Here is a 53,964-nt window from a genome sequence, read left to right on the forward strand (position 1 = left end):
GCCGCAGCGGCGGTCGGGGCCGCAGCGCCTTCGGCGGCGGGCGCCGCAGCGGCCGGAGCGGCGGCGGCTGCTGCCGCCTTGCCCTTGGCCTCGTCAGCCGCGGCGGTCATCGAGCCGCCCTTCGAAGCCACCCAGGCTTCGAATTCCGGCTGGGTCACGACCTTGATTTCGATCGGCATGAAGGCGTGATCGACGCCGCAGAGTTCCGAGCACTGGCCATAGAAGGTGCCGGTGCGCTCGGCCTTGAACCAGGTTTCGTTGACCCGGCCCGGGACCGCGTCGATCTTCAGGCCGAAGGCCGGCATGGCGAAGGCGTGGATCACGTCGGCGCCGGTGACCATGACGCGGACGGTCTTGTTGACCGGCACGACCAGCGGTTCGGTCGAGGCCAGACGGAAGGGAACGCTGCGCTTCTTGGCTTCTTCTTCGGGCAGCATGTTCGAGACGAACTCGCCGACCTTCTGATCCGGAAGCTCATAGCCCCAGTACCACTGATAGCCGGTCGCCTTAACCGTCAGGTCGGGCTTGGGCATGTCGTGATAGGCGAACAGCAGCCGGAACGAGAAGATCGCGATGAACATCAGGATCAGGACCGGGACGACCGTCCAGATCACTTCGATCAGGGTGTTGTGGCTCCACTTCGCCGGAACCGGGTTGGACTTCTTGTTGTAGCGGATGACCACCCAGATCAGCAGCGCCAGCACGAACACCGAAATGATCGTGATGAGCGGCAGCAGGATCAAATCGTGGAATTCGTGCGCAGCATGCTTCAACGGCGAAGCCGCCGGCTGCAGGGAGATCCCCCCCGGGGTCGGTTGACCCATCAAATCTTCCGCGAGCGCCTGGACGCTCCAGAACGCCGACGTCGCGCCCGCCGCGGCGGCCGCCGCCCACGTCCGCATGCCCTGAACCCTAGACTTCATGTCCCCTCGGTCTGCTTGGCCGGCCGCGCCTCGCGAAAGACGATCGCCCCCGCCGACTGAATCAAGGCGAGCGCGCCGCACAAAACGCGAGGCCCCGCCCTTCAGCGGCGGTCCATACGCGCTCTCCCTGGCCTTGCCAAGGCGGTAAGACCCCCTATGGCGCAATGTCTCGCCGATAGGGCGGTCGATCCGCCGGGGTATGCATCCGAAAACCTGGATTTGGCGTAACTTCGGAACCTTAAGACGAGAGCTTCGCATGTATCTGCCGCCCGAAGAGGAAGCCCGGGTCCGGCAGGACTTCGACGCCGTCGTGAACATGACGCCCGCCGCCCTGAAGGCCTGGCTCGACACGGATGAGAGCAAGAAGGTCGGCTTTCTCCGGCGCGGAGAGACGGAATCCGTTGGGCGCCAGTCGGCGCGACGAATCCTGGAGATTCGCGCCACGGCGATCGAAGACATGACGGACGCGGACTATCGGCACATGAAAAAGGTCATCGGCTACGCTAGGCGGCACCTCGCCCAGCGACCGTGGGGCGACGTCACCCACACCCGCTGGCGCTGGTCGCTGATGAACTGGGGTCACGATCCGCTGATCGGACGCCACCTCCCTTGAGCCGGTTTGGGGTGACGTTCGGCCCGCGACCCCCTATTTCTGATGGCTCGCCTTTCGAAAGCACCGCCGATGAACGCCCTGACCTCCGCGCCCTCGATTCTCGACTCCGCCGGCATCGCCCCCGAACGGGCGCGCGAGATTCTCGGCGAGGCCCTCGCTGGGGCCGATGACGGCGAACTTTTCGTCGAGCGCTCGGAGAGCGAGGCCTTCCTGTTCGACGACGGGCGCCTGAAGTCCGCGGCCTATGATTCGTCCGAAGGGTTCGGCCTGCGCGTGGTGGCCGGCGAAACCGCGGGCTACTCGCACTCCAGCGAAATCTCCGAGGCGGCCATCAAGCGCGCCGCGCAATCGTCGGCCCTGGCCAAGCGCGGCTATTCGGGAGTGTCCGCCGAGGGGCCGCGCGCCACCAACACCAAGCTCTATGGCGAGGACGATCCCACAGCCTCGCCCGCCTTCTCGGACAAGGTCGCCCTGCTGCAGGAAATCGACGCCTGGGCGCGGGCGCGCGATCCGCGGGTCGTCCAGGTCATGGCCAGCCTCGCCGGCGAACGCCGCACGGTCGAGATCCTCCGCGCCGACGGACGCCTGATTCGCGACGTGCGCCCCCTGTGCCGCGTCAACGTCCAGGTGACTGTCGAGAAGGACGGCAAGCGTGAGAACGGCTTCGCGGGCGCCGGCGGCCGCGCCGGCTTCGAGGCCTGGATCAGCCCTGACAAGTGGCAGGAGCAGGCCGAGGAGGCTCTGCGTCAGGCCCTGGTGAACCTCGAGGCGGTGCCCTGCCCGGCCGGTGAGATGGACGTCGTCCTCGGCCCCGGCTGGAACGGCGTGCTGCTGCACGAAGCGGTCGGCCACGGCCTGGAAGGCGATTTCAACCGCAAGGGCACGTCCGCATTCTCCGGCCGCATCGGCGAGCGTGTCGCCGCCCCCGGCGTCACCGTCTTCGATGACGGCACCCTGCCCGGCCGCCGCGGCTCGCTGACCGTCGATGACGAAGGCACGCCGACCGAACGGACCATCCTGATCGAGGACGGAATCCTGGTCGGGTACATGCATGACCGAATGAGCGCCCGGCTGATGGGCCTGACCGCCACGGGCAACGGCCGGCGCCAGTCCTACGCCCACATGCCGATGCCGCGCATGACCAACACCGCCATGATGGCCGGAACCCACAAGCGCGAGGAAATGATCGCCTCCACCAAGCGCGGCCTCTACTGCGCCAACTTCGGCGGCGGTCAGGTGGACATCACCAATGGCAAGTTCGTCTTCCAGTGCACCGAGGCCTACCTCATCGAGGACGGCAAGATCACTACCCCGGTGAAGGGCGCGACCCTGATCGGCGATGGCCCTTCGGCCCTGACCCGCGTGACCATGATCGGCGACGATTTCGACTTCGACCCCGGCGTCGGCGTCTGTGGCAAGTCCGGCCAGAGCCTGCCGGTCGGCGTGGGTCAACCCTCGCTGAAGCTTACCGGCCTGACCGTCGGCGGCACCAACATCTAGCGTGGAATGGGGACGTCGCAGCCTCGGTAACCAGCGAAAACATTTCGGCGATTTAATCCACCTTTCCTGGATTTAATTGGCTTCCCCAAGCCCTCGCAGGTCACTTGCGAGGGCACTTGGGGGATATTGTTACATGTTCGTTTCGGCCTTGGCGTCCGTACTTGCCCTTGCGGCGCCTGATGCTGCGAAGGACGCGCAGACGACTGCGCCGGCGCCCGTCGCCACCGTCGCACCGCCTACTGAAGGGGTGATCAGCTACCAGCCGGATTTCTTCGCCGCCGCCCAGCCGACGACCGCGTACGACATGCTGCTCCGCCTGCCGGGCTTCAACATCGATAGCGGCGATTCGGTCCGCGGCTTCGAGGGCGCGGCCGGCAACGTCCTGATCGACAGCCAGCGGCCGGCGACCAAGACCGACAATCTCGAGGAGATCCTGCGCCGGGTTCCGGCCTCGCAGGTCGTCCGCATCGACCTGATCCGCGGCGGCGCCCCGGGCATCGACATGCAGGGCAAGTCGGTGCTGGCCAATGTCATTCGCAAGAAGAGCGGCGGCTTCCGCGGCATGGTCTCGCTCTCCGGCCGCACGGTCTATGACGGCCGCGCCACCGTCGGCACCCGGGTCGAGCTGTCCGGCGGTGACGGCGCACGCACGTGGGAAACCTCGTTCAACATGGGCAAGGGCATCGACGATGGCTCTGGCGAGGGCCAGGGCGTCCGCACCGGGCCAAGCGGCGCAGTCATCCAGCGCTCTGACATCGACCAGGAAGGCGACACCATCCAGACGACGCTGACCGGCGCCGTTTCGACCCCGCTGCTGGGCGGCAAACTCAAGCTGAACGGCCGCGTCTTCGACGACAGCTACAAGTTCGACGAAGTGAACCACATCACGTTCCCGACCTCGCGGCGTGAATCGACGGTCGACCACTATGACGAACTGCAAACCGAGTTTGGCGGCAGCTTCCTGCGCGACTTCGGGTCCAAAACCTCGCTGGAGGTGATCGGCCTGCGCCAGGACGCCCAGCAGGACATCGTCTCGGACTTCGCCGCCGAGTCGCGCGCGGCGAATTTCACCCTGGACCGCACGACCAGCGAAACCATCGGCCGCGCGGTGTTGAAATACCGCCCCAACGACAAGTTCTCGGTCGAGACCGGCGGCGAGGTGGCGATCAACGTCCTGGAGAGCGAGACCGCCTACGCCGAGAACGGCACGCCCATCCCGCTACCGGCGGCCAATGTCCGCGTCCAGGAGGACCGGGGCGAGGCGTTTCTGAAGACCGTCTGGCGACCAAGCACGGTGTGGACGCTGGAAGCAGGCCTTCGCTATGAGGCCTCGGCGATCGAATCCAGTGGCGACGTGAGCCTGGAGAAGACCCTCTACTATCCCAAGCCGCGACTGGCCGCGACCTGGGCGCCGAACAAGACCACCCAGCTCCGCTTCCGGTTCGAGCGTGTGGTGGATCAGCTGAACTTCGACGACTTCGTCGCTGATTCGTCGCTCAACACCGGGGTCGTCACCGTCGGCAATCCGGACCTGGTCCCTGAGCAGTCCTGGGTCACCGAGGGCGCCGTCGAGCAGCGCTTCAACGGCGGGGCCGTGGTGGTGCTCACCGCGCGTCACTTCGCCCTCAGCGATGTGGTCGACCGTGCCCCGATCTTCCTGCCCACCGGCGTCTTCGATGCGCCGAGCAATATCGGCGACGGGACCAAGGACGAACTGGCCCTGACCCTCAGCCTGCCGCTGGACCGGTTCGGCTTCAAGGGCGCGGCCATCCGCGGCGAATCCACCTGGCGGCATTCGGAGGTCGCCGATCCGACCACCGGCGAGGAACGCGAAATCTCCGGCCTGCATCCCATCGATTGGGAGCTCCACTTCACCCACGACCTGCCCGCCCAACGGATGAACTGGGGCGTGGACGTCTTTGGCGGCTGGCGGGAGACCTACTACCGCTTCGACGAGATCTCGACCGACAAGCTGAAGTCCTACGTGGTGCTGTTCGCCGAGTGGAAGCCGCGATCCGACATCGTGGTGCGCGGCGAGATCCAGAACGCCACCTCGCGAGGCTTCCGCCACACTCGTGAGGTCTATGACGGGCCGCGCAGCACCGCCGACCTGCTGTTCGTGGACGACCGGGACATCCAGGTCGGGTCGATCTACTGGATGCGGGTGCGCAAGACCTTCGGCTCCTGAGCCGAGCGCCGGCGCAAAAGAAAAGGGCCGGGCGCATCGCTGCGCCCGGCCCTTCTGCTTTGTAGACCTCGTTCGAGCTTAGCTCTCGCGGTCGGCCCGGATCGCCGCCGGGCTCACCGCCTGGCGCTCGCCATCCAGCACCGGGGCGATCGGCTCAGGCTGAGCGTGAACCGGGTCGTTGGCCCCATGGGCCCAGTGCTTGATGAAGAAGCTCAGCGCGACGAACACCACGCCGACGCCGACGCCGGCCCAGCCGAGCTTGTTGAACCCGTCCAGCGAAGTGGCGAGCGCCGCCGCCGGGTCGAGCACCTGGCCGCCGACCGTCTCGGTTCCCATGGCGCCGGCGATGATGCCGCCGACGTACTGAGCGATCGAGGAGGACAGGAACCACACGGCCATCATGAACGACACCACCGAGGCCACCGAAAGCTTGGTGATTTCCGACAGGCCGACAGGCGACAGGAAGAGCTCGCCGGTCGTGTGCAGCATGTAGAGCAGGCCCAGCATGATCAGCGGCATGCGGAAGGTTTCGTCCGCCATGCCCTGGGCCCAGACCACGACCAGGAAGCCGAGGCCGACCTGCAGCAGGCCGAGACCGAACTTCAGGACCGGGTTCGGGTCCCGGCCGCGAGCGCCGAGCCAGGCCCACATCGCCGCGAAGATCGGCGCGAAGATCAGGATGAAGCCGGCGTTGAACGACTGGGTCTGGGCGGCTGAGATGCCCATCAGGTCGACGTTGCGGGCGGCGAACAGGTTCAGCGACGTGCCGGCCTGTTCGAACAGGGTGAAGAACACCACGGAGCCGAAGATCAACACCATGGCGAGCATCATCCGCTCGCGTTCGATCTTCGTGCACTTGGCAATCAGGAAGTAGCCGATGAAGCTGAGAGCGGCGACGGTCGAGATCCCCAGCGCCCAGCCGACCAGCTGGTTGCTCTGCACCAGCAGCCAGATCGGGATCACGCCCAGCAGGCCGCCGATATAGATCAGCCATTCGCGGTTGAGCGGACCGGCGACCGGCGCACGAAGCAGTTCGGGGTTCGGCGGCTCGCCCTTGCCTTCGAGGAAGCGCTTGCCGAGCACAAACACGACCCAGCCGAGCGCCATGCCGACTCCGGCGAGGCCAAAGCCGGCCCACCAGCCGACCGTCTGGCCCAGCAGGCCGCAGAGCACCGAGGCCCAAAACGCGCCGAGATTGATGCCGTAGTAGTAGAGCGTGAAACCGGAATCCCGACGCGGATCGCCCTTCGGATAGAGCTGGCCGACGATGGTCGAGATGTTGGGTTTCAGGAAGCCGACGCCCATGATGATCAGCGAGACAGCCAGGAAGAAGGCGTTCTTGCTGAGCGGATCAGTCTGCGCCTCCATCTTGTAGCTGCCTTCCGGCAGGACGTTCGGAATGGCGCCGCCGGGAGCCAGGCCCTTGATCTCCAGGCCGCCGCCTTCCGCGGCGCCGAACTCATAGGGCTTGTCGCCGACCATCAGCTTGACGCTGCGCGACTCCATCCGGCCCTCGGCCACAACCTCGAACTTCTGACCGCCATAGATCAGCTGTTGGGTGGAGGGCGTGCCTTCGACGGCCATGGTCAGGTGACCGGCGACCAGCAGCAGAGCGCCGAAGGCCACGGCCTTGCGGGTGCCCAGATAACGGTCGGCGAGCAGACCGCCAATCAGCGGCAACAGGTAGACCAGGCTGGTGTAGGAGCCGTATTGCGCGCCCGCCGTGGCGTCGTCGAACAGCAGGTGTTGCGTCAGGTAGAAGATCAGGATGCCGCGCATCCCGTAGTAGGAGAACCGCTCCCACATCTCGGCGAAGAACAGGATGATCAGCCCCCGCGGATGCTGCTTCAACAGCTGCATGAGGACGGGGATCCCGGTCGCCAGCGTAATGACGATCCCCAGAAGGACTACAATATTCATGAGGGCGGTGTTCCGATTCCTTGGTCGTCCGGCTTTTTTCAGGGGGTCGTTTTCGCCCCCGCCGGGCTAATTTGGCGGGAGAAGATCACGCGGCAGGGCCAAGCACAAGCAACGCGGCGCCCGCAGCCTGGCGCCATGGGAGCCTCACCCCCATCTCAAGCGTTGCCTAGGCAAAAGGAGGAGCGTCCCCATGCTGACCCCCGGCCCCGACCATCCCATTGAAGTCGTCCCCGCCCGGACCCACTGGCGCGCCATGTACGGCGACCACGTGATCGCCGATTCCGGAGACGCATTGATCCTGACCGAAGCCGGCTACGCGCCGGTGGTCTACTTCCCGCGAGCGGACGTCTCGATGGAGTACTTCTCGCGGTCGGACCGCAAGACCCATTGTCCGTACAAGGGCGAGGCCTCGTACTACACTATCCTGATGGACGGCCGGTTCGCCGAGAACGCGATCTGGACTTACGAGGAGCCCTACCCCGCGATGGAGGTCATCCGCGGGCGGCTAGCCTTCTATCCCGACAAGGTCGAGGTCTACGCGGTCGAGGACATGCTGGTCGATCCCAAGCACCTCCACCCGCAGGTCAACGACATCGTTCAGCACACCGATAGCGGCGCCGGAGCCAGCCAGCGCGACCATTGGCCGCCCAATGTGACGACGCCGCCGCGCGATGGAGGCGTGGTCTAGCCGCCTACGCCGGATCGATCCGCGGCCCTGGCCATTCGGGCCGCGGATCGGGTCCTTCCAGGGTCATGTCCTTTCCGTCCGCCGGGCGCACGGGAATCGCGGACGGATCGAAGCCATCCAGACAGAAGACGTTGACCCCGTAGTGATCGGGGGCCGAGCGCTTGCGATGGAAGGTGTAGATGCCGCACCGGCTGCAGAAGTAGTGCTTCGCCCGCCGGGTGTTCCATTGATAGAGCGACAGGGCGTCCTCGCCCTCAGTGATGGCCAAGGCGCTCTCGTGCACCTTGGCCATGACGGCGTTCTTCTTGACGCACAGTGAGCAGTCGCACGTGGTGAGTTCGGTGATTTCCGCCGTGACCTGAAAGCGGACCGCGCCGCAGTGGCAGGATCCTCTCTGCATGATCAGTAAGCGAAGTCCTCGAACACCCGTCGAACGTCGCCCTTCCAGGGTCCGTGGTACAGTTCGAGCAGGCGTTCGGCCGGAGTGACCCCGCTATCGGCGATCTCTTCCAGCTCGGCCAGGTAGTTGCTCTCGTCGACCATGCCGGCGCTCAGGCGATTGCGGTTCTTCAGGCCCTGCTTGGCGATCGCGACCATGTCCTTGGCCACGTCCTGGACGCTGCGGCCGCCGACCTGCGCCTTCAAGCCCAGGCGCGCGACGTCGGCGCGCAGCCGCTCGTGATCTTCGACCTGCCAGTCCTTGCAGAGGTCCCAGGCGGCGGCCAGCGCAGCCTGATCGTAGAAGATGCCCGCCCACAGGGCCGGCAAGGCGCACAGCCGGCTCCAGGGACCGGAGTCGGCGCCGCGCATCTCCAGGTATTGCTTCAGCCGCACCTCGGGGAAGGCGGTGGTGGTGTGGTCGGCCCAGTCCTTGAGGGTCGGGCGGTCGCCCGGCAGTTCGGCCAGCTCGCCGGCCATGAACTTACGGAACGAGCGACCGGCCAGATCGACGTATTTGCCCTCGCGCTTGGCGAAGTACATCGGCACGTCGAGGATGTAGTTGGCGTAGGTCTCGTAGCCGAAGCCGTCGGCGAACACGAAGTCCAGCATGCCCGTGCGGTCGGGATCGGTGTCCGTCCAGACATTGGCCCGCGCGGACAGGAAGCCTGACGGCTTGCCCTCGATGAACGGCGAATTGGCGAACAGCGCGGTGGCGATCGGCTGCAGCGCCAGGCTAGCGCGGAACTTGGCGATCATGTCGGCTTCGGAGCCGAAATCGAGATTGGCCTGGACCGTGCAGGTGCGGAACATCATGTCGAGGCCGAGCTTGCCGACCTTGGGCATGTACTCGCGCATGATTTTGTAGCGACCCTTTGGCATGACGGGGACCTCGTCCCGCCGCCAGATCGGCGTGTAGCCGAGGCCCAGGAAGCCAAGGCCCAGCTCGTCGGCGACCGTCTTCACCTCTTGGAGGTGCTGGCCGGTCTCCTCGCAGATATCGTGCATGGTCTCCAGCGGCGCGCCGGAGAGCTCGAACTGGCCGCCGGGCTCCAGGCTGACATTGGCCATGCCGCGCTCGAGGGCGATGATGTTCTCGCCCTCGTAGACGCCCTTCCAGCCGAATCGAGTCAGGCCGTTGAGCAGCGCCTGGATGCCGGCCGGACCTTCATATGGAATCGGCTCGCACGTGCCCAACCGGAACACGAACTTCTCGTGTTCCGCGCCGACGCGCCAATTGCTCGAAGGCTTCTCGCCCGCCTCCATCCAGCGGACCAGGTCCTCCAGCGTGAGGGGTCGTCCGTCGGTCACGACGTCGGCCATCTCGTTCTCCCCAACCCTAGTCCCGCCAAAACGGCGCGATCTGTACGCCGTTCAGACAGGTGGGCGCAATTCAGGAAACCTCAAGGCCCCGCCAATCGCCCTGAGCAGCTTGCCAAAGAGTAAGCGCGCTGATGGCGGCGGTGTCGGCCCGCAGTATCCGCGGTCCAAGTGTAGCGGGCGTAGCGTAAGTCAGGTTCCGCAAGGCGTTGCGCTCGCTCGGAGCAAAGCCCCCTTCCGGCCCGATCAGGATCGCCCACGGCGACGCCTCACCCCCGGCGAGGGCCTCCAGAACCGGCTTGGCGTCGCCCGCTTCATCACAGAACAGCAGCCGACGCGGCTGCTCCCAGTCATTGATCAGCCTGGCGAGCTTCACCGGCTCGACGATTTCGGGGACGTCGAGCCGGCCGGTCTGTTCGGCTGCTTCGGCCGCGATGGCCGCCAGCCGGTCGACGCGAGTGCGCTCGGCGTTGGTGCGCTCGGTGATCAACAGGCGGATGCGGCGCGCGCCCAGTTCGGCCGCTTTCTCCACGATGGTTTCAATACGGGCGCGCTTCACCAGGGCGATGATCAGCTCGACGTCCGGCCCATGCACTTGCGGGCGCTCCTGGACGCTCGGCCGCAGGATCACGCCGCGCTTGCCAAGCACCTCGATCGGCGCGCGCCACTCCCCGTCGCGGCCATTGAACACCAGCACCTCGTCGCCGACCGCTCGGCGCATGACGGAGGCGAGGTAGTGGCTCTGGCCGTGGTCGAGCACGAGGGCGACGCCTTGGGCCAAGTCGGATGAGACGAACAATCGGATCATGGAACGAGGTTCTAGCCCTGCCGGCCTGATCAGGACTAGGCTCTCGAGATGGCAAAGTCAGATGATGACGACGACGCATACGAGGCCGAGCTCGCCGAGCTGCAGCTCGCCCTGGTGAAGTATCAGCAGCAGGCGATGTCCGCCGGCGACAAGGTGCTGATCATTCTCGAGGGCCGCGACGCCGCGGGAAAGGACGGGACCATCAAGCGGATGGTCGAATACCTGTCGATCCGCGCGACTCGAGTGATGGCGCTGTCCAAGCCCTCCGATCTCGAACACACGCAGTGGTACTTCCAGCGCTATGTCGCCCATCTGCCGGCGGCCGGTCAGATGGTGATCTTCAACCGCTCCTGGTACAATCGGGCCGGGGTTGAGCGGGTCATGGGCTTCGCCACCCACGAGCAGCAGGAGACCTTCCTGCGCGACGTGCCGCACTTCGAGGAGATGCTGGTCGAGAGCGGCATCCGGCTGATCAAGATCTGGCTGGACATCAGCCGCAACGAACAGGCCGAACGCCTGAAGGATCGCCGCGAAGATCCATTGAAGGCGCTGAAGACCAGCCCGCTGGACGACGTCGCTCAGGCGAAGTGGGACGAGTACAGCCAAGCCCGCGACGCCATGCTGATCCGCACCCATGAGACGATCACGCCGTGGACCTGCGTGGTGACCGACAAGAAGAAGGAGGCGCGGATCAACGTCATGCGCCATGTGGTGCGGACCATCGCGCCCAAGGACCTAGCCAAGAGCGTCGCCAGGCCCGATCCAAAGATCCTCTTCCCGTTCGAGATCAGCGCGATCGCCGAAGGCCGGCTGAACGCCTAGCGGAGACCTCGGGGTGGAGGAGATATCAGCGCGCGAAGCGCGGCGCATCGCCTTGGCGGCCCAGGGCTTTGCCGATCGACGGCCGGCCAGGCCGGGCCGGCAACACCTGCTCAAGACCATCGACCGCCTGGGCGTCATCCAGATCGACTCGGTGAACGTGGTCTCGCGCACCCACTATCTGCCGATGTTCTCGCGGCTCGGCGCCTATCCGCGGCCGATGCTGGAGGAGATCGCCTGGGGCCGCCGCCCGGCGCTGGTCGAATACTGGGCGCACGAAGCCTCGCTGCTGCCGGCCGCCACTCTCCCGCTGCTGCATTGGCGGATGGAGGACGCCCGCGCCGGGGTGGGCACCTGGTCGGGCATCGCCAGGTTCCTGCGCACCCATGCCGAGTTCATCGACAAATGCCTGGCCGAGATCGAAACTCGGGGACCGATGCCGGCCTCCGAGCTCAGCCTCGGCGCCAAGGGCGCAGGCAACTGGTGGGGCTGGAGCGAAGGCAAGCGGGCGCTGGAGTGCCTGTTCTGGGTCGGCGATCTGACCACCGCAACGCGGCGCGGAACTTTCGAACGCGTCTACGGCATACCGGAAGAGGTGTTGCCCAAGGCGGCGCTCGCCGAACCGCCGCCACGCGAAGAAGCCCAACGCGAATTGATCCGCATCGCCGCGCGCGCCCAGGGCGTGGCGACCGAGCGCGACCTGCGGGACTATTTTCGGATGGGCGTTGCCGAGACGAAGGCGCGGATCGGCGAACTCGTCGAGGCCGGCGAACTGCTGCCGGCGAAGGTCAAGGGCTGGGACAACGGCGCCTATCTGCATCGCGACGCTCGGAGACCGCGCAAGGTCGTCGCCAGCGCCCTGCTCTCGCCCTTCGACAACCTCATCTGGTTCCGCGAGCGCACCGAGCGGCTGTTCGGGACCAAGGTGCGGCTTGAGATCTACACCCCGGCCCACAAGCGAGTGCATGGCTACTATGTGCTGCCGTTTCTCCAGGGCGAGGCGATCACCGCCCGGGTGGACCTGAAGGCCGAGCGCAAGAAAGGCGTGCTTATGGTGCAGGCCGCCCACGCCGAGCCGGACTCCAACGCCGACACGCCACAGCAGCTGGCGGCCGAGCTACGGCTGATGGCCGGATGGCTCGGACTCGACCGAATTGAGGTCGCGCCGAAGGGCGATCTGTTCGAACGCCTGCGCGCCGCCTTAGCCTGAACTCAGCCGCGGCCCTTGGGGGTCATCACCAGCCACGGCGTCGCGCGATACCGGAACTCCCAGACGGCCAGCAACTGATCGAGATGGCCCGCGCCCTTGAGGAAATCAGGCAACGGCAGGGTCTTCGGCTGTGGGTCGAGCCGGACGATGTCGTGGGTCGGGGAGAATCGCTCGGTCAGGCGCTCAAGCACGCCCTTGCGATAGACGTCATGGGTCTCGACGATCAGGTCCATACCGGCCAGCGCCGGCGACAGGTCCGGGCGCAACAGGTCGTCTTCGGCGCCCTCGATATCCACGAGCACCAGACAGCGGCGATCCTTGAAGGCCTCGAAGCCTGTGGGTTCGAACTGCTCTCCGATCACCACGCGGTCGGCGACACCGTTCCTGGCGGCGAGCTCCGCACATGCCGCGCGGGCCTGCGGCTGGATATCGAAGGCGTGGACCGTGACCTGCGGCATCAGGCGGGCCAGGCCCACGGCATAGTAGCCTTCGGCGCAACCGACATCGATCACGCAGTCGAGGTCGGCGGTGGCGAAGGCGGCCAGATAGGGGTGCAGTTCTGACTCGTAGGTGCCGATCAGGCGGGGGGTCAGCGCGCCCTCGGTCGCGCTCGTCAGGTATTCCATCCCGGCGAACGGCCCCTGCATGATCTTCGCACCGTGGAGGCGGACATAGGCGTCGGCGATGGCGCGCGAACGCCAGACCGCAAGCACTCGCAGCACCTCGTTCAGCTGACGCGGATCGGCCAGCGGCGGATCACGCGCTAGCCGGTCGCGCAGCCACTGGACCACCTGCTCCACATAACTCATGCATTTCCCCCGGAGCTTTCGGCCCGGGGATGCATACACGGGTCGCCATCCCCGTGTCAGCCGTCAGACCAAGCCTTCGGTCACCGCGTGCAGGCGGGCGTAGGCGCCGCCCTTGCGCACCAGCTCGGCGTGACGGCCCTCCTCGACGATGCGGCCTTGATCAAAGACCAGGATCCGATCGGCGCCCCGGATGGTCGACAGCCGGTGTGCGATGACGATGGTGGTGCGCCCGACCATCAGCTCTTCCATGGCCGCCTGGACCTGACGCTCGGTTTCCACGTCCAGGGACGAGGTGGCCTCGTCGAGCACCAGGATCGGCGCGTCGGCCAGGAACGCCCGGGCGATGGCGACGCGCTGGCGCTCGCCGCCGGACAGCTTGACGCCCCGCTCGCCGACCAGGGTGCCATAGGCCTTGGGCAGCCGTGCGATGAAGTCATCGGCGCGGGCTCGCTTGGCCGCCAGGGCGATCTCGTCTTCGGTCGCTTCGGGCCGGGCGTAGGCGATGTTCTCGGCGATGGTCCGATGGAACAGGGCCGGATCCTGCGGCACCACGGCGATGGCCCGCCGAAGCGCGCCCTGATTGACGTGCGCCACGTCCTGGCCGTCGATCAGGATACGGCCGTCCTGCAGGTCGTAGAGCCGCTGAATCAGCTTCACGAAGGTCGACTTGCCGGCCCCGGTGGGTCCGACCAAAGCGATGCGCTCGCCCGGCGCGATGCGCAGGGAGAACTCCCGATAGAGCGGCGCGTCCGCGGACTTGTAGCGGAAAGTCGCCTTGTCGAAGACGATCTCGCCCAGCTCACCGGCAAAGGCCGGAGCGCTGACCGCGTCCTTCACCTGGGCGTCGGTTTCGGCATAGCGGGCGACGTCCTCGACGTCGTCCAGGCCCTTCTGCATCATGCGGATGTTCTCGCCGATGTTGCGCAGATAGCCGCTCATCAGCATGAACGAGGTGATGGCGAAGGCCACGTCGCCGGCGCTCGCCTCGCCCTTCGCCCAAAGCTGCAGCAGCAGCCCGGTCAGTCCGGCCTGCAGCACGACCAGCAACAGGTTGTGCCAGAGCCAGACATTGATGAACCGGGTCCAAGTGGTCAGGGTCAGCCGCCGCCACAGCGCGGTGATCCCGCCGATCCGTTCCTCCTCGCGTTGCTCGGCGCCGAAAGCCTTCACCGTCGGGTTGGAGGACAGCGAGTCGGCCAGCGCCCCGCCGATGCGGCTGTCCAGGGCGACCGACTTCAGGTTGGCCGGCCGCACGTACTTGGCGGTCAGCACGATGTTCGAGGCGACGTAGAGAACGACGACCGCCAGCGAGAACAGGCCGACCGTGGGCCAACGGGCGATCATCATCCCCGACAAGCCGAACAGCACCAGCATGGCTGGGCCGAGCCACAGGACGACGGCGTCCGACACCATATCGTAGCCCCACATGGCCCGGCTGAGCCGGCGCACGGTCGAGCCTGCGAAGGTGTCGGCGTGCCAGTCGGCCGAGAACGACTGGACCCGCTGGAAGCCCTCGTCGGTCATCTCCTTCATGTTGGCCGCGGCCAACGGATTCCAGAACCGGAACCCGACATTGCGGATGATCGCGAAGGCCAGATAGATGCCGACGAAAACCGCCCAGGCTCGCCAGGCGATGTCGGCGTTGGCCGGCCCGGCGGCGACGGCGTCGACCAGCTTGCCCGCCGCCCACGGCAGGGCGAGGTCGAACCCCACCGCCAGCAGGGTCAGCGAGATGCAGGCGGTCAACAGCAGCGGCCGCCGCAGCCAGAAGCCGGCGATGAAGCCGAGGACCCGGCGGTTGGAAAGCACCCGCTCCTTGGTGTCCTCAGAGTCTTCGTAGTGGTCGGTCACTAGATCATTCCTTCGGTCACGGCGTGCAGCCGGGCATAGGCGCCGCCTTTTTCGATCAGGTCGCTGTGCCGGCCTTCCTCGACGATCCGGCCGTGGTCGAAGACCAGGATCCGGTCAGCGCCGCGGATAGTGGACAGCCGGTGGGCGATGACGACGGTGGTGCGCCCGACCATCAGTTCCTCCATGGCCGCCTGGACCTGCCGCTCGGTCTCCACGTCCAGGGACGAGGTGGCCTCGTCCAGCACCAGGATCGGCGCGTCGGCCAGGAACGCCCTGGCGATGGCCACCCGCTGCCGCTCGCCGCCCGACAGCTTGACGCCGCGCTCGCCGACAGGAGTCTCGTAGCCGTTCGGCAGCCGGGCGATGAAGTCGTGGGCGCGGGCGCGTTTGGCGGCCAGCATCACCTCGTCCGGCGTTGCATCGGGCCGAGCGTAGGCGATGTTCTCCGCGATCGAGCGGTGGAACAAGGCCGGGTCCTGCGGGACCACGGCGATCGCCTGACGCAGGCTGGCCTGGCTGACCTTGGAGATGTCCTGACCGTCGATCAGGATGCGTCCGCCCTGCAGGTCGTAGAGCCGCTGGATCAGCTTCACGAAGGTCGACTTGCCGGCCCCGGTGGGACCGACCAATGCGACCCGCTCTCCCGGCGCGACGACCAGGGTGAAGCCGTCGTATAGGGCGCGCGGCTGGTTGGCGTAGCCGAAGGTGACGCGGTCGAAGACGACCTCGCCTAGCTCGCCGCGGAACGGCGCGGCTTCGGCGGCGTCCATCAGCTGCGGGTCGGTGCGCATGTAGGTGGCGACGTCCAGCATGTCGTCCAGGCCCTTCTGGAGCATCTGGGTGATCTCGCTGAAGTTCCGCATGTAGCCCGCCATGACGATGAACGAGGTGATCGCGAAGGCGACGTCGCCGGGGGTCGCGCGGTCCTGCGACCAGGCATGAACCAGGAAGCCGGTCAGGCCCGCCTGCAGCACGATCAGCAACAGATTCTGCCCCAGCCCGATCACGTTGAAACGGTCCCAGGTCTTGTTGATCGCCCAGCGCCAGGCGTCGGCGGTCTGCGCGAACCGGGCCTCCTCGCGCGCCTCGGCGCCGAAGCTCTTGACCGTCGGGTTGGCCCCGATGGCGTCGGCCAAGGCCGCGCCGATTTCCGAGTCCAGGGCCGTGGACTTGAGGTTGGCGGGACGCACGAAGCGCACCGACATCAGGATGTTGTAGGTCGCGAAGATCGCGATCACGACGGCTACGAACAGGCCGGCCAGCGGCCACTTGAGTCCCAGCGAGATGGCCAGGCCGCCCAGCACCAGGACGGTGGGGATCAGCATGCCGATCAAGGCGTCCGAGGCGCTGTCATAGCCCCACATGGCGCGGCTGACGCGGCGGACCGTGGCGCCGGCGAAATTCGAGGCGTGCCAGTCCGACGAGAAGGCCTGCACGCGGGCGAAGCCTTCCTTGACCATGCGCGACATGATCCGGGCGTAGAAGCCGTTCATGACCCGGAACATGCTGGTCCGCGCCATGTAGAAGCAGAGATAGAGGACCGACAGCGAGGCCCAGGCGATCCAAGCGGCGTCGGTCACCTTGCTGGGGTTTGACACCGCATTGATCAGGCCGCGGGTGGCCCAGGGGATCGAGAGGTCGCAGACTGTCGCCGCCAGGGCCAGGGCGACGATCAGGGCGAAACGGCCGGGTTCGCGCAGCCAATGGCCGGCCATGAACCGCAGCACCTGGAGGTTGCTCAGGGTGCGGGGACGGGTGGAATCCTCGCCGTCATCGTAAGGTTCTGACATGACGCTTTCACAAATCTGCCGACGCGAGGCCGGGATGAAGATGGTGTCGAGTTGGGCGCCGGGGCCCGTGGGGGAGCACGGACCCCGACGCCACTGCCGCGCCCCTAGACGGGTCGGCGGGCCTCGAAGTTGAGTATCCGGCTGGAGCGCCCTGGCCGCCGCCCGGACTGGTGATCGGCGCCGACGGAGATCTCGCCGAAGCCGGCCGCAGCCAGCGCCAGTTCGAACTCCTTCAGCCCCCAGAGCCGGAAGGCCATGACCTCCAGTTCACTCTCCACCAACTTGCCGTCGCGCCAGCGCTCGTAGCGGTCGTGGGTGACCCGTCGCTGCCCGACCAGGTCGATCTCCACGGCGCGCCCCTCTATCCGCAGCAGGTCGCCCGAGGGCGTGGTCCAGGTGCGGATGTCCGGCTTCTCGTTGACCAGATAGCCGAGCGGCATCAGGTCGATCAGCAGCCGCCCGCCCGGGAGAAGGTGATCGAAGAACCGCTTCAGCACGGCCAGCGCCTCGGCGAAGTCGTCCAGCAGGGTGAAGGTCCCGACCGGCACCAGGATCGCCGCGAAGTCGTGCTCGTAGGCGAAGTCTTGGAACCGAGCCTGGCGAAGCGCGGGCGCCAGGCCGCGCACAGCGCAGTGGCGAGCGCAGGAGGCCAGCATGTCGGCCGAGCGGTCGAAGCCCTCGACCTGCAGGCCGGCCTCCAGCAGCGGGATCAGCAGGCGACCGGTGCCGACACCGGCTTCGAGGATCGGCCCCTCCGTTCCAATGAGTCGGTCCAGATAGAAGGGCACGTCCGGTAGCGAGCCGGGCGGTTTGTCGAGGTCATAGACCTCGGTGCACATCGCCCCATAGCGATTGGGAACGGGGCCGTTGTGCAAGACCGAAATAGGTTCGGCGATGGGCATGTCGTCGTCTTTCGAGACAGACGGACTCCGCACGATGCGAGGCAGAAATCCGTGGAATCGGGAGCGCCAGGGATGCGCGGTGCTTTGCGCGGTCAGGCTGGCGATGGAGGTGCAGAGCGGTCCGGAAGGCGGACCCCGCGCGACTTAGTCGCGGAACCTACCGGAGCAGGTGATCACGGCGACAAGCGGCATCTGCGGAGTATGATTGAATGCTTTCACGCTGATCACCTCCCTCGCAGATGGGTTGGCCGGAAACGACGACGCCCGGAACCTGCGCGCCCCGAGTCGACCTGTCAACCACATTGACCGGTGTTATTTGAGACGCATCGCCAAGTTGCGGTGCAGGAGTGGCCGCAGCGTGACAGGCGCGGTAAAGCCCGACGCATGACCGCCCAACTTCCCGACGCCGCCCCCAAAAACTGGGTCGATCGGCACGCCCCTGCGGCTTTGCAGCCCTGGCTGAAGCTCGGTCGCTTCGACCGGCCGGCCGGGATCTGGCTGCTCATGCTGCCGGGTTGGCAGGGCTTGGCGTTGGCCGGCGCGATAGACGGCAAACTGCCCGACCTGCTGCTGATGGCGAAGTTCCTGGTCGGGGCGGCGTTGATGCGCGCCGCGGGCTGCGCCTTCAACGACGTGGTCGACCGGGACATCGACGCCAAGGTGGCGCGCACCGCGATGCGGCCGGTGGCGTCCGGGCAGATCAGCGTCAAGCAGGCCGCCGCCTTCATCGTCGTCTGCAGCCTGATCTCGCTGGGCGTCCTGCTGACCATGCCGCCGCTGGCCATCGGCCTTGGCGCAGCGTCACTCGTCCTGGTGGCCGGCTATCCGTTCATGAAGCGGATCACCTGGTGGCCGCAGGCCTGGCTGGGCTTGACCTTCAACTGGGGGGCGCTGCTAGGCTTCGCCGCGGCCACCGGCGCGATGTCCTGGGCGGCCGTGCTGCTCTACGCGTCCGGCGTGTTCTGGACCCTCGGCTATGACACGATCTATGCCATCCAGGACCTGGAAGACGACGCGCTGATCGGAGTGAAGTCATCGACCCGCCGGCTCGGCGCCGCGGTTCAGAAAGGCGTGCTGGGGTTTTACGTGGTCTGCTTCGCCCTGGCGCTGGCGGCGGCCTGGATTGGCGGCCTCGGCCCGCTGTTCCTGCCGCCGGTCGCCCTCTACGGCATGCACCTGTCACGGCAGGCGGCGCGCACCGACATCGACAACGGACCACTGGCCTTGGCCCTGTTCAAATCCAACAGCCTGGCCGGGCTGCTGCTGTTCCTGGCGCTGGCGGCCGGGGCCTGGAAGGGCCCGATGTCGGGGTTCTGAAGGCGTCAGTCGCCTGTCATCCCGGAAAGCGCGAATGCGCTTTTCCGGGACCTATTCGCGCCGCGTCGCGGGGTTGGGCAAGGCCCAGCGACGCCTCGATGCTCAGGCGTTCATCGGTCCCGGTCTTCGGCCTGGGGGTCGAAACCGGGATGACACGATGAGGACGCTCTCAGCCGCAGGCAGCCTGGCCGGCGGCCTGGGCGAGCAGGGCTTCGGCGCGCTCGCTGGCGGCGTGCAGCTCGGCGATCGCCTCGTCGATTTCCTGGCGCTGGTGTTCGAATGCGGCAATGCGTTCGCGGTATTTGCGCAGGGCGTGAGTGTTCTGGGCGATCAATCCGTCGTCGCGATCATAGAGATCGAAGATGTCGCGAATCTCGGCGAGCGACAGCCCGACCCGCTTGCCCCGCAGGATCAGCACCAGGCGGGCGCGGTCACGGTAGGAGTAGACTCGCGCCTGGCCTTCGCGCGACGGCGAGAGCAGGCCCTGTTCTTCGTAATAGCGCAGCGCGCGCGGCGTGGTCGCGAACTCGCGGCAAAGCTGGGTGATGGTGAAGCTCGTCGCCGGACGGCGAAGCCGTTGAAGCATCTAGACCTCCCAAATGTCTCATGCGGGCGTCTGTTTCCGCGCCCGTCACCCTGCGATCCAACGCCTACCTTACGTGCGCGTCAAGCGTGACGTGGGGTCAGCCTTGCCGGCCCTCTTCCCTGCGCGGAAGGATGACGTAAACAGGGAGGACGAGGCCATGGGCGAGCTGGATTTCACCGGCCGAAACGTGCTGGTCGTCGGCGGCTCCAGCGGGATCGGCAATGGGATCGCCCACGGTTTCCGCGATCACGGCGCGCAGGTCCATGTGTGGGGCACCCGCCCTGCCGCCGCCGACTATCAAGGGGTCGAAGGCTCCGACCTCAGCGGGCTGAACTATGCAAAGGTGAACGTCGCTGAGCGCACGGAGATCGCCGCCAACCAGCCAGACTTCGAGACGCTGGACGTGCTGATCCTCTGCCAGGGGACGGTGGTCTATAAGCGGGGCGAATTCGAGCCGCCGGGTTGGGACCAAGTGATGGCGGTCAACCTCGACAGCCTGATGGCCTGCGCGATGAAATTCCACGACATGCTGGCGGCGGCGAAGGGCTCGATCATCATCGTCAGCTCTGTCTCCGGCTTCCAGGCCAATCGCGGCAATCCAGCCTACGCCGCCTCCAAGGCCGGGGCGGTCAGCCTGACCAAGACGCTCGGCCAGGCCTGGGCGGGCGACGGCATCCGGGTCAACGGGCTGGCTCCCGGATTGGTCGACACCAAGCTGACCAAGGTCACCACCGAGAATCCCGACCGGCTGCGCGGCGCGATGGCCCGCATCCCGGCAGGACGGATCGGCCTGCCCGCCGACATGGCGGGCGCGGCGCTATTCCTGGCCTCGCCGCTGGCCGCCTACGTGGTCGGCCAGACCCTGGTGGTCGACGGGGGGCTGAGCCTGTGAGCCGACTCAGCCGATCGGTGCGCGGCTCGCGGGTGCTGGTCACCGGGGCCGGATCGGGCATGGGCAAGGCGACCGCCGAGCTGTTCGCCGAGGAAGGCGCGCTGGTGGCGGTGACCGACTACGCCCTGACGCCGGCCGAGGCGGTCGCAGGCCCGCTGAGCGCCCTGGGCCTGACCGCCCGCGCCTGGAAGCTCGACGTCTCCGACGCCGCTGAGATCGCCTCGGTCGTGCCGCAGATCGCCGAGCGGCTGGGCGGGCTGGACATCGTCGTCAACAACGCCGGGATCTCGGCTTTCTCACCCATCGACAGCGAGGGCTACGAGGCGGTGTGGGACCGCTCGCTGGCCATACTGCTGAGCGCACACCAGAGGATCATCCGCGCCGCCCTGCCCTTTCTGCGTGCTTCGACGGCGCCGCGGATCGTCAACATCGCCTCGACCGAAGCCCTGGGCGCGACGGCCATGGACAGCCCCTATGCGGCGGCCAAGGCGGGGGTCACCGGCCTGACCCGGGCGCTGGCGGTGGAGCTGGGCCGCGAGGGGATCACGGTCAACTGCGTCTGCCCTGGCCCGATCGCCACTGGCATGACCGCCGCCATTCCCGATGACCAGAAGGCGGTGTTCGCCAAGCGGCGCACGGCGCTCGGCCGCTACGGCGAGCCCGACGAGGTGGCGCACGTGACCTTGAGCCTGTGTCTGCCGGCGGCGTCCTACATCACCGGCGCGGTGATCCCGGTCGACGGCGGGTTGATGGCGCGCAACGCTTGATATTCGGATCATCATGGCCGGGCCGGTCCCGCTGACGCGGCCCCCATGACAATCCTAGGGCCTAGCCTGGGTTGATTGACTCGGGACTTGTACAGCATACAAATAACGCATGAGCAGCGTGCGATCCCTGGCTGACGTCCGCGCCGTGCGCGAGCCCGGCAAGCGCATGCGCTCGCGGCTGCTGGACGCTGCGGTAGAGCTGTTCAAGGCGCAGGGACCGAGCGCGGTCTCGGTGGCCGACATCGCCGCCGCGGCCGGGGCGTTTCCCAGCCAGATCACCTATTACTTCCGCACCAAAGAGGCGCTGTTCGTCGAGGCCGCCTGCCGCGAGGTGCTCTATGTCGCGCGCCAGGCTGAGGAGGCGGCCGGCAAGGCCCGCACCGGGCGCGACTACAACCGTCGCCTGGTCGAGACGGTGATCGGATCTCCGGGCCTGGCGCTGTTCGTCGAAGCGCTGTCCCTCACCCGCCGCCGCCAGGACCTGGCGCCGCTAATCGAGCGGACCTTCGAGCGCCTGCATGCGCAGGGCGACCGAGCCTATGCCGAGACCCGGACCGCCCATGGCTGGAACGGCAGCGACGACACCGCAACCACCGCCCGGCGGTTCTGGACACTGGCTTTGGGCGTCGCCCTGCGCGAGGGGGCGACCGGCGCCAGCGGCGAGGAAGAGGTCGCCGAGATGCTGGCGCTGATGCAGCACGGAAGGATCGCCTGATGGCCGCGGCCGCCCGCCTGGACCCCAAGGACTTCTTCACGGCCGACGAATGGGCGCCGATCTCGGCGCGGTCGTGGTGGCGCGGACCGGCGATGATCGCCCACGCCTGGGCGCTGATCATCGCGGCCGGAGCGATGGTGGTGGTCTGGCCTCTGACCCTGCCGCTGGCGGTGATGATCGTCGGCGCCCGCCAGTTGGGTCTGGCGATCCTGATGCACGACGCCGCGCACGGGGCGCTGCACAAGAACCTCAAGGTCAACGACTTCATCGGCGAGTGGCTGACGCCCGGCGGCCTGCACCGCTATCGCCCCTATCACCTGACCCACCATCGGTTCGCCCAGCAGGGCGAGGATCCGGACCTGGTGCTGTCGGCGCCGTTCCCGATCACCCAGCTCTCCCTGAAGCGGAAGATCATCCGCGACCTGACCGGCCAGACCTTTTTCAAGCAGAGGTTCGGCGGCTTCGTCACGCGTCTGAAGGCCCGCAAGCCCGGCGAGTCGCTCGTCCCGATCATCGCGCAGGAGATCAAGGCCAAGCGCCGCTGGCTGGCCTTCGGCGCGATCGTCACCGCGGTCGGCGCGCCGTTCGGGCTGTGGTGGATCTGGCCGGTTCTATGGGTGCTGCCGCAGGCCACCTGGCTGCCGCTGGTGACCCGGCTGCGGAACATCGCCGAGCACGCCTGCATCGACGTCAATGAGCCCGATCCCAAGCGCCAGGCCCGGACCACCAAGGCCAGCTTCGTCGAGCGGCTGCTGATCGCGCCCTACTACGTGAACTATCACTGCGAGCATCACATGTTCATGCATGTGCCCTGCTACAACCTGCCTCGCGCCCACCGGCTGCTGACCAGCAAGGGCGAAGCCGACAGCATGCTGATCGAGCCCGGCGGCTATCTGAAGGTGCTGAAGCTGGCCTCGTCCAAGGGTCAGGCGAAAGCCTAGCCGATCGTGCGGTTGCGCATCGAGCGGACCTTGAAGCCCAGGAACAGCAGGGCGATCCCGAACACCACGCCGTAGACGCCCAGCCACCAGGTCAGCACCACCGCGCCCAGCATCGGGGCCAGCAGCAGGACGATCCCGAAGCCGATCGAGATCACCGCCGAGAGCGCCAGCCAGCCGCGTGCGGCGACCGGCTCGCGGCGGAACGCGGCGACCAGCTTCACCAGGCCGGCGACCAGCGACCAGATCGCCACGATCAGCACGAAGGTGACCATGCCCAGGTGGGGCATGAAGAACAGGACCAGGCTGGCGATGATGTCGACCACACCTTCCAGGGCCAGCAGGCCCCAGGCGTGGCGCTGACGCATGGCGCGGAAGGCGCTGGCGATGGCCAGGAAGCCGTCGGCCATCAGATAGATCGAGAACACGAACACGAGAGAGAGCGCGGCGGCCACCGGCATGAAGATCGCCAGCAGGCCGAACAGGATGGCGACCACGCCGCGGCCGACGATGGCCTGCCAGACGATCCCGGCGAAGCGCGCCGAGAACAGAGGGTTGGGAGCTCTCAATCCTTGGTCGGTGGTCATGGCGCAATCCCGTTTCAGTGGAAAAGCCGCGCGGGACGCTGAAGGTTCCTCAGGCAGAATCCCGACCCGCCCGGCGGTCGGCGTGGTAGGGGGCGGCCATGATCAGTCCCACCGACGAGGGCCGCCGCGCCTTCATCATCGAGAACACCCGCCTGCAGGCGCCGCCGCATACGCCCGAGCTTTCCCTGCACCTCGCCGACGAGATCACGCCGATCTGGCGGCTGACCGAGGAAGCGCTGGCTGAGATCGGCCTGCCGCCGCCGTTCTGGGCGTTCGCCTGGGCGGGCGGCCAGGCGCTTGCGCGCTATATCCTGGACCACCCCGAAGAGGTCGCCGGCAAGCGGGTGATCGACTTCGCCTCCGGCTCAGGCATCGTCGGCATCGCGGCGATGAGGGCCGGCGCTGGTCATGTGACGGCCGCCGACATCGACCCGTTCTGCGGCGCCGCCCTGGCGGTCAACGCCGCGGCCAACGGCGTGCGAGTGGACTTCACCGACCAGGACCTGCTGGACGCGCCGCCGCCGGACGCCGACCTCATCCTGGCTGGCGACATCTGTTACGAGAAGCCGCTGGCCACCCGGGTGATGGACTGGCTGGCCGCCGCGCACGTGCGCGGGACGCGGGTGCTGATCGGCGATCCGGGCCGCAGCTACTTCCCCCGTGTGGGCCTGGAGCGACTGGCCGAGTACGAGGTGCAGACCACCCGGGAGCTGGAAGACCGCGAGGTCAAGAAGACCGCCGTCTGGACTCTACCGGCCTGAGCCTCTAGATCGGAACAAACTGAGAACTATCTGCGGAGGCCGAAATGCGCGAAGACGGCAAGATCGACTATGTGGAGCTGCCCGGCGGCGATCTGATCGCCACCAAGCGCTTCTACCAGGCCGCATTCGGCTGGAGCTTCACCGACTACGGACCGAGCTATGCGGCGTTCGAGGAAGGCCTCGACGGAGGGTTCGACGCCGACGCGGCGGCTCAGAGCAGCCAGCCGCTGGTGGTGCTCTACGCCCACGACCTGGAGGCCATGGCCGCCAAGGTGCAGGCGTCCGGCGGGGCGATCCTCAAACCGATCTACAGCTTCCCCGGCGGTCGGCGGTTCCACTTCCGTGATCCGTCGGGCAACGAGATGGCGGTCTGGTCGGAGACCTGAGGCCGTCGCCGAACCGTCACGACCCGCCGCTATCGTCCGCAGCCGGATGAAGCGTTTGGGGGCGGGGCGATGGGCAAGAGCTGCGGCGAATGCGGCATGTGCTGCAAGCTGCTGGCCATCCAGGCGCTGGACAAGCGCGCCGGCGATTGGTGCGGGCACTTCAGGCGAGCGGCCGGGTGCGGGATCTATGAGGATCGCCCGCCGGCCTGCCGCGGCTTCATCTGCCTGTGGTTGGATTCCGAAAAGCTGGACGAGGCCTGGCGGCCCGACCGCGCCAAGTTCCTGATGTACACGGAGAAGAACGGCCAGCGGCTCAACGTGATCGTCGATCCGGCCCAGCCCGGCGCCTGGAAGCGCGAGCCCTATTACCGGCGGATCAAGGCGATGTCGGAGCTAGCCCTAGACGGCCGGGAGCTGGTGGTCTGCATCGGCGACCGGCGGATCGTAGTGTTCCCGCACGAGGACGTCGATCTTGGCCTGGTGAACCCCGAGCACAAGCTGGTCAGCGGCTATGCCGAACGCGACGGGGTGATGGTCCCCTACGCGATGATCCTCAGCGACGTCGACTAGCCCAGCTGGGCGATCGTGCTCGGATCGCAGTTGGCGGCCAGTATCGAACCGGCGTCGGCCCCCGCCATCGGCGAGATGTCGTCCGGCTCGGACGGCATGGCCATGGCGTAGCAGGCCTGGGACGGGCTGCTCATGGCGTGCAGTAGTCCGGCGACGTCCTGCTCCAGGATCCAGGTTTCAGCGGCGAGGTCGTCGGCCGAGGTTTGGCCGCCTGGGTGGCTCAGCACCAGCGCGGCGGCCAGCACAAGCGGGATCCCGATGGTTTCGATGGTACGCATGTCTATCCCCTGAAGGGGCTCTATAGCGCGCCATGCTGCAGCGCAGCAACCGGGCAAGCCTAACGCGGCGGCGAAATTGCACAGCCTGGTCGTAGATCGAGGGCGCAGGGAGCATTCTTGCCCCTATAGTGCAGCCGCAGAGACCAATTTTCCGGAGCTTTCATGCGTCGCCGCTCTTTCCTGGCCGCCCTGCCCGCGTCCGCCTTCGCCACCGCCGCCCTGGCCCAGAGCCGCGCCGCCAACCCCAACCGCGATCGCCCGGACGTGCATGGCGGCGACCGCATCGACGGCGCGACCTTCGCCTCGCGCAGCGCCGCCTGGGGGCTGCACGGGGCGGCGGCGACCGCCCATCCGCTGGCCAGCCTGGCGGCGATCGACGCCCTGCGGCTGGGCGGCTCGGCGGTGGACGCGGCGATCGCCGCCAATGCGGTGCTCGGCCTGGTCGAGCCGATCGCCTGCGGGGTCGGCGGCGACTGCTTCGTGATGCTGTGGGACCCGAAGACCCGCAAGGTCGAGGGCCTGAACGGCTCGGGCCGCAGCCCCAAGGGCCTGTCGCTGGAAACGGTGCGCGGCCGCGCCAAGAACGGCCTGATCCCGTCGTACGGCGCGGTGTCGGTCAGCGTGCCGGGCGCGGTCGACGCCTGGTGGACGCTGCACCAGCGCTACGGGAAGCTGCCGTGGAAGGACCTGTTCGCCCCCGCCATCGCCCACGCCGAGGAGGGCCACGCGGTCTCGCAGAACGTCGCCTTCTATCTCGACCGCTCGCTGAAGAACTTCACCCGTCCCACAGCGGGCATCGAAGAGGTGGAGAACTTCAGGAAAGTTTGGGCCGCGGGCGGCGCGGCGCCGAAGGAAGGCGAGATCTTCAAGAACCCGGCGCTGGGCCGGACCTACCGGCTGATCGCCCAGCACGGCCGCGAGGGCTTCTATGGCGGCGAGGTCGCCGCCACCATCGAAGCCTACTTCAAGCGGATCGGCGGCTGGATGACCAAGGCCGACCTGGCCGACCACCACTCGCGCTGGGATCCGCCGCACAAGGTCAACTACCGCGGGGTCGATGTCTGGGGTCTGTCGCCCAACAGCCAGGGCCTGGCGACCTTGCAGATGCTGAACATCATGGAGACCTTCGACTTCAAGGCGATGGGCTTCCAGTCGGCCGCGGCGATCCACCATGCGGTCGAGGCCAAGCGCTTGGCCTTCGAGGACCGCGCCAAGTACTACGCCGACCCGGACTTCTTCAAAGTCCCGACCGAGTGGCTGCTCTCCAAGGATTATGCGCGCGAGCGGGCCAAGCTGATCTCGCCCGGCAAGATCGCCACCGGCCTGTTCCCTGGCCAGGCGCCGAGCCGCGGCGACACCACCTATTTCACCACCGCCGACAAGGACGGGATGATGGTTTCGATCATCCAGTCGAACTATCGCGGCATGGGCTCGGGCCTGTCGCCGGACGGGCTGGGCTTCATGTTCCAGAACCGCGGCGAGTTGTTCGCGCTGACCGACGGCCACGCCAACATCTATGCGCCGGGCAAGCGGCCGTTCCAGACGATCATCCCGGGCTTTGCGACCAAGGGGAACGATCCCTGGCTGTCGTTCGGGGTGATGGGCGGCGACATGCAGCCCCAGGGCCAGGCGCAGATCATCTCCAACATGGTCGACTTCGGCCTCGGCGTGCAGGAGGCCGGCGACAGCCCGCGCTGGCACCATGGCGGCTCGCCCGAGCCGACCGGCGAGGCGGGCGACGGAACCGGGGAGTTGAACCTGGAGAGCGGCGTGCCGGAGGCGACTCGCGCTGCTTTGGCCGCGCTCGGCTGGAAGATGGCGGCCGATCCCGGCGGCTATGGCGGCTATCAGGCCATCGAGCGCTGGCCGGGCCGCTACGCCGCGGCCACCGAGATGCGCAAGGACGGCGTCGCCCTGGCCTACTGATGAGCGGCCCGACCTTCTTCGAAACCCCCGCCGAATTCCGCGCCTGGCTGCAGGCGCACCACGACAGCGCGACAGAACTGTCGGTGGGGTTTCGCAAGAAGGGGACGGGGCTGGCCTCGATCACCTGGCCTGAATCTGTCGACCAGGCGCTGTGCTTCGGCTGGATCGACGGGGTGCGCCACTCGATCGACGCCGAGAGCTACCGCATTCGTTTCACGCCCCGAAGGCGGGGCGGCATCTGGAGCCAAGTGAACATCAAGCGGATCGCCGAGCTTCAGGCGCAGGGCCTGGTCCATCCGGCCGGCCTAGCGGCATTCGAGGCGGGCAAGGCCCGCACGCTGCAATACTCCCATGAACGTGGCGAGCAGGCGTTCGCTGACGCGGAGGTGGCGCAGTTCCAGGCGAACGGGAAGGCCTGGGCCAACTTCCAGGCGTTCGCGCCTTCCTATCGCAAGGTTGCGATCCACCGCGTGGTCAGCGCCATGGGCGCGGCGACCCGCGCCAAGCGCATGGCGATCCTAATTGACGCCTGCGCCGATGGGGTGAAGCTGTCGTCTCCGACCAAGAGGGACGTCCCATGACCCCCGACGAAATGCGCGAGATCGTCCTCGCCTTTCCCGGCGCGGAGGAAGGCGTCTCCTACGGCCAGCCCTCGTTCAAGGTGAACGGCAAGTTCTTCACCCGACTGCGGCGCGAGGACCAGAGCATGGTCCTGCTGGAGGTCAGCCACGACGAGCGCGAGATGCTGATGGAGGCCGAGCCCGCCACCTTCCACGTCACACCGCACTACAAGGACTATCCCAGCGTGCTGGCGCGGATCGACACCCTGCACCCGGGATCGCTGCACAACTTCCTGGACCGGCGCTGGCGCAAGATCGCCCCGAAGAAGCTGGTCAAGGAAGTCGATGCGGCCCGCGGCTGAGACTGCCCCGCGCAGATTTTCTTGGAACAGAGATGGCGCCAGATCGCTCCCAAGGCGATGATCAAGGCGTTCGACGCGGCGCGAGCCTGAAGAACCTAGACCCCCGGCAGGAGATTCCCATGGCGCAGCCCAAGCCCCTCGAACGCTTCGAGTTCGAAGAAACCGACGAAGGCTATCTACTGACGGTAGCCGCGGCCGGCGGCGAGTCCCTGGCCCTGGACGTCACGCCCGACCAGATGGACGCGATCATCGACGCCCTGAACGAGGTCCTGGGCGCCGACGAAGATGACGACGACGAGTAGGCGCTAGTGCGCGACCAGACCTGTCTGCTGAGCCGCTTGTGCACGCGTCTCGCGGAAGCAGTCGGAACGGGCGACTGACATCCTGACCATCCGCACGCTGCCGCGGGGCGCGCCGCAAACTTCCAGTGCGGCCGCGTCGAGCCGCCGCTCGAGGCGCCGGACATCGGCCGGATCACTGAGATCGAGGCCGCCGACCCTGACGACGGTCGAGCCAAAGCCGAACGGCGCGGCGCTGGCGGCGCCCGCCGCAAGGGCGAACGCAGTCGAAACTGCGATTATTTTGAGCATGGCGTTTTCCCTACTGTCGAAAATTGTCGCAGCCGGGAGGCTCTGCGGCCTCGTCGCGCCACAACGCTTGACAGATATGGGCTTTGCGCCACCCGCGCCAACCCAAAAGGGCGTGATCTAGAACTCGTCTTCCATGGCCGAGCGAAACTGCTCGAAGATCTCGGCGGCGCGTTCGTTGCTGGGCTGTTCAGGCTCAGGTTCGGGCCGGGGCGCTGCGCCGCCGACCAGCCGCCCTGCGACCCCGCCGTTCTGGACCAGCAGCACTTCCTCGCCCTCCTGCAGGCCGGTGAGCAGCTGGGCGAGCTTGGGCGGGAGGTCGTCGAGATCGATGCGCTTCATGACGAGCGGGATTCTACCGGCCGCCCGCAGGTGACACCAGCCCGGCTGCGCCTTAGACCAACCTCAAGACGAATGGAGATCGCATGGCCTACCGGTCGCTGAGAGATTTCATCGCCAAGCTGGAAGCTGCGGGCGAGCTGGTTCGGGTGACCGAGGCGGTGTCGACCGTGCTGGAGATGACAGAGATCCAGCGCCGGCTGCTGGCGACCGGCGGTCCGGCGGTGCTGTTCGAGAACGTGATCCGCGCCGACGGCGAGCGCTCGACCATGCCCTGTCTGGTCAACCTGTTCGGAACCGTGAAGCGGGTGGCCATGGGCGTCACCCTGGAAGGCCAGGAGCGCACCACCGCCGGTGAACTGCGCGAGGTCGGCGAACTGCTGGCGTTCCTGCGCAGCCCCGAGCCGCCCCGCGGCCTGAAGGACGCCTTCGAGATGCTGCCGCTGGCCAAGACGGTGATGTCGATGCGGCCGGCCACCGTGAAGAAGGCGCCGGTCCAGGACGTCGTGCTGACCGGCGACCAGATCGACCTGACCACGTTGCCGATCCAGACCTGCTGGCCGGGCGAGCCGGCGCCGCTGATCACCTGGCCGCTGGTGGTGACCAAGGGCCCGTCCGAGGAGCGCGAGGACGACTACAATCTCGGCATCTACCGCATGCAGGTGCTGGGCAAGGACCGCACGATCATGCGCTGGCTGGCCCATCGCGGCGGCGCCATGCACCACCGCCGCTGGAAGGCGGCCGGCAAGCCCGAAGCCCTGCCCGCCGCGGTCGTGATCGGCGCCGATCCCGGCACCATCCTGGCGGCGGTGACGCCGGTGCCCGAGACCCTGTCGGAATACCAGTTCGCCGGGCTGATGCGCGGCGCCAAGGTCGACCTGGTCCCGGCCAAGACCGTGCCGCTGCTGGTCCCGGCCCAGGCCGAGATCGTCATCGAAGGCCACGTAATGCTGGACGAGTACGCCGACGAGGGCCCGTACGGCGACCACACCGGCTACTACAACTCGGTCGAGCAGTTCCCGGTGTTCAAGGTCAGCGCCATCACCATGCGCAAGGACCCGATCTATCTGACCACCTTTACCGGCCGGCCGCCGGACGAGCCGAGCGTACTCGGCGAGGCCCTGAACGAGGTGTTCATCCCTCTGCTCCGCCAGCAGTTTCCGGAGATCGTCGACTTCTGGCTGCCGCCAGAGGGCTGCTCCTACCGGATCGCCGTGGTCTCGATGAAGAAGGCCTACCCCGGCCACGCCAAGCGCGTGATGATGGGCGTCTGGAGCTATTTGCGGCAGTTCATGTACACCAAGTGGGTGATCGTCGTGGACGACGACATCAACGCCCGCGACTGGAAGGACGTCATGTGGGCGCTGTCGACCCGCATGGACCCGGCCCGCGACATCACTCTCGTCGAGGGCACCCCGATCGATTATCTCGACTTCGCCTCGCCCGAGAGCGGACTGGGGTCGAAGATCGGCCTGGACGCCACCAACAAGTGGCCGCCCGAGACCAAACGCGAATGGGGCGAGAAGCTGGGCATGGACCAGGCGACTGTCGACGCGGTTACGGAGAAGTGGGCGCGGCTGGGGCTGCCGGGCGGCGGGGAGCCGGTCTGAGTACGCCGAACTCCCAATCCGCGCCCTTGCCCTTTTGAGGAAACCGCCCCCAACTGTCAGGCTTCGCGGGGGCGAGTGAGGGACCATCCATGGAAGCGGCAACTTCGGGCCACGCAGCGGCGCTGTGGGTCGGCCTGCACCTGTTGCTCTTGCTGGTCCTGTCGCTGCTGGTCGTACGCCAGCGCCAGCGGCACAAGGTGACTCTGGGCGACGGCGGAGTTCCTGAGCTCGCCCAGGCGATCCGCGCGTTCGGCAACGCCACCGAATACGTGCCCGCCGCCCTGATCGGCATCGCGGTGCTGGCCCTGGTCGACGCCCCGCCGCTGGCGATCCACCTGACCGGCCTGATGCTGTTCGCCGGCCGTTGCCTGCACGGCTTCGGCCTGTCGCGGAGCGGCGGGGCCTCGTTCGCCCGATCGATCGGCGTCACCCTGACCTGGCTGGCCTATGTGTTCGCCAGCGTGGCGCTGCTGTTCTACGCGATCGCCTAGCCGCGCGCCCGTCGGGCCCTTCCGCGCTTGCGGCGGCCTGCGCATCTGGCCATATGGCCAGGATGGAAGAGAGCCTGCTTGCCGATGTCGTCGCCGCCGCCCTGAAGGCCGGCGCGGATTCCGCCGAAGCCGTGGGCGCGCAGCGCGCAGCGCTCGGCATCAATGTCCGCCTGGGCGAACTGGAGGAGGTCGAGCGCGAAGAGAGCCGCGACCTCGGCCTGCGGGTCTTCATCGGCCAACGCCAGGCCACCGTCTCCGGATCTGACATCTCACCCGAGGCCCGCGCCAAGCTGATCGAGCGGGCTGTGGCCATGGCCAAGCTGGCGCCGGAGGATCCCTATGCCGGCCTGGCGCCGAAGGATCGGCTGGCCAAGGGGCCGTTCGCCGACTTCGAGCTCTACGACCCGCAGGAGCCTTCCCCTGAATCGCTGGAGGAAGTGGCGCGCGCCGCTGAAGAGGCCGCCCGCGCCAATCCGAAGGTGACGAATTCCGAGGGCGGCTCGGCGTCGGCCTCCTCGTCCACCTGGCGGCTGGTGACCTCCAGCGGCTTCTCCGGAATCTACAAGGCCTCGGCGTTCTCGATCACCGCCTCGGTCGTGGCCGGCGACGGCGAGACCATGGAGAGCGGCTATGATGGCCGCTCCACCCGCTGGCGCGGCGACCTTCCGAGCCCGCAGTCAATCGGCGAGGAAGCAGGCCGCCGGGCCGCCCAGCGCCTCGGAGCGCGCAAGATCGATTCGACCACGGCGCCGGTGATCTTCGAGAACCGGGTGGCGATGTCGCTGATCGGCCCGCTGATCGGCGCGATCTCCGGCCCCTCGATCGCCCGCGGCACCTCGTTCCTGAAGGACAAGCTGAACGCGCAGATCTTCGCCAAGGGCGTGAACATCGTCGACGATCCGCACAAGGTTCGCGGGCTCGGCTCCTCGCCGTTCGACGACGAAGGGGTCGAGAACCGCCGCTGGTCGCTGATCGACGACGGGGTGCTGACCACCTGGCTGATGAATTCGTCGTCGGCCCGCCAGCTTGGGCTGCAGACCACCGGTCACGCCTCACGCGGGCTGGCCGGGGCGCCGGGTGTATCGACCACCAACCTCACCCTCGAGCCCGGACTGGCGAGCCAGGCTGAACTTATCGCGCAGGCCGGCAAGGGCCTGCTGATCACCTCAATGTTCGGCCCCTCGCTGAACGGCAACACCGGCGACTGGTCGGTGGGCTGTTCGGGTTTCTGGTTCGAGAACGGCGAGCTGGCCTATCCGGTCACGGAAATCACCGTGGCCGGCAACCTGATCGACATCTACGGCCGGCTGATCCCGGGCTCCGACCTGGAGATCAGGGGATCGGCGAACTCGCCGTCGCTGCTGGTCGACGGCCTGGCCATCGCCGGGCGTTGATGACCGATCCCGCCCAGGACCTGGCGCTGATCACCGAGGCCGCGCTGGCGGCCGGCGCCCTGGCCTTGGCGTTGCGCACCGCCGGACTGGAGACCGCCTACAAGGAAGGCGACTCGCCGGTGACCAACGCCGACCTGGCGACCGACGCCCAGATCAAGCAGACCCTGACCACCGCACGGCCGGACTATGGCTGGCTGTCTGAGGAGACCGCCGACGACCCGGCCCGCCGCGAACGTCGGCGACTGTTCGTGGTCGATCCGATCGACGGCACCCGCGCCTTCATCAAGAACCGGCCATGGTGGGCGGTGTCAGTAGCGGTGGTCGAGGACGACCGCCCTATCGCCGGCGTAGTGTTCGCTCCTGATCTCGGCGAGACCTTCGCCGCCCTGGCCGGAGGGGGCGCGACCCTGAACGGCGTGCCGATCCGGGCCTCCGAACAGGATGTGGTGGAGGGCTGCGGCATGGTCGGCGACGCGCGGATGTTCGCCCATCCGGCCTGGCCGACGCCTTGGCCGGAAATGCGGATCGAGGCCCGCAACTCCACCGCCTACCGCCTGTGCACGATCGCGGCCGGGGCGTTCGACGCGACCCTGGCCCTGGTCCAGAAGTTCGATTGGGACCTGGCGGCCGCCGACCTGATCGCGCGCGAGGCCGGCGCCTTCGTCGGCGACCATCATGGCCGCCCGTTCGCCTATAACGGCCTCAAACCCGCGCAACCGAGCCTAGTTTGCGCGGCGCCGCGTCTGGCCCCATTGATCCTAGAGCGTGTCCGGCATATCGACCTACCCAACTGACCAAATTGGGAAACACCATGCCCGAAAAGCAGCTTCTGCACCTCGTCATCGGCGGCGAACTGGAGGATCTGGAGCATAATACGTTCCGGGACCTGACCAAGATCGACCTCGTCGGCGCATACGCCAGCCACGGCGAAGCGATGGCCGCCTGGCGCCGCAAGGCCCAGGAAACCGTCGACAACGCGCTGATGCGTTATTTCATCATCCACGCCCACAAGCTGCTCGATCCCGAGAACGACCCCGAGCACGACTAGAGGCCCGGCGGCCGCCTATTCGCGCTTGAGGATACCCTCGGTGAGCAGGCGGCCCCACATTTGGGCCCGGAAGTCGGCCTTGATGGCCGCTTCGTCGTAGGCTGGGCTGTCCACCCACTCCAGGAAGGTCTGGCCCTTGGGTTCGCCCTCGGCCAGGTAGCGTTCGAAGGTGTAGTCCAGCACCCCGGTCTTGCCCTGCTTCACATGCAGGTAGCGGATGTGCAGCTGCTCAAGGGCCTCGCGGATCGGCAGGCCCTTGCGGAAGTGCATGTAGAACACGCTCATGATGCCCGCCCGGTCCGCGCCGGACTTGCAGTGCATCAGGGCCGGGTACTCGATGGTCTCGAACAGCTCCTTGGCGCCGTGCACGCGGGCTCGACTGGGGACCTCGCGCGAGGTGATGGTGAAGTCGACCATCTTCAGACCGAGCCGCTCGCAGGCGTCCTTCTCCAGCGCATGGAAGCTGGCGTCGAACCCGCCGCGCAGATTGATGACGGTCTTGATGCCGCGCTTCTTCCACTCGGCCAGCTGATGGGGCCAGGGTTGGTTGGTGCGCACCAGCTCGTCGCTGATCCAGTGGGCGTTGGAGAAGCCCAGGCGCAGATAGGCATGATCCTTCCAGAGATAATCCAGATAGGTCGAGGTGCGCCCCTTGGGCGTGGAGAGGTCGAATTCGGCCAAGCGGGCTTCCTGCATTTGGCGCCCTAGACCCCGACCGATTCAGACGACCCGTCTGAATCGGAAAGAAGGGGTCTAGATTCAAAAGTTTAGAGCACGTCCTAGCGGCGGAACCGGGTCCACTTCCGCCTGACGCGCTCTAGATAATGGTTTCGCCGCGTCGGCGGAAGCAGGGGTGCGGCGCCGCGTCCTAGGCCGGCCCCCTCAGCTGCGGCTTCAGCACCGCGGTGAAGCCGTCGACCTTGCCGGTGCTCGGCATCAGAGCGCAGGTGAAGGTGAAGTCGCGCCAGCCCGAGCCGGAACGCACCGTGCCGACGCCGGTCAGGCTGCGGATACTGACCAGGGTGAGGGTCGTCGGATCGTCTGTGCCGAGGAATACGCGGTCGGCGTCGGGCACCTGTTTCTTCAGCGCCGGCAGCGCCGCAGGGCGGCAGATCACCTCGGCGACCTTCTTGGCGTTGCTCCAGCCCGCGGCGAGGTTGCGCTCCTCGGGGGTCTTCAGAGCGGCGATGGCCTTGGCGATAGCGGCGTTCTGCGCCTTCGAGAGGCCCGGTTCAGCGACTGGCGTCTGGGCCAGGGCCGCGATCAGGATCAGGGGGACAATCGGCATCCTTCTTCTCCCTCAGGCCGCTACGCCGCAGATTTGCATTCCGCACTCCGTTTCGCACACGGCAACACCATATGCCGGCTTTGCGCCGGGCCAAGACGCCTTCTTGACTTCGACGCCCCGACAGCCGACCCCAGGACCAATGAGCGAGCCCGCCGCCGAACTTTCGACCCGCGCCGTCATCGGCCGCATCGCGCGCACCTACATGGCCCCCCGGTGGAAGGGCTGGACGGTGGCGATGATCGCGGCGATCGCGGTCGCCTACCTGAGCGCCAGTCTGATCCAAATCCTGGAGCCGGCGATCAACGACCTGCTGGTCAACCACAAGCCCGGCACGTTGCTGGCCGTGCCGCTGACCATCGCCGGCCTAGCCATCGCACGGGGCCTCGCCCAGGTGATCCAGGCCAGCCAGGTCAACCGCATCGGCAACGAAGTGGTCGGCCAGGTGCAGGTGCAGCTGTTCGGCAAGCTGGTGCGGGCCGACCTGGCGCGGCTGCGCGCCGGCCACACCGGCTCCTTCGTCTCTTCGGTTCTCTACGACGCCGGCCTGATCCGCGAGGCGGCGACCGCCGGTGTGATCAACTACACCCAGCACCTGCTGACCGTGATCGGCGCGATCGTGGTGATGATGGGCAACGATGCGGCGCTGTCCATGGTGCTGGTCGTCGCCGCCCCGCTGTCGGCCTGGGTCATGCGGCGGTTCTCCAAGCGCACCGTGAAGGCCACCAAGGGGGCCATGGCCGAGACCTCCGCCCTCTCCACCGCGATCATGGAGAGCCTGGACGGCGTGCGGGTGGTGAAGATCGAGAACCGCGAAGCCTACGAAGAAGAGCGCGTGGCAGAGGTCATCAAGCGGCGGCAGAAGCACCTGGTGAAGGGCGCCAACGCCCGTGCCCGGGCCGCGCCGGCGACCGAGACCCTGATGACCCTGATCACCGCCGGGGTCATCGCCTACGCCGGCTGGCGCTCACAGACCGGCGGCATGAACGTCGGCGCGTTCGTCGCCTTCATCGGCGCGCTCGGCCTGGCTTCGCAGTCCTTGCGCCAGTTGGCCAACCTGCAGACGGTGATGGCCGAGGGTTTCTCGGCGGCGCGCCGCCTGTTCGCCTCACTGGACGTCGAACCGGAGGTGCGTGAACAGCCTGGCGCCCAGCCGCTGAAGATCGGCGAGGCCACGATCCGCTTCGAGGACGTCGGATTCAGCTACAGCGCCGAGCACCGGCCGGCGCTGCAGGGCGTCGATTTCGAGGTCCATCGCGGCGAGACCGTCGCCCTCGTCGGCCCGTCGGGCGGCGGCAAGACCACGATCCTCAACCTGATCCCGCGCTTCTACGACGCCACCAGCGGCCGGGTGACCATCGACGGAACCGACGTCCGCGACGTGACCCTGGCCTCGCTGCGCGATCACGTGGCCCTGGTCACGCAGGAGCCGTTTCTGTTCGACGACACGATCAGGGCCAACATCGCCTACGCCCGGCCGGACGCCTCCGAAGAGCAGATCGTCGAAGCCGCAAAGGCCGCGGCCGCGCATGAGTTCATCGGCACGCTGCCCCACGGCTACGAAACCCTGGTGGGTGAGGCCGGCGCGCGACTGTCGGGCGGCCAGCGGCAACGCATCGCCATTGCCCGTGCCTTCCTGAAGGATGCCCCGATCCTGCTGCTGGACGAGGCGACCAGCGCGCTCGACACCGAGAGCGAGGCCCAGGTCCAGGCGGCGCTCGCGCGGCTGATGGCCGGGCGCTCGACCATCCTGATCGCCCACCGGCTCTCCACCGTGCGCGGCGCCGACCGGATCTATGTCATCGAGAAGGGCAAGGTGGTGGAGCGCGGCGACCACGACAGCCTGATCAAGAAGCGCGGCCTCTACGCCCGCCTGGCCAAGAGCCAGGATCTGGACGCGGAGCCTGCCCATTGAAGAACCTGCTGCGTAACCCCGGGGTGCAGGCTTTCCTGGGCTGGGCGCTGTGGCTGCATCTGGCGATCACCCGGCGCACCCGGCGCTGGACCCACGACAATGTCCAGTGCGTCGCGCCGGCTCTGGAGAACGGCAGGCCGGCCATCGGCCTCTTCTGGCATGGCAAGATCCCACTCTCCCTCGGTCTGGCCGAGATCTGGTGGAAGCGCGACGAGGTGCGTTGCATGGTCTCGCCCTCGGCCGACGGCGAGTTCGTGGCCAAGGCCCTGTCACGCGCACGGTTTCCGTCCATCCGCACCTCCTCGGCCAAGAAAGGCGACGCCGCCAAGGCGCGCGCCGCCGTCGCCGCCATCCGCGAGGCGATCAACTGGGTCAATGGAGGCGGCGTGCTGATCGTCACGCCCGACGGCCCGCGCGGCCCGAATGAAGTGATCGCGCCCGGCGCGCTGCAGATCGCCAGAAAGACCGGGGCTCCGATCTACCTGATGGGCGTGGCTGTCTCGCCCGGCGTCGTGCTCGACACTTGGGACAAGGTGACCCTCGCCTGGCCGTTCGGACGCGGCGCCACCGCCTGGGACGGCCCGTTCTACGTCCCCGCTGACTCCGACGAGGCGGCGATCGCCGCCCTGATCGCGGATCTGTCCGCCAAACTGACAGCCACCACCGCTCGCGCCGAAGCCCTGGTCGCCCGGCGTTGATCCGGTCGCCGCGGGGTGACACATAGGGGCATGGCTCACGAGCACCACGAGCACAGTCACGACGACCATGATCATGACCACCATGATCATGGACATGGCGCGCACGCCCATGGCCATGCGCACGGGCATTCGCACGGCCACTCGCATGGGCCGGGCGGCCACAGCCATGCGCCCAAGGACTTCGGCCGCGCCTTCGCGATCGGCGTCGGCCTGAACTTCGCCTTCGTGCTGGCCGAGGCCGGGGTCGGACTGTGGTCGGGCTCGCTGGCGCTGCTGGCCGACGCCGGCCACAATCTCTCGGACGTGCTCAGCCTGCTGCTGGCCTGGGGCGCGACCATCCTCGCCAAGTCGACGCCGACCGCGCGCCGGACCTATGGCCTGCGCAAAGCCACCATCCTGGCCTCGCTGGCCAACGCCGTAATGCTGCTGGTGGCGGTGGGAGTGATCGTTTCCGAGGCGCTGCATCGGTTCGCGGAGCCGGCCCCGATCGCCACCTGGCCGGTGATGATCGTCGCGGCCATCGGCGTCGCCATCAACACCGCCACCGCCCTGATGTTCATGAAGGGGCACGAGGACCTGAACGTGCGCGGCGCCTTCCTGCACATGGCTGCGGACGCCGCCGTGTCGCTCGCCGTAGTCATCGGCGCCGGGCTGATCGCCCTGACCGCGTTCGATTGGATCGATCCCGCGCTCAGCCTGCTGATCGCCGCGGTGATCGTGTTCGGAACCTGGGGCCTGCTGCGCGAGTCCGTGGACCTGGCGCTCGACGCCGCCCCGCGCGGTATGGACGTCGGCGCGGTGCGCGCCTGGCTGCTGGCCCGGCCCGGCGTGACCGAGGTTCACGATCTCCACATCTGGGCGATGAGCACGACCGAGACCGCACTGACCGCCCATGTCACCCGGCCGGACAACTTCGAGGGCGACGCCTTTCTGCACGACACCTGCGAGGGCCTGGCGAGCACGTTCGGGATCGGGCACTCCACTCTGCAGGTGGAGGTCGGCCATTCGGCGTCCTGCCGGCTCGCTCGTGTCCACGCGATCTGAGTAGAGCGCCTTGCGCCCGCTTTCCCTTGGCCTCTACGCCCTCGCCACGGGCCTGGTCGAACCGCTGGTGCCGGTGCTGCTGCGCCAGCGCGCCGCCGCCGGCAAGGAAGACCCCCAGCGGGTCGGGGAGCGGATGGGCTACGCCAGCCAGGCGCGTCCCGCCGGGCCTCTGGTGTGGTTGCACGGGGTGAGCGTCGGCGAGACCATGTCCCTGCTGCCGCTCGCCGAAGCGCTGACACGGCCGGGCCTCGCGCTGCTGGTCACCTCCGGCACGCGAACCTCGGCGGAACTGCTGGCCAAGCGCCTGCCGCCCGGCGTGATCCACCAGTATGCGCCGGTCGACGCGCCCAGCGTCGCGCGCCGCTTCCTCGACCACTGGCGGCCCGATGCGGCGATCCAGGTCGAGAGCGAGCTCTGGCCGAACCTGATCCTGGAGGCCAGGGCCAAAGGCGTGAAGCAGGCGCTGATCTCTGCCCGAATGACGCGGGACAGCGCCGAAGGCTGGGCCATGGCTCCAAAGGCCGCCCGCACGGTGCTGGGGGCCTTCGAACTGATCCTGCCGCAGGATGGCGAGACCGAAGCCCGGCTTCGCGGCCTGGGCGCCACCACCGGTCCACACCTCAATCTCAAGACCGTCGGCGCTCCGTTGCCTGCAGATCCGGCCGAGCTCAAACGCCTGAAGGCGGCGATTGGCGGACGTAGGACGGTGTTGGCCGCCAGCACCCATCCTGGCGAAGACGAGATCATCGCCCGGGCCGTCCAGGCCACCGGCGCGCTGCTGATCGTCGCCCCGCGCCATCCCGAACGCGGCGCGGCGGTTGCGGAGCTGTTGGGCGCCATGGGCTTCCAGGTGGCGCGGCGAGCCGCTAGCGAACCGCTCACCGCGCAGACCACCGCCTATGTGGCCGACACCCTGGGCGAGATGGGCATGCTGTTCCGCGCCTGCGACGTGACGGTGATGGGCGGCAGCTTCCTGCCAGGGATCGGCGGCCACAACCCGCTGGAGCCAGCGCGGCTGGGCGCCCAGATTCTGACCGGCCCGCACGTCTTCAACGCCGCTTCGACCTATGCCGAGTTGTTCGAGCGGGTGGCGGCCATCGAGTGCGCCGACGAGGCCGCCTTGGCGCGCGACCTGAAGGGCCTCCTCGCCGAGCCGCTGATCGGTCCGCGGATCGGCCGCGCCGCCCTCGCCTACGCCCAGCGCCAGGGGGCCGCCCTGGACGAGGCGCTGGCCCTGCTCAAGCCGCTGCTGCCCGCATGAAGCTCTCGACCCCGCGCTGGTGGTACGTGCGCGAAGGCGCGCCTGCGCCGATCACCCGGGCGCTACTGACCCCGATCTCCTGGATATGGACCTGGGCGACGGCGCGGCGGATCGCCCGCGCCGACCCGATCGACCCTGGAGCGCCGGTGATCTGCGTGGGCAACCTGACCGTCGGCGGAACCGGCAAGACCCCGGTAGTGCGCGAGATTCTCAGCCGGCTGCCGGCGGCGCACGGGCTGTCGCGCGGCTATGGCGGGTCCGAGCCCGGTCCGTTGCGGGTCGACCCCAAGCGTCACACTGCGGCCGAGGTCGGCGACGAGCCGCTGATGCTGGCCAGGGACGCGCCGATCTGGATCGCCCGCGACCGAGCGCAGGGCGCCAAGGCGGCGGCCAAGGCCGGCGCCAAGACCATCGTGATGGACGACGGCCACCAGAACCCCAGCCTGAACAAGGCGCTGTCCCTCGTCGTTGTCGATGGCGAGACCCGCGACGGGGTCTGGCCGCTGGGCGACGGTTCAGTGTTCCCGGCCGGGCCGCTGCGCGAGCCCCTGGCTGTCGGTTTGGCGCGGGCCGATGCGGTGGTCCTGATGCTGCCGGCCGACCTGGTAGAGCCCGATCCGGCCCTGGTGAAGGCGCTGATCAGCAAGCCAATCCTGATCGCGCGGCTCGATCCAGCCGCCCAGCCGCCGCCCGGCCCGCAGGTCGGGTTCGCCGGCGTCGGCATGCCTTGGAAAGTCGAACGGGCGTTGAAGGCGGCCGGCTGCGAGTTGGCCGACTTCCTGCCCTTCCCCGATCACTTCGCCTATGACGCCGCGGCGCTGAAGCTGCTGGAAAGCCGCGCCGAGCTGTTCGGCGCCGGTCTGGTGACCACCGAGAAGGACTGGGTCCGCCTGCCGCCGGAATGGCGCAAGCGGGTCACCGCCTGGCCGGTCCGCGCGGTCTTCGAAGACGACGCGGTGCTCGAGCGGCTGCTCGCGCCCTACCGCTAGAGCCTGTCCGGTTCACGGGTCCCGTTTGAACCGGATAAACAGGCTCTATTCTAAAGTTTAGAGCGTGACGGGCGCCGCAACCGGCCTCCACTTGCGGCTGTCACGCTCTAGAAGATCGGCTGCTGAGAGGTCGTAGGGGCCTCGGCCGGCGCCTGCGGTTGCGGTTGCGGGGCCGGTGTGTTCTCAGGCGTCGGCGCGGTCTCAGCGGTCAGTTCGCCCTCCGCCGATGGAACATCAAGCAATTCGGGCTCGGTCGAAGGCGGCGGTGCGACCGGCGCCAGGCCGATCTGCCGGCCCCCGGCTCGCACCACGCCCTTGCTCATCGCGAACCGGGCGAAATCGCGCCAAATCTCCGATGGCAGGCCAGCGCCGGCCACCCCATTCATCGGGCTATTGTCGTCGTTGCCGACCCAGACCCCGATCACCAGGTCGCCGACGAAGCCCAGATAGAGCGCGTCGCGGTAGTCCTGGGTCGTGCCGGTCTTGCCGTATGCGAACTGCGAGACGTTTCCGCCGTTGGCGGTGCCGAAAGTGACCGCCGCCCGCATCAGGTCGAGCAGCTCGTCGCGTTCCTTGGCCGGAAGCTTCTTCGGGGCCGGAACGAAAGCCTGCACCACGCCGTACGGCGTCACCGGATAGGTTCCGGCCGCGACGCCGGCATAGGCGGCGGTGAGGTCCAGCAAGGTCGTCGGCGCGGTGCCCAGCGCCAAGGTGAGATCGTTGGGGAACTTGGAACGGATGCCCATGTCCGTGGCGGCCCTGACGATCGCACCGCGGCCGACTTCCTGCGCCAGCCGCGCAGCCGCCACGTTGGACGAGCCGGCGAAGGCGTTGCGCAGGTGAATCTCGCGATTGGCGTAGTGGCCTTCGTGGTTCTTCGGCGACCAATCGCCGATGGTCACCGGCGCGTCGAGGATCAGGCTGTCGGGCGTCATGCCCTGGCGCAAGGCGGCCTGGTAGACGAACAGCTTGAAGGCCGAGCCGGGCTGGCGCTGGGCGTCGGTGACGCGGTTGAACTGGCTGACCTTGTAGTCGTCGCCGCCGACCATCGCCAGGACACGGCCGTCCGGGCGCATGGCCACCAGAGCCGCCTGGCTGGCGTGCAGATAGCCGCCGTGACGCTTCAGCGCCGAGCGGACGATCTCCTCGGCCCGGTCCTGCAGGACCGAGTCGAGGGTGGTCGGCACCAGCACCTCGCCATAGGCGCGCTCGAAGGCGCGGCGGGCCTGGGGAGAGACCCAGTCGGCGAAGTAGGAGCCGACCGGAAGCTTCTCGCGTCCCTCGCGGACGCGGACGTCGCGGGCGCCGCGGGCCTGGTCCTTCGTGATCGTGCCAACGTCGACCATGGTGGCGAGCACGACATTGGCGCGCTCACGCGCCGCGGGGAGGTTCTCGGTCGGGGCGAGGCGCGAGGGCGCCTTGACCAGGCCGGCCAACATGGCCGCCTCGCCGATGCTGAGGGTCTCGGGCGTCTTGTCGAAATAGTGACGAGCCGCGGCCCGCAGGCCGAAGACCCCGTCGCCGAAATAGACGGTCGAGAGGTAGCGGGAGAGGATGTCGTCCTTGGACAGCCGCGCCTCGAGATAGAGCGCGATCATGGCCTCCTGCGCTTTTCGTCGCAGGCTGCGTTTGTTGGTCAGGAAGGCGTTCTTGGCGAGCTGCTGGGTGATGGTCGAGCCGCCCTGCTGGACCTCGCCGGCCAAGACGTTGCGCTGCAGGGCGCGGGTCAGGGCCCGCAGATCGATGCCCCAGTGGCTGTAGAATCGGCGGTCCTCGATGGCCACGAAAGCGCCCGGGACGTACTTGGGCAACTTGGTCACATCGACCGGCTGCTCCTTGTAGGAGCCCCGTCGCGCGAACGGCACGCCATCGGCGGTGACCAGCACCAAAGTCGGGTTTGGCAAGGGTTCCAGCGCTCTTCCGAGCGGCAGGGACCAGACCATGAAGACGACAAGGGCGACGAGGGCGAGGAGCCCCGCGCCCGCGATCTGCCAACGACGACGGCGCCAGAACGGTGGCCGCTCGCGCACGACTTCGGGTGCGCCGGTAATGTCGGTCATAGGGCTCCGTGCTCGGACGTTGGGCGGTCGACCGAACGCCTCATCGCATGCCGAAGGGCGGCTTTCTAGGCCCCCGCCTTCTGCGCATAGGTCCAGGCCGACTTCGCCAGCAACGGAACGCGCTCGGCCATGGCGGCCGCCTGCGGACTGTTGGCGGTGCCGTCACGAACCCGGCCGACGATGCCCTGACAGATCCCGGCCAGCCGGAACATGTTGTAGGAGAGGAACCAATCGAGGTCGTGCAGGCCCGAACGGCCGGTGCGCTCGCAATAGGCGGCGACCGCCTCCTCGATCGTCGGGATGCCGTGGGCCTTGAGGTCCGGGATCTGGGCGATCGTGCCGTTGACCCAGTTCATCAGCAGATAGGTGAAGTCGGCCAGCGGCTCGCCGAGCGTGCCGAGCTCCCAGTCGAGCACCGCGATCACGCGGGCTTCGGTGGGGTGGATGACCATGTTGTCGAGGCGGTAGTCGCCGTGGACGATCGAGGTGCGCTCCTGCTCGGGCAGGGTCTTGGGCAGCCAGTCAATCAGCCGCTCCATCTCCTCGATGTGGGCGGTCTCGGAGGCCTTGTACTGCTTGGTCCAGCGGTCGACTTGCCGGCCCATATAGTTGCCGGGCTTCCCATAGTCGCCCAGGCCGATGGCCTGGTAGTCGGTGTTGTGCAGGTCGGCCAGGGTCTTGATCTTGGCCATGAAGATCGCGTGGCGCTCGGCCGGCTCATAGGCCGGGAGCTGCTGGTCCCAGAGGATCCGGCCGTCGACCATGTCCATCACGTAGAACATGGTGCCGATGACGCTGTCGTCGGTGCACAGGCCGTAGGAGCGGGCCACCGGGAAGCCGGTCGGGTAGAGCGCGGTGATCACCTTATACTCGCGGTCGACCGCGTGGGCCGAGGGCAGCAGCTTGCCCGGCGGCTTGCGCCGCAGGACGTACTTCTTGGTCGGAGTGATCAGCTGGTAGGTCGGGTTGGACTGTCCGCCCTTGAACTGGCGCACCTCCAGCGGCCCGGCATAGCCCTCGACATTGGCTTGCATCCAGGTGGCCAGGGCGGCCTCGTCGAACCGGTGGCTCTCGGCCACCTCCTTGGTCCCGCTGTTGAGCTGTTCGCGCTGTTGCTCGGCGGCGTCGGCCATGGCGTTCCCTCGGAGTCGTACAGTTGTTTGAACCACCATACCGACCCTGCCGCCGCGGGAGCAAGCGGTCTGGTGATTTCCGTACCGGAACTTCGAAACTCTAGATCCTACCGGCCCAGAGCTCGCCAGCCGATGTCGGTGCGGTGGAAGCCGCCCGGCCAGTCGATCTTGTCGACCGCCGCATAGGCCTTGTCGCGGGCCTCCTGCAGGGTCGCGCCGCGAGCGCAGACGTTGAGCACCCGGCCGCCGGACGCGCGCAGCGTCCCATCGGCGTCGCGCGAGGTGCCCGCATGGAAGACCACCACCTCGGGTCCAAAGTCCTGGTCAACGCCGCGGATGATCGAACCGGTGACGGGGCTTTCCGGATAGCCGTCGGCCGCCAGCACCACGCAGATCGCCGCCTCGTCGCGCCATTTGGGAGCCGGCAGCTCGGCCAGGGTCCCGTTGGCGCAGGCCAGCAGGTAGGGCACCAGGTCGCTTTCCAGCCGCAGCATCAGCACCTGGCATTCCGGGTCGCCGAAGCGGACGTTGAACTCGACCAGCTTGGGCCCGTCCTTGGTGGCCATCAGCTCCACGAACAGCACGCCCTTATAGGGCGCGCCTTCCGAGGCGATGCCGGCGAACGCCGGCTCGGCCAAGCGGGTGCGGACCTGCTCGACCAGTTCGTCGGTGAACACCGGCGCCGGCGAATAGGTGCCCATGCCGCCGGTGTTGGGGCCCAGCTCGCCGTCGTAGGCGCGCTTGTGGTCCTGGGCCGAGCCGAAGACGATCGAGTCCTTGCCGTCGCAGAGGGCGAACAGCGAGCCGATCTCACCGGTCAGGAACTCCTCGATCACCACCCGCGCGCCGGCTGCGCCGTAGCGGCCGCCAAGGGTGTCGTCGATCGCCGCCTCGGCCTCCGCACGGCCCTCGGCGATCACCACGCCCTTGCCCGCGGCAAGGCCGTCGGCCTTGATCACATAGGGCGGCTGGAAGCCGTCGAGGGCCGCCTTGGCCGCTTCAGCCGTCTCGCAGACCTTGTAGCCGGAGGTCGGCAGGCCGTGGCGGTCGGTGAAGGCCTTGGTGAAGGCCTTGGAGGATTCCAGCTGTCCCGCCGCTGCGACCGGACCGAAGCAGGGCACTTCCGCCGCGTTGAGCGCGTCGGCCAGGCCAGCTTCCACGGCCACCTCCGGTCCGATGACCACCAGGTCGGCGGCGATCTCCTGGGCAAGGGCGACCAGGCCGGCCACGTCGGTGGCCTTCAGCGCTCGCAGCTCGCCAAGAGCCGCCATGCCCGGATTGCCCGGCGCCATGACCAGGCGCTTCACCAGCGGCGAGGCCGCGATCTTCCAGGCCAGCGCGTGTTCGCGCCCGCCCGAGCCGACGAGGAGGATGTTCATGACCCGCCTTTGACGCGCGCAGGCCGCTCGGTCAAGAACGCGAAGCCTGCCAGCGACGCACCAATTCGGCGGCGCGCTCGCCGCCCGCCGCGCCGGGCCGGCTGGGCGGCGCGGTGATCTCCAGCACGACGCCGTCGGGGTCTTCGAAATAGATCGACTGCTGGGCCCCGTGGTCCTCTTCCCAGAACCGCACCTCTGCGGTCCTTAGCCTTGCGCGCCAGGCCGCCAGGTCGGAGACCGCCGCCGTCGACATCGCGTAGTGGCGGGCGTCGTTGGGCAGGTCGCGATAGTCGGGAGCCGGGGCGCCGCGCAATTCCACCAGCACGATCTCGCCGCCGTCCGGCACGGCGAAGATCATCATCAGCCAGGCGTAGGCGCCCCAGTCGTCGCCCTCGTGCGCCTCGACCAGCTCAAGGCCGAGGACGTCCTGATAGAAGGCCAGGCTGGCGCCCGCATCGCGGATCGGAAACACCACGTGGTCCAGCCTGAGCATGGGAGGCCCTCCTCTGAAGGCGCCTCCCAGCATAGCACGTGGCTAGCTCCAGACCCGGAAATGCTTGGAGAGCTTGAGTCCCTGGCGCTGGTAGTGAGAGCCGTTGTCGCCGTAGAGACGGGCAGGTTTAGCGGTCAGCGGCTCATAAACCAGCCGAGCGACGGTCTGGCCGTCTTCCAGCAGGAAGGGCGTCTCGTGGCTGCGGACTTCGAGCACGCCGCGCGCGCCGACGCCCCCGGCCTCCTCGGTGCCGAACCCCGGATCGAAGAAGCCGGCGTAGTGGACCCGGAACTCGCCGACCGACGGATCGATCGGCGTCATCTCGGCAGCTTGGAGGACCGGGATCTCGACCGCTTCCTTCGAGGCCAGGATGTAGAACTCGCCGGGGTCGAGCAGCAGCTCGCCACGGCGGGGCAGCAGAGGCTCCCAGAAGTCCCTGGGATCGTGGCCATCGACATGGTCCATGTCGACCACGCCGGCGTGGCGGCGGGCGCGGAAGCCGGCGATCTCCTGGGTCAAGTCGACGCCGACGCTGCGGACCGAGAGCTTGGGCGGGTCGCCGCGCTTCAGGCGCAGCTGGTTCAGGCGGGTGGAGGTTCGCACCAGGATCGAGAAGGTCTGCGGCGCGATCTCGATATAGGTCGGACCGGAATAGCCCTCGGACACGTCGTCGAAGGCCACGGAATTGTTGGTCAGCAGCCGCACGAACACGTCGACCCGGCCAGTGGAGCTCTTCGGATTGGCCCGCGCCGAGATGCCCTTGGGCAGGGCCAGGCTCTCCTGCAGCTCGGCGATATAGACGCAGCCGCGCTCGAGCACCGCGCCCCGGGTGAGGTCGAGTTCGTGCATCGCCACGTCCTCGATCCGCTGCGGCACCGTGCGGCCAAGGCCGGGCAGGAACGAGGCCCGCACCCGCCAGGCGCGCGCGCCCAGGCGAAGGTCGAGGCTGGCCGGCTGGACCTGATCCTTGTCGAAGGGGCGGGAGGACGTGATGGCGCCCGTGGCGATCAGGTCTTCGATGGATTGGGAGGGCAAGATGCCGGGGGCGTCAGTCATCGCCGCGACACTCGCCGTCCGCCACGAGTCTGGCAAGGCGTAGCCGTCCCTCCGCTGTAAGCTGCGGCAGATTTTCACTGGTGGCGAAGCCGGGGGCCGGGGGTTAGAAGGCGCTGCCTCCAGCGATAAAGGAAACCGTGATGGCCGAAGACGCGCACGATTGGGAGATCGAGACCAAGTTGGTGCGCGGCGGCATGGCCCGCACGCCCTATGGCGAGATCTCCGAAGCCCTCTTCCTGACCCAGAGCTTTTCGTACGAGAGCGCCGGCGCGGCCGACAAGAGGTTCTCCGGGGAGGAGCCAGGCTTCATCTATCAGCGCTTCGGCAACCCCACGACGCAGATGTTCGAGGACCGCCTGGCGCTGCTGGAAGGGGCCGACGTCTGCAAGGCGACCGCCTCGGGCATGGCGGCGATCCACGTGGCGCTGCAAGGGCTGGTGCGCGCCGGCGACCACATCGTGGCCGGCCGGGCGCTGTTCGGCTCCTGCCGCTGGATCCTGTCGGAGTGGATGCCGCGGTTCGGCGTCGAAGTGACCTATGTGGACGCCACCGACCTGGAGGCCTGGAAGAACGCGGTGCGCCCCAACACCAAGTGCTTTCTGGTCGAAAGCCCCGCAAACCCGCTGCTGGAGGTCACCGCCATCGGCGCTGTGGCCGAGATCGCCCACGCGGCCGGCGCCAAGCTGGTGGTCGACAACGTGTTCGCCACGCCGGTCTTCCAGAAGCCCTTGGCCCTGGGCGCCGACATCGTCGTCTACTCGGCCACCAAGCACATCGACGGCCAGGGCCGGGTCCTGGGCGGCGCGATCCTGGGCGCCGAGCCGCTGATGACCGAGTCCTACAAGGACATCCTGCGCCACACTGGGCCGGCGCTCTCGCCGTTCAACGCCTGGGTGCTGCTGAAGGGCCTGGAGACGCTGGAGCTGCGCGTCACCCGCCAGGCCCAGAACGCCGCAAAGATCGCCGACGTGATCGCCGCCCACTCCAAGGCCAAGCGGGTGCTCTATCCGGGCCGTCCCGATCACCCGCAGGCGGCGATCATCGCCAACCAGATGACCGGCGGCGGCAACGTGGTGGCCTTCGACCTCGGCAGCCGCGAGGCCGCCTGGCGATTCCTCGACACCCTGCAGATCGTCGACATTTCCAACAATCTGGGCGACGCCAAGTCGATGGCTACGCACCCGTGCACCACCACCCACCGTTCGATGCCCGAGGCCGAGCGGCTGGAGATCGGCCTGACCGAGGGTTGGGTGCGGATGAGCGTCGGCCTGGAAGGGGTTGGCGACCTCGGCCGCGACGTCAGCCGCGCGCTGGACGCGGCCTAGTCTCGAGCCAGTCCAGGATCTCGGCGTTCAGCTCCACCGGATAGGTGTGGGCGAGGTCGGCGATCTCCCGATAGACGACATCGGCGCCGGCCCTTTCCAGGGCCTGGACGGCGGCCTGCGCCGTGTCGACCGGGAACATCCAGTCCAGCGCCCCGTGGGCGACATGGATCGGCAGGCCCCGCAGTCGGTCGCCGTCGGCCATCTGCGCCAGCATCGGATGGAAGGCGGCCGCCACCGGCGCAAGGTGGGTGAACGGCGAGGTCGGCTCCAGGCCGCTGACATAGGCGAAGGTGCCGCCGTCGCTCATGCCCGTGAGCAGCAGGCGGCCGGGGTCCAGGTTCCACCGCGCGCCGACCTCGGACAGCATGTGCGCCAGGTTCGGCGTGTCGAAGTCCGGCCCGGTCAGCGCCCAGGTCTCACCCACGGCGGTAGGCGCCACCAGGATCGCGCCGCGGCTGCGCGCCGCCCGCAACCAGCTCCAAAGGAAACCGCGGCCGTTCCCAGAGCCGCCGTGCAGGGCCACCACCAGCGGCCAAGCGCGGTCGGCCGAATAGTACTCCGGAACATAGAGCGAGAATGATCCGCGAGCGCCGAGGTCGCCGCCGGCGTGCATGACGCCGGTGTGAGGCGCGGGCGCGCGGAAGCGCGCCTGCAACGCCTCGTCGCCGCGAAGGGCAGGCTCCAGGAAAAAGCGGTTCACCGGCGGCAGGACGCCCGCCAGCGGATAAAGCGCCTCAAGCGCCCGCGGTCCCCGGCGCAGCGCCCGGAAGGCCTGCATCACGTCGCCCGCCTCCACTCCGGCCCGCAGTTCCTCGAACCCCGAGACGACGGCGGAGCCGGCTTCCACCAACGGCTCGCGCAGCGCGACGACCTGGCCCTGCCAGTCAGCCGACTGCAGAAGGCGCTGGCGCAATCCCTCCTCCGGCGTCCCGACGGCCGCGAGCACCCTGGGCAGGTCAGGCGGGTTCAACTGCCGACCGATGAAGGCGAGCGCCTCCAGCCCGCCAAGCAGCGCCCCGGTCAGGGCGGCCAGTTCGTCGAATTCCCGGTCGTCCACGGCGTTCTCCATGACGCCATAGTCGCGTCAGCCGTCGCCGGAGGCTAGCCTGCTCTCGACATCGGCCAGCCACTCCTTGGGGAGCCCCACGATGAGCCGCACCGCGTCGCTGCTCGGTTCGTTCCTGTTCCTGCTGCTTGCGCCAGGGACGGTGGCCGGCGTGGTTCCCTGGCTGATCGCCAGCGCGACGCCGCGCGCGGCCCTGCCCGGATGGCCGATCCTGGCGACAATCGGCGCAGTGCTGGCCCTGTTCGGCCTGGCGATCCTGCTGGAGTCTTTTCTGCGCTTCGCCTTGAAAGGGCGCGGAACGCCCGCGCCGATCGCACCGCCTGAGCGCCTGGTGGTCACCGGCTGCTACCGCTACGTCCGCAACCCGATGTACGTGGGCGTGCTGGCGCTGATCGTCGGGCAAGGGCTGCTGAGCGCCCATCCCTGGACGCTGGCCTACGGCCTGGCGATGTGGGCGCTCTTCCACGCCTTCGTGCTCGGCTATGAGGAGCCGACCCTGCGGCGCAGCTTTCCACAGGACTACCCGCGCTACTTTGCAGCGGTGCCCAGGTGGCTGCCGCGGCTACGGCCGTGGGAGGGCTGAACAGCGGTGGGCTAGAGCGTCGCCGGATCGATGGCGTAGACGGTCGAGCAGTATTCGCAGGTGACGCGGATCTGGCCGTCGTCCTCGACCATGTCGGCGCGCTCGTCCTCGCCGAACGACTTGAGCACGCCTTCGATGCGCTCCTGGGAGCAGCGGCAGAAGGCCTGCAGCGCCTTCGGCTCGAAGACCCGCACACCATCCTCGTGGAAGAGGCGGAACAGCAGGGTGTCGGCCGAAATGGTCGGATCGAGCAGTTCGTCCTCGCCGATGGTCTCGAAGAAGGCCTGCGAGCGCACCCAGGCTTCGGCGGTCGAACCGCGGGCGTCGTCCTCGGCGATGTTCTGGATCAGCATGCCGCCGGCGCGCCAGTGCGGCCCCTGGCCCACATCGGCCTGACCAACGGCCAGGCGCACGCGGGTCGGGGTCTGTTCCGACTGGGCGAAGTACTGCTCGGCGCACAGCGCCAGGGTCTCGCCTTCGATGGCGGTGACGCCCTGATAGCGGTCCATGTCCGGACCCTGGTCGACGGTCATGATGAACACCCCGCCGCCCAGCAGGCTCTTGGCGCCGGGGCGCGCGAAGCCGGTGGTCAGCTTGGCGACTTCATCCTCGTCGAACCTGCAATAGCCGCGCACCGAGCCGGAGGTGTCGTAGTCGGCCACGACATAGCGCACCGGGCCGTCGCCTTGAGCCTGAACGATCAGCCGGCCCTCGAACTTGAGGCTGGAACCGACCAGGGCGGCCAGCGCGCAAGCCTCGCCCAGCAGGTTTGCGACCGGCTCCGGATAGGCATGGCCGGACAATATCTTGTCGACGGCCGGACCCAGGCGGACCAGGCGCCCGCGCACAGGTTCGCCTTCGATCTGGAAGGGAGCGACGATGTCGTCGGGGATGGCGTTCATAACGGTGTCGGACATGGTGGCGGCATATAGGGAGGCGACGCCGAAGTTGCGAGCTTCAGCGCTCGCCTCCCCCTGACGCGGTTCAGATCGCGCCGAAGCACCAGGCGAGGATCGACTTCTGGGCGTGGATGCGGTTTTCCGCCTCGTCCCAGATCAACGATTGCGGGCCGTCGATGACCTCGTCGGTGACCTCCTCGCCGCGGTGGGCCGGCAGGCAGTGAAGGAAGACGCCGTCCTTGGCGGCGAGCGACATCAGGGCGCTGTCGACCTGGTAGGGCTCCAGCGCCTCCAGGCGTTCGTCGTGGTCAGTGTCGCCCATCGAGACCCAGGTGTCGGTGATGACGCAGTCCGCGCCACGCACCGCTTCGCGCGGGTCGTCGGTCAGGTTCACCTTGCCCTGCTGCTCGGCCGCGCGGGCCAGGTCCATCAGGTCAGGGTGGTAGACCGCCGGACAGGCAATGTTCAGCGTGAAGCCGAGCTTGGGCGCGGCATGGATGAAGCTGGAGCAGACGTTGTTGCCGTCGCCCACCCAGGCCAGGGTGCGCCCCTGAACCGAACCGCGATGCTCTTCGAAGGTCTGCAGATCGGCGATGATCTGGCAAGGGTGGCCCTTGTCGGACAGGCCGTTGATGACCGGCACCGACGAGGCGTAGGCCAGCCGCTCGACGTCTTCGTGGCTGTTGGCCCGCAGCATGATCGCGTCGACCATGCGCGAGAGCACCTTGGCGGTGTCCTCGATGGTTTCGCCGCGGCCGAGCTGCATGTCGGCGGCGGTAGAGATGATGACGTCGCCGCCCAGCTGACGCATGGCCGCGTCGAACGAGAAGCGGGTGCGGGTCGAGTTCTTCTGGAAGATCATCGCCAGGGTCCGCTCGCGGGCCGGGGCGTCGCCATCGACGCGGCCCTGCGGCCAGCCGCGGCGGGCGGCCTTGCGGGCCTTGGCGTCATCCAGGATGGCGCGCAGGTCGGAGGCTTCGATCTTCCAGAGGTCGACGAAATGTCTCGGAGATTGGGTCATCGCGGGGTCCCCACTAACCCCGCTCGTCCCAGCCGTGGCGGGGACCCAGAATTCATCTGGCGAGAGCGGGGGATGTCGGCTGAGCCCCGGCCTTTCGCCGGGACGAGCGGTTTCGGATCAGGCGGCGGCCTTGGCCTTGGCGCGGGCGGCCTCGCAGGCGCGGTCGAGTTTCTCGATCGCCTCGCGGGCCTCTTCCAGGGTCAGGGTCAGCGGCGGCAGCAGGCGCACGCAGTTGTCGCCGCCGCCGGCGATCAGCAGGTGCTGGTCGCGGGCGTGCTGCATGAACTCGCGGTTCGGGGTGGCGAGCTTGAGGCCCATCAGCAGGCCCTTGCCGCGGATGTCGACGACGACGTCCGGATAGCGGTCCTTCAGCCCATTGAACTGCTGGGCGAAGTAACCGGTGAGCTCGCGGACATGGTCCATCAGCTCGGGCTTAGTCAGCTCTTCCATCGAAGCCAGGGCCACGGCCATGGCCAGCGGGTTGCCGCCGTAGGTCGAGCCGTGCGAGCCGACGGTCATGCCGGCGCCGGCCTTGGCCGAGGTCACGCAGGCGCCGACTGGGAAGCCGCCGCCCAGGGCCTTGGCCAGGGCCACGATGTCCGGCTTCACGTCATTGGCCCATTCCCAGGCGAACAGCTTGCCGGTGCGGCCGAGGCCGCACTGGATCTCGTCGAGGATCAGCAGGGTCCCGGTGTCGTCGCAGAGCTGGCGCAGCTCCCGGAGCTGCTGCTCGGTCAGGGCGCGGGCCCCGCCCTCGCCCTGCACCGGCTCGATGAGGATCGCCGCAGTGGTGGGGCCGACCGCTTCCTTCAGCGCCTTCATGTCGCCGAACGGCAGCTGGACGAAGCCGGGCATGCGCGGGCCGAAGCCTTCGAGATAGGCGGCGTTGCCCGAGGCGTTGACCGCCGCCAGGGTGCGGCCGTGGAACGAGCCGTCGAAGCCGATGATGTCGATCCGCTCAGGCGCGCCATTGGCCCAGTGATACTTGCGCGCGGTCTTGATCGCGCACTCGATCGCCTCGGCGCCGGAATTGGTGAAGAACACCTCGTCCAGGCCGGTCAGGTCGGTCAGCAGCTTGGCCAGCTTTTCCTGGCCCGGGATCTTGAAGACGTTGGAGACGTGCCAGAGCTTCTCGGCCTGATCCTTCACCGCCTGGACCAGCCGGGGGTGCGAGTGACCCAGCGCGTTCACCGCGATGCCGGCCATGCAGTCGAGATAGGCGTCGCCGTCCGTGGTGAACAGTCGCGCGCCCTCGCCTCGCTCGAACGCCAGCGGGGCGCGGTTATAGACGCCCATGATGTGGTCGCTGGGAACGGTCGCGGCTTGTTGCGCGGTCTTTTCAGTCACGGGGATCGCCCTCCGAAAACGTAAGCGTCCCCGCGGCGATGGCAGCGGGGACTGGAAGGCTTGGCGTTTTCCGCTGGGAACGCCGATCTGTCAATGTTCGCTTCCATGACATCGGATGGACGCATTCAGGATGTGGGTTCACGGTCACGCTGGAATTCGCGGAGCAGTTGAACATGCGAGCTTGGCAATCGGTCACCGCCGCGGGCGCGGCCATGCTTTTGCTGGCCGGATGCGCCACCGCCCAGCCGCCCGCCGGCAAGAGCCAGATCACCGGGACAGTGACCTATCGCGAGCGGATCATGCTGCCGCCGGACGCTCAGATTAAGGTGACCTTGGCCGACACCTCGCTGATGGACGCCCCGGCCAAGGTGATCGACACCCAGGTGGTCCCCGCGTCGGCCGGCGGCCCGCCGTTCAGGTTCACACTGAACTTCGATCCGGCCCGGATCGTGGCGAACCATACCTACACGGTGTCGGCGCGGATCGAGGTCGACGGCAAGCTGCGCTTCGTCACCGA

General features: G+C 67.9%; 56 protein-coding genes (1 of these 56 only partly in view). 31 read left to right on the forward strand and 25 right to left on the reverse strand.

Going from position 1 to position 53,964, the window contains the following annotated elements; genetic code table 11:
- A partial coding sequence (gene coxB, locus AC1DQJ_RS01975; protein ID WP_477599743.1) for a cytochrome c oxidase subunit II occupies positions 1 to 923 on the reverse strand: 923 nt, incomplete at its 3' end.
- A 256-nt stretch (positions 924 to 1,179) separates the two neighbouring features.
- Here coxB and AC1DQJ_RS01980 point away from each other — a divergent pair.
- The 3 genes from AC1DQJ_RS01980 to AC1DQJ_RS01990 all read left to right on the forward strand — a co-directional run bounded on the left by AC1DQJ_RS01980 (position 1,180) and on the right by AC1DQJ_RS01990 (position 5,224).
- Positions 1,180 to 1,536, forward strand: coding sequence for a DUF3140 domain-containing protein (locus AC1DQJ_RS01980; protein ID WP_477599745.1), 357 nt, complete (start codon positions 1,180 to 1,182; stop codon positions 1,534 to 1,536).
- 69 nt (positions 1,537 to 1,605) lie between these two features.
- Positions 1,606 to 3,036 carry a metalloprotease TldD gene (gene tldD, locus AC1DQJ_RS01985; protein WP_477599747.1) on the forward strand — a complete coding sequence of 477 codons (1,431 nt, stop codon included), beginning with the start codon at positions 1,606 to 1,608 and terminating at the stop codon, positions 3,034 to 3,036.
- Positions 3,037 to 3,169: 133 nt separating this feature from the next.
- Positions 3,170 to 5,224: a TonB-dependent receptor plug domain-containing protein gene (locus AC1DQJ_RS01990; protein ID WP_477599749.1), complete on the forward strand. Its 2,055-nt coding sequence runs from the start codon at positions 3,170 to 3,172 to the stop codon at positions 5,222 to 5,224.
- Positions 5,225 to 5,302: 78 nt separating this feature from the next.
- Here AC1DQJ_RS01990 and AC1DQJ_RS01995 read toward each other — a convergent pair whose 3' ends face one another.
- Positions 5,303 to 7,144 carry a peptide MFS transporter gene (locus AC1DQJ_RS01995; protein ID WP_477599751.1) on the reverse strand — a complete coding sequence of 614 codons (1,842 nt, stop codon included), beginning with the start codon at positions 7,142 to 7,144 and terminating at the stop codon, positions 5,303 to 5,305.
- A 190-nt stretch (positions 7,145 to 7,334) separates the two neighbouring features.
- Here AC1DQJ_RS01995 and AC1DQJ_RS02000 point away from each other — a divergent pair, with 190 nt between their 5' ends.
- The gene (locus AC1DQJ_RS02000) at positions 7,335 to 7,832 is read left to right on the forward strand and encodes a DUF427 domain-containing protein (RefSeq protein ID WP_477599753.1); all 498 of its coding nucleotides are present in this window, start codon (positions 7,335 to 7,337) and stop codon (positions 7,830 to 7,832) included.
- Positions 7,833 to 7,836: 4 nt separating this feature from the next.
- Here the strand turns inward: AC1DQJ_RS02000 and AC1DQJ_RS02005 are convergent, their stop codons facing one another.
- The 3 genes from AC1DQJ_RS02005 to AC1DQJ_RS02015 all read right to left on the reverse strand — a co-directional run bounded on the left by AC1DQJ_RS02005 (position 7,837) and on the right by AC1DQJ_RS02015 (position 10,398).
- The gene (locus AC1DQJ_RS02005) at positions 7,837 to 8,232 is read right to left on the reverse strand and encodes a GFA family protein (protein ID WP_477599754.1); all 396 of its coding nucleotides are present in this window, start codon (positions 8,230 to 8,232) and stop codon (positions 7,837 to 7,839) included.
- 2 nt (positions 8,233 to 8,234) lie between these two features.
- On the reverse strand, positions 8,235 to 9,593 hold the full coding sequence (locus AC1DQJ_RS02010; RefSeq protein WP_477599756.1) for a glutamate--cysteine ligase: 1,359 nt from the start codon (positions 9,591 to 9,593) through the stop codon (positions 8,235 to 8,237).
- A 70-nt stretch (positions 9,594 to 9,663) separates the two neighbouring features.
- Positions 9,664 to 10,398, reverse strand: a complete 735-nt coding sequence (locus tag AC1DQJ_RS02015) for a 16S rRNA (uracil(1498)-N(3))-methyltransferase (RefSeq protein ID WP_477599758.1) — start codon at positions 10,396 to 10,398, stop codon at positions 9,664 to 9,666.
- A gap of 48 nt (positions 10,399 to 10,446) precedes the next feature.
- On the opposite strand from AC1DQJ_RS02015, the gene ppk2 reads away from it, so the two are divergent.
- Together ppk2 and AC1DQJ_RS02025 are read left to right on the forward strand one after the other, a co-directional pair.
- Positions 10,447 to 11,220, forward strand: a complete 774-nt coding sequence (ppk2, locus tag AC1DQJ_RS02020; RefSeq protein WP_477599759.1) for a polyphosphate kinase 2 — start codon at positions 10,447 to 10,449, stop codon at positions 11,218 to 11,220.
- A 13-nt stretch (positions 11,221 to 11,233) separates the two neighbouring features.
- The gene (locus tag AC1DQJ_RS02025) at positions 11,234 to 12,427 is read left to right on the forward strand and encodes a winged helix-turn-helix domain-containing protein (protein WP_477599761.1); all 1,194 of its coding nucleotides are present in this window, start codon (positions 11,234 to 11,236) and stop codon (positions 12,425 to 12,427) included.
- A 2-nt stretch (positions 12,428 to 12,429) separates the two neighbouring features.
- On the opposite strand, the gene AC1DQJ_RS02030 is transcribed toward AC1DQJ_RS02025, so the two are convergent.
- The 4 genes from AC1DQJ_RS02030 to AC1DQJ_RS02045 all read right to left on the reverse strand — a co-directional run bounded on the left by AC1DQJ_RS02030 (position 12,430) and on the right by AC1DQJ_RS02045 (position 17,779).
- Positions 12,430 to 13,236, reverse strand: coding sequence for a hypothetical protein (locus tag AC1DQJ_RS02030; RefSeq protein ID WP_477599763.1), 807 nt, complete (start codon positions 13,234 to 13,236; stop codon positions 12,430 to 12,432).
- A 63-nt stretch (positions 13,237 to 13,299) separates the two neighbouring features.
- Positions 13,300 to 15,087, reverse strand: coding sequence for an ABC transporter ATP-binding protein (locus tag AC1DQJ_RS02035; protein WP_477599764.1), 1,788 nt, complete (start codon positions 15,085 to 15,087; stop codon positions 13,300 to 13,302).
- Positions 15,087 to 16,877 carry an ABC transporter ATP-binding protein gene (locus AC1DQJ_RS02040; RefSeq protein WP_477599766.1) on the reverse strand — a complete coding sequence of 597 codons (1,791 nt, stop codon included), beginning with the start codon at positions 16,875 to 16,877 and terminating at the stop codon, positions 15,087 to 15,089. Before AC1DQJ_RS02040 ends, AC1DQJ_RS02035 begins: the two co-directional genes overlap by 1 nt.
- Positions 16,878 to 16,981: 104 nt before the next feature.
- Complete coding sequence (locus AC1DQJ_RS02045; RefSeq protein ID WP_477599768.1) at positions 16,982 to 17,779, reverse strand: class I SAM-dependent methyltransferase; 798 nt, start codon at positions 17,777 to 17,779, stop codon at positions 16,982 to 16,984.
- Between the two features lie 384 nt (positions 17,780 to 18,163).
- Between AC1DQJ_RS02045 and ubiA the strand changes: the two genes are divergently transcribed.
- Positions 18,164 to 19,096 (forward strand): 4-hydroxybenzoate octaprenyltransferase, encoded by a 933-nt coding sequence (gene ubiA / locus AC1DQJ_RS02050; protein WP_477599770.1) that lies wholly within the window; start codon positions 18,164 to 18,166, stop codon positions 19,094 to 19,096.
- Between the two features lie 169 nt (positions 19,097 to 19,265).
- On the opposite strand, the gene AC1DQJ_RS02055 is transcribed toward ubiA, so the two are convergent.
- Positions 19,266 to 19,682, reverse strand: coding sequence for a MerR family transcriptional regulator (locus AC1DQJ_RS02055; RefSeq protein WP_477599772.1), 417 nt, complete (start codon positions 19,680 to 19,682; stop codon positions 19,266 to 19,268).
- 157 nt (positions 19,683 to 19,839) lie between these two features.
- Between AC1DQJ_RS02055 and AC1DQJ_RS02060 the strand changes: the two genes are divergently transcribed.
- The 4 genes from AC1DQJ_RS02060 to AC1DQJ_RS02075 all read left to right on the forward strand — a co-directional run bounded on the left by AC1DQJ_RS02060 (position 19,840) and on the right by AC1DQJ_RS02075 (position 22,997).
- Positions 19,840 to 20,574: an SDR family NAD(P)-dependent oxidoreductase gene (locus AC1DQJ_RS02060; RefSeq protein ID WP_477599773.1), complete on the forward strand. Its 735-nt coding sequence runs from the start codon at positions 19,840 to 19,842 to the stop codon at positions 20,572 to 20,574.
- The gene (locus AC1DQJ_RS02065) at positions 20,571 to 21,341 is read left to right on the forward strand and encodes an SDR family NAD(P)-dependent oxidoreductase (RefSeq protein ID WP_477599775.1); all 771 of its coding nucleotides are present in this window, start codon (positions 20,571 to 20,573) and stop codon (positions 21,339 to 21,341) included. The genes AC1DQJ_RS02060 and AC1DQJ_RS02065 overlap by 4 nt, the downstream gene beginning before the upstream one ends.
- Before the next feature lie 109 nt (positions 21,342 to 21,450).
- Complete coding sequence (locus tag AC1DQJ_RS02070) at positions 21,451 to 22,056, forward strand: TetR/AcrR family transcriptional regulator C-terminal domain-containing protein (protein WP_477599777.1); 606 nt, start codon at positions 21,451 to 21,453, stop codon at positions 22,054 to 22,056.
- Positions 22,056 to 22,997: a fatty acid desaturase family protein gene (locus tag AC1DQJ_RS02075; protein WP_477599779.1), complete on the forward strand. Its 942-nt coding sequence runs from the start codon at positions 22,056 to 22,058 to the stop codon at positions 22,995 to 22,997. The genes AC1DQJ_RS02070 and AC1DQJ_RS02075 overlap by 1 nt, the downstream gene beginning before the upstream one ends.
- Here AC1DQJ_RS02075 and AC1DQJ_RS02080 read toward each other — a convergent pair.
- Entirely contained in the window at positions 22,994 to 23,581 is a 588-nt protein-coding gene (locus AC1DQJ_RS02080; protein ID WP_477599781.1) for an HdeD family acid-resistance protein, read from the reverse strand. The two genes, AC1DQJ_RS02075 and AC1DQJ_RS02080, sit on opposite strands and share 4 nt — an antisense overlap.
- 98 nt (positions 23,582 to 23,679) lie before the next feature.
- Between AC1DQJ_RS02080 and AC1DQJ_RS02085 the strand changes: the two genes are divergently transcribed.
- The 3 genes from AC1DQJ_RS02085 to AC1DQJ_RS02095 all read left to right on the forward strand — a co-directional run bounded on the left by AC1DQJ_RS02085 (position 23,680) and on the right by AC1DQJ_RS02095 (position 25,298).
- Entirely contained in the window at positions 23,680 to 24,342 is a 663-nt protein-coding gene (locus AC1DQJ_RS02085) for a class I SAM-dependent methyltransferase (protein WP_477599783.1), read from the forward strand.
- 44 nt (positions 24,343 to 24,386) lie between these two features.
- Positions 24,387 to 24,728, forward strand: a complete 342-nt coding sequence (locus tag AC1DQJ_RS02090; RefSeq protein WP_477599785.1) for a VOC family protein — start codon at positions 24,387 to 24,389, stop codon at positions 24,726 to 24,728.
- Positions 24,729 to 24,797: 69 nt separating this feature from the next.
- A complete protein-coding gene (locus AC1DQJ_RS02095; protein ID WP_477599787.1) occupies positions 24,798 to 25,298 on the forward strand; it encodes a YkgJ family cysteine cluster protein in 501 nt (166 codons plus the stop codon).
- On the opposite strand, the gene AC1DQJ_RS02100 is transcribed toward AC1DQJ_RS02095, so the two are convergent.
- Positions 25,295 to 25,576, reverse strand: coding sequence for a hypothetical protein (locus tag AC1DQJ_RS02100; protein ID WP_477599789.1), 282 nt, complete (start codon positions 25,574 to 25,576; stop codon positions 25,295 to 25,297). The two genes, AC1DQJ_RS02095 and AC1DQJ_RS02100, sit on opposite strands and share 4 nt — an antisense overlap.
- A gap of 162 nt (positions 25,577 to 25,738) precedes the next feature.
- Here AC1DQJ_RS02100 and ggt point away from each other — a divergent pair, with 162 nt between their 5' ends.
- The 4 genes from ggt (at position 25,739) to AC1DQJ_RS02120 (ending at position 28,726) form a co-directional block, all read left to right on the forward strand.
- Entirely contained in the window at positions 25,739 to 27,502 is a 1,764-nt protein-coding gene (gene ggt / locus AC1DQJ_RS02105) for a gamma-glutamyltransferase (protein WP_477599791.1), read from the forward strand.
- Complete coding sequence (locus AC1DQJ_RS02110; protein WP_477599793.1) at positions 27,502 to 28,083, forward strand: YdeI/OmpD-associated family protein; 582 nt, start codon at positions 27,502 to 27,504, stop codon at positions 28,081 to 28,083. Before ggt ends, AC1DQJ_RS02110 begins: the two co-directional genes overlap by 1 nt.
- Entirely contained in the window at positions 28,080 to 28,424 is a 345-nt protein-coding gene (locus AC1DQJ_RS02115; protein ID WP_477599795.1) for an MmcQ/YjbR family DNA-binding protein, read from the forward strand. Before AC1DQJ_RS02110 ends, AC1DQJ_RS02115 begins: the two co-directional genes overlap by 4 nt.
- A 119-nt stretch (positions 28,425 to 28,543) precedes the next feature.
- Positions 28,544 to 28,726 carry a hypothetical protein gene (locus tag AC1DQJ_RS02120; protein ID WP_477599797.1) on the forward strand — a complete coding sequence of 61 codons (183 nt, stop codon included), beginning with the start codon at positions 28,544 to 28,546 and terminating at the stop codon, positions 28,724 to 28,726.
- Positions 28,727 to 28,729: 3 nt separating this feature from the next.
- Here AC1DQJ_RS02120 and AC1DQJ_RS02125 read toward each other — a convergent pair whose 3' ends face one another.
- Together AC1DQJ_RS02125 and AC1DQJ_RS02130 are read right to left on the reverse strand one after the other, a co-directional pair.
- The gene (locus tag AC1DQJ_RS02125) at positions 28,730 to 29,014 is read right to left on the reverse strand and encodes a UrcA family protein (RefSeq protein WP_477599799.1); all 285 of its coding nucleotides are present in this window, start codon (positions 29,012 to 29,014) and stop codon (positions 28,730 to 28,732) included.
- Positions 29,015 to 29,131: 117 nt separating this feature from the next.
- Positions 29,132 to 29,353, reverse strand: a complete 222-nt coding sequence (locus tag AC1DQJ_RS02130) for a hypothetical protein (RefSeq protein WP_477599801.1) — start codon at positions 29,351 to 29,353, stop codon at positions 29,132 to 29,134.
- An 83-nt stretch (positions 29,354 to 29,436) separates the two neighbouring features.
- Here AC1DQJ_RS02130 and AC1DQJ_RS02135 point away from each other — a divergent pair, with 83 nt between their 5' ends.
- The 5 genes from AC1DQJ_RS02135 (at position 29,437) to AC1DQJ_RS02155 (ending at position 33,893) form a co-directional block, all read left to right on the forward strand.
- Positions 29,437 to 30,960 (forward strand): UbiD family decarboxylase, encoded by a 1,524-nt coding sequence (locus tag AC1DQJ_RS02135; protein WP_477599803.1) that lies wholly within the window; start codon positions 29,437 to 29,439, stop codon positions 30,958 to 30,960.
- 89 nt (positions 30,961 to 31,049) lie between these two features.
- On the forward strand, positions 31,050 to 31,451 hold the full coding sequence (locus AC1DQJ_RS02140; RefSeq protein ID WP_477599805.1) for an MAPEG family protein: 402 nt from the start codon (positions 31,050 to 31,052) through the stop codon (positions 31,449 to 31,451).
- A gap of 62 nt (positions 31,452 to 31,513) precedes the next feature.
- Positions 31,514 to 32,845, forward strand: a complete 1,332-nt coding sequence (locus AC1DQJ_RS02145; protein ID WP_477600451.1) for a TldD/PmbA family protein — start codon at positions 31,514 to 31,516, stop codon at positions 32,843 to 32,845.
- A complete protein-coding gene (locus tag AC1DQJ_RS02150) occupies positions 32,845 to 33,639 on the forward strand; it encodes a 3'(2'),5'-bisphosphate nucleotidase CysQ (RefSeq protein ID WP_477599806.1) in 795 nt (264 codons plus the stop codon). The genes AC1DQJ_RS02145 and AC1DQJ_RS02150 overlap by 1 nt, the downstream gene beginning before the upstream one ends.
- Before the next feature lie 17 nt (positions 33,640 to 33,656).
- On the forward strand, positions 33,657 to 33,893 hold the full coding sequence (locus AC1DQJ_RS02155) for a DUF4170 domain-containing protein (protein WP_477599808.1): 237 nt from the start codon (positions 33,657 to 33,659) through the stop codon (positions 33,891 to 33,893).
- A 15-nt stretch (positions 33,894 to 33,908) separates the two neighbouring features.
- On the opposite strand, the gene AC1DQJ_RS02160 is transcribed toward AC1DQJ_RS02155, so the two are convergent.
- Positions 33,909 to 34,574, reverse strand: a complete 666-nt coding sequence (locus AC1DQJ_RS02160) for a protein tyrosine phosphatase family protein (protein WP_477599810.1) — start codon at positions 34,572 to 34,574, stop codon at positions 33,909 to 33,911.
- Between the two features lie 187 nt (positions 34,575 to 34,761).
- Positions 34,762 to 35,181 carry a hypothetical protein gene (locus tag AC1DQJ_RS02165; RefSeq protein ID WP_477599812.1) on the reverse strand — a complete coding sequence of 140 codons (420 nt, stop codon included), beginning with the start codon at positions 35,179 to 35,181 and terminating at the stop codon, positions 34,762 to 34,764.
- A 139-nt stretch (positions 35,182 to 35,320) separates the two neighbouring features.
- Here AC1DQJ_RS02165 and AC1DQJ_RS02170 point away from each other — a divergent pair, with 139 nt between their 5' ends.
- From AC1DQJ_RS02170 to lpxK, 5 genes are read left to right on the forward strand one after another with little or no spacing between them, the layout of a single operon-like run.
- Positions 35,321 to 37,093, forward strand: a complete 1,773-nt coding sequence (locus tag AC1DQJ_RS02170; protein WP_477599814.1) for an ABC transporter ATP-binding protein — start codon at positions 35,321 to 35,323, stop codon at positions 37,091 to 37,093.
- Positions 37,090 to 37,791, forward strand: a complete 702-nt coding sequence (locus AC1DQJ_RS02175; RefSeq protein WP_477599816.1) for a lysophospholipid acyltransferase family protein — start codon at positions 37,090 to 37,092, stop codon at positions 37,789 to 37,791. The genes AC1DQJ_RS02170 and AC1DQJ_RS02175 overlap by 4 nt, the downstream gene beginning before the upstream one ends.
- Before the next feature lie 30 nt (positions 37,792 to 37,821).
- The gene (locus tag AC1DQJ_RS02180; protein ID WP_477599818.1) at positions 37,822 to 38,835 is read left to right on the forward strand and encodes a cation diffusion facilitator family transporter; all 1,014 of its coding nucleotides are present in this window, start codon (positions 37,822 to 37,824) and stop codon (positions 38,833 to 38,835) included.
- Positions 38,836 to 38,845: 10 nt separating this feature from the next.
- Positions 38,846 to 40,096: a 3-deoxy-D-manno-octulosonic acid transferase gene (locus AC1DQJ_RS02185; protein ID WP_477599820.1), complete on the forward strand. Its 1,251-nt coding sequence runs from the start codon at positions 38,846 to 38,848 to the stop codon at positions 40,094 to 40,096.
- On the forward strand, positions 40,093 to 41,085 hold the full coding sequence (lpxK, locus tag AC1DQJ_RS02190; RefSeq protein ID WP_477599822.1) for a tetraacyldisaccharide 4'-kinase: 993 nt from the start codon (positions 40,093 to 40,095) through the stop codon (positions 41,083 to 41,085). Before AC1DQJ_RS02185 ends, lpxK begins: the two co-directional genes overlap by 4 nt.
- 107 nt (positions 41,086 to 41,192) lie before the next feature.
- Here the strand turns inward: lpxK and AC1DQJ_RS02195 are convergent, their stop codons facing one another.
- The 5 genes from AC1DQJ_RS02195 to AC1DQJ_RS02215 form a co-directional block, all read right to left on the reverse strand.
- The gene (locus AC1DQJ_RS02195) at positions 41,193 to 43,145 is read right to left on the reverse strand and encodes a transglycosylase domain-containing protein (RefSeq protein ID WP_477599824.1); all 1,953 of its coding nucleotides are present in this window, start codon (positions 43,143 to 43,145) and stop codon (positions 41,193 to 41,195) included.
- A gap of 65 nt (positions 43,146 to 43,210) precedes the next feature.
- Complete coding sequence (locus tag AC1DQJ_RS02200; RefSeq protein WP_477599825.1) at positions 43,211 to 44,278, reverse strand: phosphotransferase family protein; 1,068 nt, start codon at positions 44,276 to 44,278, stop codon at positions 43,211 to 43,213.
- Between the two features lie 107 nt (positions 44,279 to 44,385).
- Positions 44,386 to 45,657, reverse strand: a complete 1,272-nt coding sequence (gene purD, locus AC1DQJ_RS02205; RefSeq protein ID WP_477599827.1) for a phosphoribosylamine--glycine ligase — start codon at positions 45,655 to 45,657, stop codon at positions 44,386 to 44,388.
- A gap of 31 nt (positions 45,658 to 45,688) precedes the next feature.
- A complete protein-coding gene (locus tag AC1DQJ_RS02210; RefSeq protein ID WP_477599829.1) occupies positions 45,689 to 46,150 on the reverse strand; it encodes a VOC family protein in 462 nt (153 codons plus the stop codon).
- Between the two features lie 42 nt (positions 46,151 to 46,192).
- Positions 46,193 to 47,206 carry a 2'-deoxycytidine 5'-triphosphate deaminase gene (locus AC1DQJ_RS02215; RefSeq protein WP_477599830.1) on the reverse strand — a complete coding sequence of 338 codons (1,014 nt, stop codon included), beginning with the start codon at positions 47,204 to 47,206 and terminating at the stop codon, positions 46,193 to 46,195.
- A gap of 140 nt (positions 47,207 to 47,346) precedes the next feature.
- Here AC1DQJ_RS02215 and metZ point away from each other — a divergent pair, with 140 nt between their 5' ends.
- The gene (gene metZ, locus AC1DQJ_RS02220; protein WP_477599832.1) at positions 47,347 to 48,531 is read left to right on the forward strand and encodes an O-succinylhomoserine sulfhydrylase; all 1,185 of its coding nucleotides are present in this window, start codon (positions 47,347 to 47,349) and stop codon (positions 48,529 to 48,531) included.
- Here metZ and AC1DQJ_RS02225 read toward each other — a convergent pair.
- Positions 48,506 to 49,588, reverse strand: coding sequence for a carboxylesterase family protein (locus AC1DQJ_RS02225; RefSeq protein WP_477599834.1), 1,083 nt, complete (start codon positions 49,586 to 49,588; stop codon positions 48,506 to 48,508). The two genes, metZ and AC1DQJ_RS02225, sit on opposite strands and share 26 nt — an antisense overlap.
- Before the next feature lie 91 nt (positions 49,589 to 49,679).
- On the opposite strand from AC1DQJ_RS02225, the gene AC1DQJ_RS02230 reads away from it, so the two are divergent.
- Positions 49,680 to 50,180, forward strand: coding sequence for a methyltransferase family protein (locus tag AC1DQJ_RS02230; RefSeq protein WP_477599836.1), 501 nt, complete (start codon positions 49,680 to 49,682; stop codon positions 50,178 to 50,180).
- An 11-nt stretch (positions 50,181 to 50,191) separates the two neighbouring features.
- Here AC1DQJ_RS02230 and AC1DQJ_RS02235 read toward each other — a convergent pair whose 3' ends face one another.
- The 3 genes from AC1DQJ_RS02235 to AC1DQJ_RS02245 all read right to left on the reverse strand — a co-directional run bounded on the left by AC1DQJ_RS02235 (position 50,192) and on the right by AC1DQJ_RS02245 (position 53,396).
- A complete protein-coding gene (locus AC1DQJ_RS02235; RefSeq protein WP_477599838.1) occupies positions 50,192 to 51,097 on the reverse strand; it encodes an Hsp33 family molecular chaperone in 906 nt (301 codons plus the stop codon).
- 67 nt (positions 51,098 to 51,164) lie between these two features.
- A complete protein-coding gene (gene argF, locus AC1DQJ_RS02240; protein ID WP_477599840.1) occupies positions 51,165 to 52,100 on the reverse strand; it encodes an ornithine carbamoyltransferase in 936 nt (311 codons plus the stop codon).
- Positions 52,101 to 52,217: 117 nt separating this feature from the next.
- Entirely contained in the window at positions 52,218 to 53,396 is a 1,179-nt protein-coding gene (locus AC1DQJ_RS02245; RefSeq protein ID WP_477600453.1) for an acetylornithine transaminase, read from the reverse strand.
- A gap of 224 nt (positions 53,397 to 53,620) precedes the next feature.
- On the opposite strand from AC1DQJ_RS02245, the gene AC1DQJ_RS02250 reads away from it, so the two are divergent.
- A protein-coding gene (locus AC1DQJ_RS02250; protein ID WP_477599842.1) for a YbaY family lipoprotein crosses the window boundary here: on the forward strand, positions 53,621 to 53,964 show its 5' portion. It continues 76 nt past the right edge of the window; 344 of the gene's 420 nt are visible here — the first part of the coding sequence; its start codon is at positions 53,621 to 53,623; the stop codon falls past the right edge of the window.

The organism is Phenylobacterium sp. P4_E10 (genome assembly GCF_056401675.1).

Bases quoted from the DNA above. Each gene is read 5' to 3' on its own strand.
- AC1DQJ_RS01980 (WP_477599745.1), top strand. From the start codon at position 1,180: ATGTATCTGCCGCCCGAAGAGGAAGCCCGGGTCCGGCAGGACTTCGAC.
- tldD (WP_477599747.1), top strand. From the start codon at position 1,606: ATGAACGCCCTGACCTCCGCGCCCTCGATTCTCGACTCCGCCGGCATC.
- AC1DQJ_RS01990 (WP_477599749.1), top strand. From the start codon at position 3,170: ATGTTCGTTTCGGCCTTGGCGTCCGTACTTGCCCTTGCGGCGCCTGAT.
- AC1DQJ_RS01995 (WP_477599751.1), bottom strand. From the start codon at position 7,144: ATGAATATTGTAGTCCTTCTGGGGATCGTCATTACGCTGGCGACCGGG.
- AC1DQJ_RS02000 (WP_477599753.1), top strand. From the start codon at position 7,335: ATGCTGACCCCCGGCCCCGACCATCCCATTGAAGTCGTCCCCGCCCGG.
- AC1DQJ_RS02005 (WP_477599754.1), bottom strand. From the start codon at position 8,232: ATGCAGAGAGGATCCTGCCACTGCGGCGCGGTCCGCTTTCAGGTCACG.
- AC1DQJ_RS02010 (WP_477599756.1), bottom strand. From the start codon at position 9,593: ATGGCCGACGTCGTGACCGACGGACGACCCCTCACGCTGGAGGACCTG.
- AC1DQJ_RS02015 (WP_477599758.1), bottom strand. From the start codon at position 10,398: ATGATCCGATTGTTCGTCTCATCCGACTTGGCCCAAGGCGTCGCCCTC.
- ppk2 (WP_477599759.1), top strand. From the start codon at position 10,447: ATGGCAAAGTCAGATGATGACGACGACGCATACGAGGCCGAGCTCGCC.
- AC1DQJ_RS02030 (WP_477599763.1), bottom strand. From the start codon at position 13,236: ATGAGTTATGTGGAGCAGGTGGTCCAGTGGCTGCGCGACCGGCTAGCG.
- AC1DQJ_RS02040 (WP_477599766.1), bottom strand. From the start codon at position 16,877: ATGTCAGAACCTTACGATGACGGCGAGGATTCCACCCGTCCCCGCACC.
- AC1DQJ_RS02045 (WP_477599768.1), bottom strand. From the start codon at position 17,779: ATGCCCATCGCCGAACCTATTTCGGTCTTGCACAACGGCCCCGTTCCC.
- ubiA (WP_477599770.1), top strand. From the start codon at position 18,164: ATGACCGCCCAACTTCCCGACGCCGCCCCCAAAAACTGGGTCGATCGG.
- AC1DQJ_RS02055 (WP_477599772.1), bottom strand. From the start codon at position 19,682: ATGCTTCAACGGCTTCGCCGTCCGGCGACGAGCTTCACCATCACCCAG.
- AC1DQJ_RS02060 (WP_477599773.1), top strand. From the start codon at position 19,840: ATGGGCGAGCTGGATTTCACCGGCCGAAACGTGCTGGTCGTCGGCGGC.
- AC1DQJ_RS02070 (WP_477599777.1), top strand. From the start codon at position 21,451: ATGAGCAGCGTGCGATCCCTGGCTGACGTCCGCGCCGTGCGCGAGCCC.
- AC1DQJ_RS02075 (WP_477599779.1), top strand. From the start codon at position 22,056: ATGGCCGCGGCCGCCCGCCTGGACCCCAAGGACTTCTTCACGGCCGAC.
- AC1DQJ_RS02080 (WP_477599781.1), bottom strand. From the start codon at position 23,581: ATGACCACCGACCAAGGATTGAGAGCTCCCAACCCTCTGTTCTCGGCG.
- AC1DQJ_RS02085 (WP_477599783.1), top strand. From the start codon at position 23,680: ATGATCAGTCCCACCGACGAGGGCCGCCGCGCCTTCATCATCGAGAAC.
- AC1DQJ_RS02090 (WP_477599785.1), top strand. From the start codon at position 24,387: ATGCGCGAAGACGGCAAGATCGACTATGTGGAGCTGCCCGGCGGCGAT.
- AC1DQJ_RS02095 (WP_477599787.1), top strand. From the start codon at position 24,798: ATGGGCAAGAGCTGCGGCGAATGCGGCATGTGCTGCAAGCTGCTGGCC.
- AC1DQJ_RS02100 (WP_477599789.1), bottom strand. From the start codon at position 25,576: ATGCGTACCATCGAAACCATCGGGATCCCGCTTGTGCTGGCCGCCGCG.
- ggt (WP_477599791.1), top strand. From the start codon at position 25,739: ATGCGTCGCCGCTCTTTCCTGGCCGCCCTGCCCGCGTCCGCCTTCGCC.
- AC1DQJ_RS02110 (WP_477599793.1), top strand. From the start codon at position 27,502: ATGAGCGGCCCGACCTTCTTCGAAACCCCCGCCGAATTCCGCGCCTGG.
- AC1DQJ_RS02115 (WP_477599795.1), top strand. From the start codon at position 28,080: ATGACCCCCGACGAAATGCGCGAGATCGTCCTCGCCTTTCCCGGCGCG.
- AC1DQJ_RS02120 (WP_477599797.1), top strand. From the start codon at position 28,544: ATGGCGCAGCCCAAGCCCCTCGAACGCTTCGAGTTCGAAGAAACCGAC.
- AC1DQJ_RS02125 (WP_477599799.1), bottom strand. From the start codon at position 29,014: ATGCTCAAAATAATCGCAGTTTCGACTGCGTTCGCCCTTGCGGCGGGC.
- AC1DQJ_RS02130 (WP_477599801.1), bottom strand. From the start codon at position 29,353: ATGAAGCGCATCGATCTCGACGACCTCCCGCCCAAGCTCGCCCAGCTG.
- AC1DQJ_RS02135 (WP_477599803.1), top strand. From the start codon at position 29,437: ATGGCCTACCGGTCGCTGAGAGATTTCATCGCCAAGCTGGAAGCTGCG.
- AC1DQJ_RS02140 (WP_477599805.1), top strand. From the start codon at position 31,050: ATGGAAGCGGCAACTTCGGGCCACGCAGCGGCGCTGTGGGTCGGCCTG.
- AC1DQJ_RS02145 (WP_477600451.1), top strand. From the start codon at position 31,514: ATGGAAGAGAGCCTGCTTGCCGATGTCGTCGCCGCCGCCCTGAAGGCC.
- AC1DQJ_RS02150 (WP_477599806.1), top strand. From the start codon at position 32,845: ATGACCGATCCCGCCCAGGACCTGGCGCTGATCACCGAGGCCGCGCTG.
- AC1DQJ_RS02155 (WP_477599808.1), top strand. From the start codon at position 33,657: ATGCCCGAAAAGCAGCTTCTGCACCTCGTCATCGGCGGCGAACTGGAG.
- AC1DQJ_RS02165 (WP_477599812.1), bottom strand. From the start codon at position 35,181: ATGCCGATTGTCCCCCTGATCCTGATCGCGGCCCTGGCCCAGACGCCA.
- AC1DQJ_RS02170 (WP_477599814.1), top strand. From the start codon at position 35,321: ATGAGCGAGCCCGCCGCCGAACTTTCGACCCGCGCCGTCATCGGCCGC.
- AC1DQJ_RS02180 (WP_477599818.1), top strand. From the start codon at position 37,822: ATGGCTCACGAGCACCACGAGCACAGTCACGACGACCATGATCATGAC.
- lpxK (WP_477599822.1), top strand. From the start codon at position 40,093: ATGAAGCTCTCGACCCCGCGCTGGTGGTACGTGCGCGAAGGCGCGCCT.
- AC1DQJ_RS02195 (WP_477599824.1), bottom strand. From the start codon at position 43,145: ATGACCGACATTACCGGCGCACCCGAAGTCGTGCGCGAGCGGCCACCG.
- AC1DQJ_RS02200 (WP_477599825.1), bottom strand. From the start codon at position 44,278: ATGGCCGACGCCGCCGAGCAACAGCGCGAACAGCTCAACAGCGGGACC.
- purD (WP_477599827.1), bottom strand. From the start codon at position 45,657: ATGAACATCCTCCTCGTCGGCTCGGGCGGGCGCGAACACGCGCTGGCC.
- AC1DQJ_RS02210 (WP_477599829.1), bottom strand. From the start codon at position 46,150: ATGCTCAGGCTGGACCACGTGGTGTTTCCGATCCGCGATGCGGGCGCC.
- AC1DQJ_RS02215 (WP_477599830.1), bottom strand. From the start codon at position 47,206: ATGACTGACGCCCCCGGCATCTTGCCCTCCCAATCCATCGAAGACCTG.
- metZ (WP_477599832.1), top strand. From the start codon at position 47,347: ATGGCCGAAGACGCGCACGATTGGGAGATCGAGACCAAGTTGGTGCGC.
- AC1DQJ_RS02230 (WP_477599836.1), top strand. From the start codon at position 49,680: ATGAGCCGCACCGCGTCGCTGCTCGGTTCGTTCCTGTTCCTGCTGCTT.
- AC1DQJ_RS02235 (WP_477599838.1), bottom strand. From the start codon at position 51,097: ATGTCCGACACCGTTATGAACGCCATCCCCGACGACATCGTCGCTCCC.
- argF (WP_477599840.1), bottom strand. From the start codon at position 52,100: ATGACCCAATCTCCGAGACATTTCGTCGACCTCTGGAAGATCGAAGCC.
- AC1DQJ_RS02245 (WP_477600453.1), bottom strand. From the start codon at position 53,396: ATGGGCGTCTATAACCGCGCCCCGCTGGCGTTCGAGCGAGGCGAGGGC.